Annotated in this window: 50 protein-coding genes, 2 tRNA genes and 1 pseudogene; 23 read left to right on the plus strand and 30 right to left on the minus strand. The window is 64.3% G+C overall.

Features of this window, described 5'->3' with window-relative positions; translation table 11 throughout:
- Positions 1–162: 162 nt before the first annotated feature.
- Both ABH924_RS17950 and ABH924_RS17955 read right to left on the minus strand, forming a co-directional pair.
- Positions 163–864, minus strand: coding sequence for a LuxR C-terminal-related transcriptional regulator (locus ABH924_RS17950; protein ID WP_404500977.1), 702 nt, complete (start codon positions 862–864; stop codon positions 163–165).
- Positions 861–2,237 (minus strand): PspC domain-containing protein, encoded by a 1,377-nt coding sequence (locus ABH924_RS17955; RefSeq protein WP_404500979.1) that lies wholly within the window; start codon positions 2,235–2,237, stop codon positions 861–863. Before ABH924_RS17955 ends, ABH924_RS17950 begins: the two co-directional genes overlap by 4 nt.
- Positions 2,238–2,362: 125 nt before the next feature.
- Between ABH924_RS17955 and ABH924_RS17960 the strand changes: the two genes are divergently transcribed.
- The 5 genes from ABH924_RS17960 (at position 2,363) to ABH924_RS17980 (ending at position 6,500) form a co-directional block, all read left to right on the plus strand.
- Entirely contained in the window at positions 2,363–3,796 is a 1,434-nt protein-coding gene (locus tag ABH924_RS17960; RefSeq protein ID WP_404500980.1) for a PspC domain-containing protein, read from the plus strand.
- Between the two features lies 1 nt (position 3,797).
- The gene (locus ABH924_RS17965) at positions 3,798–4,100 is read left to right on the plus strand and encodes a hypothetical protein (protein WP_234749034.1); all 303 of its coding nucleotides are present in this window, start codon (positions 3,798–3,800) and stop codon (positions 4,098–4,100) included.
- A gap of 45 nt (positions 4,101–4,145) precedes the next feature.
- Positions 4,146–4,403, plus strand: coding sequence for a PspC domain-containing protein (locus ABH924_RS17970; RefSeq protein ID WP_404500981.1), 258 nt, complete (start codon positions 4,146–4,148; stop codon positions 4,401–4,403).
- Between the two features lie 257 nt (positions 4,404–4,660).
- Positions 4,661–5,686 (plus strand): ATP-dependent 6-phosphofructokinase, encoded by a 1,026-nt coding sequence (locus tag ABH924_RS17975; protein WP_265979275.1) that lies wholly within the window; start codon positions 4,661–4,663, stop codon positions 5,684–5,686.
- 82 nt (positions 5,687–5,768) lie between these two features.
- The gene (locus ABH924_RS17980) at positions 5,769–6,500 is read left to right on the plus strand and encodes a GNAT family N-acetyltransferase (RefSeq protein WP_404500984.1); all 732 of its coding nucleotides are present in this window, start codon (positions 5,769–5,771) and stop codon (positions 6,498–6,500) included.
- 80 nt (positions 6,501–6,580) lie between these two features.
- Here the strand turns inward: ABH924_RS17980 and ABH924_RS17985 are convergent, their stop codons facing one another.
- From ABH924_RS17985 to ABH924_RS18015, 7 genes are all read right to left on the minus strand, one after another.
- Positions 6,581–8,119: a DHA2 family efflux MFS transporter permease subunit gene (locus ABH924_RS17985; protein ID WP_404500986.1), complete on the minus strand. Its 1,539-nt coding sequence runs from the start codon at positions 8,117–8,119 to the stop codon at positions 6,581–6,583.
- A gap of 54 nt (positions 8,120–8,173) precedes the next feature.
- Positions 8,174–8,734 (minus strand): PadR family transcriptional regulator, encoded by a 561-nt coding sequence (locus ABH924_RS17990; protein WP_404500988.1) that lies wholly within the window; start codon positions 8,732–8,734, stop codon positions 8,174–8,176.
- Positions 8,735–8,824: 90 nt separating this feature from the next.
- On the minus strand, positions 8,825–9,238 hold the full coding sequence (locus tag ABH924_RS17995) for an ankyrin repeat domain-containing protein (protein WP_404500990.1): 414 nt from the start codon (positions 9,236–9,238) through the stop codon (positions 8,825–8,827).
- Entirely contained in the window at positions 9,235–10,320 is a 1,086-nt protein-coding gene (locus ABH924_RS18000) for a YgfZ/GcvT domain-containing protein (protein WP_404500992.1), read from the minus strand. The genes ABH924_RS17995 and ABH924_RS18000 overlap by 4 nt, the downstream gene beginning before the upstream one ends.
- Before the next feature lie 22 nt (positions 10,321–10,342).
- On the minus strand, positions 10,343–11,065 hold the full coding sequence (locus ABH924_RS18005; protein WP_404500994.1) for a flavodoxin family protein: 723 nt from the start codon (positions 11,063–11,065) through the stop codon (positions 10,343–10,345).
- A 90-nt stretch (positions 11,066–11,155) separates the two neighbouring features.
- Positions 11,156–11,752 (minus strand): FABP family protein, encoded by a 597-nt coding sequence (locus tag ABH924_RS18010; protein ID WP_404500996.1) that lies wholly within the window; start codon positions 11,750–11,752, stop codon positions 11,156–11,158.
- 166 nt (positions 11,753–11,918) lie between these two features.
- Entirely contained in the window at positions 11,919–12,653 is a 735-nt protein-coding gene (locus ABH924_RS18015) for a permease (protein WP_404500998.1), read from the minus strand.
- 316 nt (positions 12,654–12,969) lie between these two features.
- Here ABH924_RS18015 and ABH924_RS18020 point away from each other — a divergent pair, with 316 nt between their 5' ends.
- The 8 genes from ABH924_RS18020 (at position 12,970) to asd (ending at position 21,140) form a co-directional block, all read left to right on the plus strand.
- The gene (locus tag ABH924_RS18020; protein ID WP_234749023.1) at positions 12,970–13,668 is read left to right on the plus strand and encodes a response regulator transcription factor; all 699 of its coding nucleotides are present in this window, start codon (positions 12,970–12,972) and stop codon (positions 13,666–13,668) included.
- A gap of 254 nt (positions 13,669–13,922) precedes the next feature.
- Entirely contained in the window at positions 13,923–14,894 is a 972-nt protein-coding gene (mshD, locus tag ABH924_RS18025) for a mycothiol synthase (protein ID WP_234749022.1), read from the plus strand.
- A gap of 104 nt (positions 14,895–14,998) precedes the next feature.
- Complete coding sequence (locus ABH924_RS18030; protein WP_234749021.1) at positions 14,999–17,248, plus strand: RNA degradosome polyphosphate kinase; 2,250 nt, start codon at positions 14,999–15,001, stop codon at positions 17,246–17,248.
- Between the two features lie 11 nt (positions 17,249–17,259).
- Entirely contained in the window at positions 17,260–18,228 is a 969-nt protein-coding gene (locus ABH924_RS18035) for an NUDIX domain-containing protein (RefSeq protein WP_404501001.1), read from the plus strand.
- Between the two features lie 18 nt (positions 18,229–18,246).
- On the plus strand, positions 18,247–19,050 hold the full coding sequence (locus ABH924_RS18040) for a thymidylate synthase (protein ID WP_404501003.1): 804 nt from the start codon (positions 18,247–18,249) through the stop codon (positions 19,048–19,050).
- A complete protein-coding gene (locus ABH924_RS18045) occupies positions 19,047–19,634 on the plus strand; it encodes a dihydrofolate reductase (RefSeq protein ID WP_404501005.1) in 588 nt (195 codons plus the stop codon). Before ABH924_RS18040 ends, ABH924_RS18045 begins: the two co-directional genes overlap by 4 nt.
- Before the next feature lie 2 nt (positions 19,635–19,636).
- Complete coding sequence (locus ABH924_RS18050; RefSeq protein ID WP_234749018.1) at positions 19,637–19,861, plus strand: NF038396 family protein; 225 nt, start codon at positions 19,637–19,639, stop codon at positions 19,859–19,861.
- A gap of 124 nt (positions 19,862–19,985) precedes the next feature.
- Positions 19,986–21,140 carry an aspartate-semialdehyde dehydrogenase gene (gene asd, locus ABH924_RS18055; RefSeq protein ID WP_234749017.1) on the plus strand — a complete coding sequence of 385 codons (1,155 nt, stop codon included), beginning with the start codon at positions 19,986–19,988 and terminating at the stop codon, positions 21,138–21,140.
- Between the two features lie 134 nt (positions 21,141–21,274).
- Here asd and ABH924_RS18060 read toward each other — a convergent pair whose 3' ends face one another.
- On the minus strand, positions 21,275–22,393 hold the full coding sequence (locus ABH924_RS18060; protein ID WP_404501007.1) for a winged helix DNA-binding domain-containing protein: 1,119 nt from the start codon (positions 22,391–22,393) through the stop codon (positions 21,275–21,277).
- Positions 22,394–22,502: 109 nt separating this feature from the next.
- Here ABH924_RS18060 and ABH924_RS18065 point away from each other — a divergent pair, with 109 nt between their 5' ends.
- Positions 22,503–22,973 (plus strand): hypothetical protein, encoded by a 471-nt coding sequence (locus tag ABH924_RS18065; protein ID WP_234749015.1) that lies wholly within the window; start codon positions 22,503–22,505, stop codon positions 22,971–22,973.
- Positions 22,974–22,993: 20 nt separating this feature from the next.
- On the opposite strand, the gene ABH924_RS18070 is transcribed toward ABH924_RS18065, so the two are convergent.
- From ABH924_RS18070 to ABH924_RS18100, 7 genes are all read right to left on the minus strand, one after another.
- A complete protein-coding gene (locus ABH924_RS18070; protein WP_404501009.1) occupies positions 22,994–24,061 on the minus strand; it encodes a UDP-N-acetylmuramate dehydrogenase in 1,068 nt (355 codons plus the stop codon).
- 69 nt (positions 24,062–24,130) lie between these two features.
- Positions 24,131–25,453 (minus strand): MFS transporter, encoded by a 1,323-nt coding sequence (locus ABH924_RS18075; protein WP_404501011.1) that lies wholly within the window; start codon positions 25,451–25,453, stop codon positions 24,131–24,133.
- Positions 25,450–25,887, minus strand: a complete 438-nt coding sequence (locus ABH924_RS18080) for a MaoC family dehydratase (RefSeq protein ID WP_404501013.1) — start codon at positions 25,885–25,887, stop codon at positions 25,450–25,452. Before ABH924_RS18080 ends, ABH924_RS18075 begins: the two co-directional genes overlap by 4 nt.
- 2 nt (positions 25,888–25,889) lie before the next feature.
- Positions 25,890–26,351 (minus strand): MaoC family dehydratase N-terminal domain-containing protein, encoded by a 462-nt coding sequence (locus ABH924_RS18085; protein WP_234749011.1) that lies wholly within the window; start codon positions 26,349–26,351, stop codon positions 25,890–25,892.
- 55 nt (positions 26,352–26,406) lie between these two features.
- The gene (locus ABH924_RS18090; RefSeq protein WP_404501015.1) at positions 26,407–27,906 is read right to left on the minus strand and encodes an FAD-dependent monooxygenase; all 1,500 of its coding nucleotides are present in this window, start codon (positions 27,904–27,906) and stop codon (positions 26,407–26,409) included.
- Positions 27,907–27,923: 17 nt separating this feature from the next.
- Positions 27,924–28,148: a DUF3188 domain-containing protein gene (locus tag ABH924_RS18095; protein WP_404501017.1), complete on the minus strand. Its 225-nt coding sequence runs from the start codon at positions 28,146–28,148 to the stop codon at positions 27,924–27,926.
- 363 nt (positions 28,149–28,511) lie between these two features.
- A complete protein-coding gene (locus ABH924_RS18100) occupies positions 28,512–29,375 on the minus strand; it encodes an HpcH/HpaI aldolase/citrate lyase family protein (protein WP_404501019.1) in 864 nt (287 codons plus the stop codon).
- 413 nt (positions 29,376–29,788) lie between these two features.
- On the opposite strand from ABH924_RS18100, the gene ABH924_RS18105 reads away from it, so the two are divergent.
- From ABH924_RS18105 to ABH924_RS18120, 4 genes are read left to right on the plus strand one after another with little or no spacing between them, the layout of a single operon-like run.
- The gene (locus ABH924_RS18105; protein WP_404501021.1) at positions 29,789–30,844 is read left to right on the plus strand and encodes an ABC transporter substrate-binding protein; all 1,056 of its coding nucleotides are present in this window, start codon (positions 29,789–29,791) and stop codon (positions 30,842–30,844) included.
- A 2-nt stretch (positions 30,845–30,846) separates the two neighbouring features.
- Positions 30,847–31,788, plus strand: coding sequence for an ABC transporter ATP-binding protein (locus ABH924_RS18110; RefSeq protein WP_404501023.1), 942 nt, complete (start codon positions 30,847–30,849; stop codon positions 31,786–31,788).
- Positions 31,788–32,696, plus strand: a complete 909-nt coding sequence (locus ABH924_RS18115) for an ABC transporter permease (protein ID WP_404501025.1) — start codon at positions 31,788–31,790, stop codon at positions 32,694–32,696. Before ABH924_RS18110 ends, ABH924_RS18115 begins: the two co-directional genes overlap by 1 nt.
- A 46-nt stretch (positions 32,697–32,742) precedes the next feature.
- On the plus strand, positions 32,743–33,663 hold the full coding sequence (locus ABH924_RS18120) for a TauD/TfdA dioxygenase family protein (RefSeq protein ID WP_404501027.1): 921 nt from the start codon (positions 32,743–32,745) through the stop codon (positions 33,661–33,663).
- A gap of 107 nt (positions 33,664–33,770) precedes the next feature.
- Here the strand turns inward: ABH924_RS18120 and ABH924_RS18125 are convergent, their stop codons facing one another.
- Entirely contained in the window at positions 33,771–34,736 is a 966-nt protein-coding gene (locus ABH924_RS18125) for an aldo/keto reductase family oxidoreductase (protein ID WP_404501028.1), read from the minus strand.
- Positions 34,737–34,843: 107 nt separating this feature from the next.
- Positions 34,844–36,538 (minus strand): glycoside hydrolase family 13 protein, encoded by a 1,695-nt coding sequence (locus tag ABH924_RS18130; RefSeq protein WP_404501030.1) that lies wholly within the window; start codon positions 36,536–36,538, stop codon positions 34,844–34,846.
- A gap of 108 nt (positions 36,539–36,646) precedes the next feature.
- Here ABH924_RS18130 and ABH924_RS18135 point away from each other — a divergent pair, with 108 nt between their 5' ends.
- Positions 36,647–37,846, plus strand: a complete 1,200-nt coding sequence (locus ABH924_RS18135; RefSeq protein ID WP_404501032.1) for an ROK family transcriptional regulator — start codon at positions 36,647–36,649, stop codon at positions 37,844–37,846.
- A gap of 44 nt (positions 37,847–37,890) precedes the next feature.
- Here ABH924_RS18135 and ABH924_RS18140 read toward each other — a convergent pair whose 3' ends face one another.
- Together ABH924_RS18140 and ABH924_RS18145 are read right to left on the minus strand one after the other, a co-directional pair.
- Complete coding sequence (locus ABH924_RS18140; RefSeq protein ID WP_404501034.1) at positions 37,891–39,462, minus strand: Na+/H+ antiporter; 1,572 nt, start codon at positions 39,460–39,462, stop codon at positions 37,891–37,893.
- A gap of 117 nt (positions 39,463–39,579) precedes the next feature.
- A complete protein-coding gene (locus tag ABH924_RS18145) occupies positions 39,580–40,236 on the minus strand; it encodes an NAD(P)H-binding protein (protein ID WP_404501036.1) in 657 nt (218 codons plus the stop codon).
- 494 nt (positions 40,237–40,730) lie between these two features.
- Here ABH924_RS18145 and ABH924_RS18150 point away from each other — a divergent pair, with 494 nt between their 5' ends.
- Together ABH924_RS18150 and ABH924_RS18155 are read left to right on the plus strand one after the other, a co-directional pair.
- The gene (locus ABH924_RS18150; protein WP_404501038.1) at positions 40,731–41,732 is read left to right on the plus strand and encodes a LysM peptidoglycan-binding domain-containing protein; all 1,002 of its coding nucleotides are present in this window, start codon (positions 40,731–40,733) and stop codon (positions 41,730–41,732) included.
- A 386-nt stretch (positions 41,733–42,118) separates the two neighbouring features.
- Positions 42,119–42,487, plus strand: a pseudogene (locus ABH924_RS18155) (response regulator transcription factor); the annotation flags it as partial.
- 29 nt (positions 42,488–42,516) lie between these two features.
- Here ABH924_RS18155 and ABH924_RS18160 read toward each other — a convergent pair.
- The 4 genes from ABH924_RS18160 to ABH924_RS18175 all read right to left on the minus strand — a co-directional run bounded on the left by ABH924_RS18160 (position 42,517) and on the right by ABH924_RS18175 (position 45,242).
- Complete coding sequence (locus tag ABH924_RS18160) at positions 42,517–43,443, minus strand: TadE/TadG family type IV pilus assembly protein (protein WP_404501040.1); 927 nt, start codon at positions 43,441–43,443, stop codon at positions 42,517–42,519.
- A 733-nt stretch (positions 43,444–44,176) separates the two neighbouring features.
- Positions 44,177–44,650, minus strand: a complete 474-nt coding sequence (locus tag ABH924_RS18165) for a DUF805 domain-containing protein (protein ID WP_404501042.1) — start codon at positions 44,648–44,650, stop codon at positions 44,177–44,179.
- 381 nt (positions 44,651–45,031) lie between these two features.
- Positions 45,032–45,108: transfer RNA gene (locus tag ABH924_RS18170), tRNA-Met, on the minus strand.
- A 62-nt stretch (positions 45,109–45,170) separates the two neighbouring features.
- Positions 45,171–45,242, minus strand: a tRNA-Thr gene (locus ABH924_RS18175).
- A 164-nt stretch (positions 45,243–45,406) separates the two neighbouring features.
- On the opposite strand from ABH924_RS18175, the gene ABH924_RS18180 reads away from it, so the two are divergent.
- Positions 45,407–45,691, plus strand: coding sequence for a hypothetical protein (locus ABH924_RS18180; RefSeq protein ID WP_234748995.1), 285 nt, complete (start codon positions 45,407–45,409; stop codon positions 45,689–45,691).
- Between the two features lie 32 nt (positions 45,692–45,723).
- On the opposite strand, the gene ABH924_RS18185 is transcribed toward ABH924_RS18180, so the two are convergent.
- The 5 genes from ABH924_RS18185 to ABH924_RS18205 all read right to left on the minus strand — a co-directional run bounded on the left by ABH924_RS18185 (position 45,724) and on the right by ABH924_RS18205 (position 51,978).
- Positions 45,724–46,086 carry a LysM peptidoglycan-binding domain-containing protein gene (locus tag ABH924_RS18185; protein WP_404501044.1) on the minus strand — a complete coding sequence of 121 codons (363 nt, stop codon included), beginning with the start codon at positions 46,084–46,086 and terminating at the stop codon, positions 45,724–45,726.
- Between the two features lie 359 nt (positions 46,087–46,445).
- A complete protein-coding gene (locus tag ABH924_RS18190) occupies positions 46,446–48,710 on the minus strand; it encodes a DEAD/DEAH box helicase (RefSeq protein WP_404501046.1) in 2,265 nt (754 codons plus the stop codon).
- 428 nt (positions 48,711–49,138) lie between these two features.
- On the minus strand, positions 49,139–49,801 hold the full coding sequence (locus ABH924_RS18195) for an MOSC domain-containing protein (RefSeq protein ID WP_234748992.1): 663 nt from the start codon (positions 49,799–49,801) through the stop codon (positions 49,139–49,141).
- A gap of 21 nt (positions 49,802–49,822) precedes the next feature.
- Positions 49,823–50,497 (minus strand): response regulator, encoded by a 675-nt coding sequence (locus ABH924_RS18200; protein ID WP_404501052.1) that lies wholly within the window; start codon positions 50,495–50,497, stop codon positions 49,823–49,825.
- Positions 50,494–51,978: an ATP-binding protein gene (locus ABH924_RS18205; protein ID WP_404501048.1), complete on the minus strand. Its 1,485-nt coding sequence runs from the start codon at positions 51,976–51,978 to the stop codon at positions 50,494–50,496. Before ABH924_RS18205 ends, ABH924_RS18200 begins: the two co-directional genes overlap by 4 nt.
- A 91-nt stretch (positions 51,979–52,069) precedes the next feature.
- Here ABH924_RS18205 and ABH924_RS18210 point away from each other — a divergent pair, with 91 nt between their 5' ends.
- Positions 52,070–53,254 carry an acyl-CoA dehydrogenase family protein gene (locus ABH924_RS18210; protein WP_404501050.1) on the plus strand — a complete coding sequence of 395 codons (1,185 nt, stop codon included), beginning with the start codon at positions 52,070–52,072 and terminating at the stop codon, positions 53,252–53,254.
- The last annotated feature ends 91 nt before the right edge of the window (positions 53,255–53,345 follow it).

Consider the following 53,345-nt stretch of genomic DNA (forward strand, 5'->3'; position numbering starts at 1 on the left):
CTCTTCACGCGTGAAACCCTTGTTATCAACGGCCATCGCCGGCTCCTTCAATCAACAGGTCATGAATGACTCACAACCAGCTTGACGATGAGGGGGCGTTTGGGTTTAAGCCGCCAAAGGTGAGCGGGCGTTTGGGTTTAAGCCGCCATAGGTGAGCGGGCGTCAGAGGAGGCGGCGCTCGGCGGCCCACTTGGTCAGTTCGTGGCGGCTGGAGAGCTGGAGTTTGCGGAGCACCGCGGAGACGTGGGTTTCCACGGTCTTGATGGAAATGAACAGTTCCTTGGCCACCTCCTTGTAGCTGTAGCCCCGGGCGATGAGGCGCATGACTTCCAATTCCCTCGCGGAGAGCCGGTCCAATTCGTCGTCGGCGATCTCGGCCGGGGAGGTTCCGAACGCGTCCAGGACAAATCCCGCAAGCCTCGGCGAGAAGACGGCGTCACCGTCGGCCACGCGGATCACGGCATCGGAGATCTCGGGGCCGGAAATGGTCTTGGTGACATAGCCACGGGCCCCGGCCCGAATGACGGCGACGACGTCCTCGGCGGCGTCCGAGACGCTCAAGGCCAGGAAGCTCGTGTTCCCGCGCATCGGAGAGGATGCGCTGATGACCTCCCGCCCGCCACCGCCAAGGCCGCCGGGCAAATGGACGTCAAGCAACACCACTTCCGGGTGAACCTCGGCAATCACGGCGATGGCTTGTTCCACTGTTCCGGCTTCGCCCGCGACGTCGATCCTGGAATCGAGGTCGGCCTTCAGCCCGGACCGGAAGATGGCATGATCGTCCACGATCACCACGCGAACCTTCCGCGGCACTTGCCCGGCTACGACCTGCTCCGGCTTGATCTCTTCTGGGGTGCCGTTCATGCTTTGGCTTCTCCGTTTCGGTTCTCTGCTTTGTCGGCGCCCTCGACGGGCAGTTTCAGGCGGACTTCCGTGCCCTCGGAGCCACTGCTGATGACCGCAGTGCCGCCGTGGCGTTTCATCCGTCCGATGATTGATTCCTTGACTCCGAGCCGGTCTTCCGGGACGGCATCCGGGTCAAAGCCGGGTCCGCGGTCCCTGACAAAAACTTCGCTGCCCGTGTCCGAGCTCTCGAGATAGACGGACACGGCTCCGCCGCCGTGCCGGGCAGCATTGTGCATGGCCTCCCGGGCCGCCAGGACGAGGGCTTCGTGCCTGTCCGTCATGGCGGCGTCTCCCACGCTGACGACGTCGACAGCGTGTCCGTGGGCGTCCTCCACTTCGGCTGCGGCCGCGGCAATCCGCTCCGCCAGGAGTCCCGCATCCTTGGCGGCGTCCCGGTACAGCCAGGTGCGCAGTTCACGCTCCTGGGCACGGGCGAGGCGGACCACGTCCTGCTCGGAACCTGCCCGGCGCTGGATCAAGGCGAGCGTCTGGAGTACCGAGTCGTGCAAGTGGGCGGCAATCTCCGCCCGCTCCGTCTCGCGAACCCGCGCCGCCCGCTCAGTCTCAAGGTCCTTCCAGAACTTCAGGCCCCACGGCAGCAGCACCAGCGCGACGCCGCCCAGCACTGCGATGGAAGCCAGCAGCGCGAGCCATGTCTGCTCCCATGAACCGGAACCGGACACCATGACCAACACACCGGCAACCACCAGCGCCAGGCCCGCAGCAAGGCGGACCCAGCCGCCGGCTTGGTCCGCCTTGGTCTTGTCCACCAGTCCGGCCCGGCGGGTCTCGTCCAGCTGCATCCACGCGATCGCCGCTCCGCCGAGTATGGCTGCCGCCGGGATCAGCGTGCCGAGAGGGACCTCGACGCCGAACTGCCGGGCGATGAGGATGGCGGCCACCAGGAGCAGGCCGGCTCCCAGGAGGATCTCTTTCCCGTACTGGATGCGCCGAATCCTGAACCAGGAGCCGAAGACGGGAGCCGGGCTGGACAGCGGCCGCGGCCGCGCGCCGCCGTCGGGCGCTGGTACTTCAGGAGGCATACTCACCGAGGGAGGCATGCTCACCGATGGAGGCATGCTCACCGCGGGAGCAATGGGCGACACCGGCCGGCGGCTATTGCGGCGGGCGCTTTCGTCGGCGGTGGGCACCATGACCCACAGCCAGGCGTAGAAGGCCAGGCCCGCGCCGCCGGCGAACGAGGCAAGGACCATACCGAGCCGGATGTACTTCACAGGCCAGCCAAGGTGGTCCGCCAGGCCGCTGCACACGCCGGCAATTACCCGGTCGCTGCTCCGGACCAGCGGCGGGCGTTGGATGGCGGTTGTCATGAATCCATCCAAACACGTATCAGGGCCTTCTGCGATCGAAGCCAGGGCATCTCAGGGGGCCACTCAGGGAACGTTCAGGGTATCCCCCAATAGAGGGCGACGTCGCCAGGCGGCAAGATCGAAGTATGAACGCGAACAGCATGAATCCCGAGGACTCCGGACAAGCAGCGGAGCCCGGACAACCTGCAGAATCCAGCCAGCCGGCCGGAACGGGCTCGCCGGAAGAACCGGTCCAGCCAAACGCCGGCCCCACCGGCGGCGCGGCACCGAACTACGCCGTTCCCGCTCCCCCGCAGAACTTCTTCAACTGGATCCGCAGCCAAGGCATCAGCCGTGGCCGGGACCGGTGGATGGGCGGCGTGGCCAGCGGCATCGCCCACCGCTTCGGCATCGATCCTTTGATCGTCCGCGGCATCTTCATCGTCCTCACCCTCTTCGCCGGCATCGGCATCCTGCTCTACGGCGTCGCCTGGGCCCTCCTGCCCGAACCCGATGGCCGCATCCACGCCCAGGAGGCCGGTGCAGGGCGTTGGTCCGCAGGCATGACCGGCGCCCTTATCACAACCATCATCGGATTGCCCAGCCTCGGCCACGGCTTCTGGGGATGGGGCTGGAACGGCGTTCCTGGAGTCCTGTGGACGCTGTTCTGGGTAGGCGGCATCATCTACCTGGTCTACTTCCTGGTCCAGCGCAGCAAATCCCGCAACGGAAGGCAGACCATGGGCACACACAACTACGCGGCCGCTCCAGGTTCCCCTGGCGGGGCGGGCACCCATGGCTCGGCAGGCTATCCAGCCGGCCCTTACAGCGCAGGTCCATATAGTGCCGGTGGTTACGGGACCGGAGGGGCCGCAACCCCCTCGGGACCCGTCAATCCCGCGGGGCCCTACCCGCCGGCTGGCGTACCCAACCGCCCCGAGCGGCCGAGGCGGCAGGGACCGGGCGCGGCTATCGTTGCGGTCTCAGCGGGGGCAGCCCTGCTGGCCGGCGGAACGCTCAAACTGCTCGACGCCGGCAACGTCATCCACTTGGGCGACGCCGCCAACGCGGTGGTCTGGGCAACGGGCGCCGCAGTCCTCGGCCTCGGCATCCTCGTCGCGGGACTTCGTGGCCGCACATCGGGGCTGCTCGGCTTCCTGGCCGTTGCGACGCTGGTGATCGGGGGCATATTCAATATCGCCCCCAGCGCAGACCACTTCCGTCTCCAGAATGCCCAATGGAATCCCGTGAGCATCGACGATGCCCGCAAAGGCTTCGACATTACCGGGGCCAACGGGACCGTTGACTTGACCAAGCTGAACCTGAGCGCACCGCTGGGTTCCGACGTCGTGGTTCCGATGGACGTGACCGCAAGCAACATCAAGCTCCTCATCCCCGCGACCGTGCCGGTGGAGGTCCAAGCAGACATGACCTTCGCGAACCTCAAGCAGGACGGTAGCGCCGTCACCCAAAGCAACGGTGGTACCCGGGACAGCTTCAACACGGACAAGCCCGGCGCCAAGCTGGTCGTCAAACTTAACGGCACCTTCAGCAACGTCACCGTCCAGGAAGGAAACTGACATGAGCACGCACGAACCCACGCGGCCATTTGAAGCGACGCCCGCACCCGAACCCACGGCGCAAGCCGCACGGGCAAGGGTGAGTACGGTGGTCTGGGGGCTGATTGTCGTGGCACTCGCAGCTTTGATCATCATTTCCAAGCTCGGCCTCGTGGCGCTCAACGGCAACTATGTGCTGATCGGGCTCATGATCGGGGCCGGCGCGGCACTCGTGATCGGAGGCCTGGTGTCGGCCCGCTCCCGAAAGGGCAGCGGATCCGGCCCGGACTCCGGAGCCGGCGCCGCCGATTCCGACCACCGCTAGCAAGCAGCACGTGACAAAGCAGCCACAACAGGGAAGGCTCTAGCCATGAACAAGTTCTTCAGCATCGTACGGGGCATCGGCCTTAAGCGCGGTCCGCAGCGTTTGATCGGAGGGGTTTGCGGTGGCATTGCCGCCAAACTCAGTGTGGACGTGGCCTACGTCCGGATTGGCTACCTGATCTTCTGCCTGCTACCCGGACCCGCCGTCGTGATCTACGTGGTGGCATGGCTGCTGCTTCCCAACCAAAGCGGCACCATTGCGCTGGAATCTTTCCTCACCCAGCGTTCGCAAGGCAGGAACTAGCACAGCCCGGCCCCGGGTTTACGGGCCTGCAAGTTCACCAACGCTCCGCCAACGCGGCGGGGCGCTGGGCTTGTTAAGCCAAGTTCAATAAGCCGGTCATTTAGTCCAGGCTTGCCCGTCCAATTTCCAAGTTGTTTCAAAAGTCTCATCCCCGGCGACGGTCATGTTTGTGTCCCACCCCACATTGCCCCCTACAATCGTTGTGAGCTCAGCGTGGCGCTCTGCACGTATACCTCCTAGCCAGGATTTGAGCCCTCATGAAAATTGGAATCCTTACCAGCGGTGGCGACTGCCCCGGACTTAACGCCGTCATCCGCGGCGCCGTCCTCAAGGGAATTGCCATTCACGGCCAGGAATTCGTCGGTTTCCGGGACGGTTGGCGAGGCGTCGTGGAGGGCGACGTCATCGACATTCCCCGCACCATGGTCCGCGGTATCGCCAAGCAGGGTGGAACCATCCTCGGCACGTCCCGCACCAACCCGTTCGAGAACGGCGGCGGGCCGGACGTCATCAAGGCCCACATGGACCGCCTCGGCATCGATGCCATCATTGCCATCGGCGGCGAAGGCACCCTGGCCGCCGCGAAGCGCCTTACCGACGCCGGCTTGAAGATCGTAGGCGTCCCCAAGACTGTCGACAACGACCTCGACGCCACCGACTACACCTTCGGTTTCGACACCGCCGTCCAGATCGCCACTGAGGCCATCGACCGGCTGCGCACCACCGGAGAATCCCACCACCGCTGCATGATCGCCGAGGTCATGGGCCGCCACGTGGGCTGGATCGCCCTGCACGCGGGCATGGCCGCCGGCGCGCACGCCATCCTGATCCCCGAGCAGAAAGTCAGCATCGAGCAGATCACCGAGTGGGTCCAGGAGGCCCACGATCGTGGCCGTGCACCGTTGATTGTTGTGGCCGAGGGTTTTGTTCCCGACCACATGGATTCCCCGCACTCCGAACGCGGCCTCGATACCTTCGGCCGGCCCCGCCTGGGTGGGATCGCGGACCAGCTCGCTCCGGAAATCGAAGCCCGCACCGGCATCGAGACCCGCGCCACGATCCTCGGCCACATCCAGCGCGGCGGCGTCCCCTCGGCTTTTGACCGCGTCCTGGCTACCCGTTTGGGCATGGCAGCCATCGATTCCGTCGTGGAAGGCCGCTGGGGAACCATGGTGGCCCTCAAGGGCACGGACATCGAGCACGTGGGCTTCGAAGCTGCCCTCGGCAAGCTCAAGACCGTCCCCCAAAACCGCTACGACGAAGCCGCGGTGCTGTTCGGCTGAGCCGGTTCTTCAAAGGAGCAGGCGGGTACCACCAGGTACATGCCTGCTCCTTCCTTACCAGGGACTGCATAGACTCGATGTCATGGAACTTGATGCGGGCTCGGCGGAAATTGTGCTGCTGGCCTGGGCCCGACATTTAGGGTTCGACGACGAGGCCTTCAGTTTCGTCTCCGGCTCACCTGCTGCCCGCAACGGGGAGCGGTTGGTCCGGGAAGACGAAGACGCCGAATCCATTACGTTCGTGAGGCTCTTTGGCCGCTCCGCATTAGTAGCTCCGGCATGGGCGGCGGCCGCCGCCGTCGAGCTCTCGGACGATCAACTGAGCGAGCATTCCGCACTGTTGCGGATCAGCCGCGAACACGGTGGCCACGGGCTCGGGACGTCGGCGCTGCTGTTCGCCGACGACCTTCCCCTTTTCCAGCCGGGCGGCGAAGTCACCGTCTCCCACGGTCATCCCGAGGCGATCGAGTTGGAGGGCAGATGCCCTCCGGACGACGTCAACGAAGTCCACCTCTCAAGGATGGACCACCATTTCACCGTGATGGATGGCAACGAACCGGACCGCAAACCGGTGGCCTGCGGCGCCTATGCGGAGTGGCAGGGGATCCTCGCAGACATGGGCGTCCTGGTGCCGCCGGAATTTCGGCGGCAAGGGCTCGGAACCCTGGCTGCCTCGATCGCCGCCCACGAGGCACTAGCCTCCGGCCTGACGCTGCAATGGCGGACCGCGCTGGACAACCGGGGATCCATGGCCTTGGCCCGAAGGCTGGGATTCGTCGACGGCGGCATCCAGACTTCCGTGCTGCTCCGCTAACGCCCTCTCTCTGCCGCGAGTTGGCAGAGGATGCCCTCAAAATCGCATTTTGAGGGCATCGTCTGCCAGTTCGCGCGGGACTAACGCCTTCCCTGGCTGCTGTCCGCCGGGGAACCTGCCTCGGACGTAGCTGCGGCAGCCGGGGAACCCCAACCCTGGACGGCTTTGGGCTTGCCGAACAACAACGCCGCTACTGCGCCCAGCAGAATCGCAAAGGCCGGCAGCAGGACCGACTGGCTCATCGCCGTCGAGAAGCCGTCATGCAGGAATTCAGGCAACTTGCCGGCGAATCCACTTTCGCCTGCCGGGGCGGCACCTGGCGGGGCCGCGGGCAACTCGGCCGCGAGCCGGGACTGGATCAAGGCAGCAATCGCGGCCGATCCCAGCACCGCACCGATCTGGCGCGTCGTGTTGAAGACACCGGAACCGGCTCCGGCCGAGCGCGGCGGGAGGTTGCGGGTAGTCGCGTTGGAGACCGGTCCCCAAATGAAGCCGTTGGCCACACCCTGGAGGGCGCTGGGCAGCAGGAACATCCAGATGGGGGTGTCCGGCTTCAGGAGGGTCGAGGTCCAGAAGAGTGCGCCGGACAGGCAGACGAGGCCGAAGGCGGCGAACCAGCGAGGGTTGATGCGGTCGATCAGCTTGCCAACGAAAGGCGCGAGCGCACCGGAGATCACGGCCATGGGGATCATGAGCAAAGCGGACTGCGTCGGGGACAAACCGCGGACTACCTGGTAGTAGAAAATAGTGGGCAACGGGAACGCTGTGATGGTGAAGCCCATCGCCATGATGGTGGTGTTGCCCAAGGAGAAGTTGCGGTCCTTGAACAGGCCCAACGGCAGCAGGGGTTCGCCGCCGCGGCGCTCCAGGAGCCACTGCCACAACACGAACACGGCAAGGACAACGAGCCCGGTGATGATCAGTCCCCACACGGTAATGGGTCCGGTGACGGTGCCCCACTTGTAACTTTGGCCTTCCTGGATACCGAACACCAGCAGGAACATGCCTGCTGCGGACAGCAGCACACCCAGGACGTCGAACTTGTGACTGTGCGTGGTCAGCTTCGGTACCAGCCGGGTAACGAGGACGAAGGCAACGACGCCGATGGGAACGTTGACGAAGAAGATCCACTGCCAGCCGAGGCCGTCAACCAACACGCCGCCGAGGATCGGACCGACAAGGATGGCCATGCCAGCCGTGGCTCCCCAGAGGCCCATGGCCGCGCCGCGGTGGTCCGGCGGGAAGATCCGGGTGATGACGGCCATGGTTTGAGGCGTCATCATGGCCGCGCCGATGCCCTGAACCACCCGGGCCGCGATCAGCATGCCGATATCGCCCGAGAGGCCGCACCACAACGAAGCCAGGGTGAAGACCACGAGGCCGATCAGGTAGAGGTTCTTGGGCCCGAAGCGGTCACCGAGCCTTCCGGTGATCAGCAACGGCACGGCGTAGGCGAGGAGGTATGCGCTCGTCACCCAGATGACGGCGTTGATATCGGTATGCAGGCCTTCCATGATCCGTGGGTTCGCCACGGAAACAATGGTGGTGTCGATCAGGATCATGAAGAACCCGACCACGAGGGACCACAGTGCGGGCCACGGTTTAGCTACGTTTTCCATGGGTTTCCTTTGACTGTGCTGAATTTCTTGCAAGGTGGTGCGTGGGATGGGCGGTCACCATGGCAACTGCCCGCTGCGGAGATCATTTTGGAAGCTGCGTATCCAGTCGATTTCCGTCCGCAGCATGGTCTGTTGGTACTTGACGTCGATCCAGAACTTGGGCTCGACGCCTTTTGCAGCGACAGCTTCTTCACCGCGGACCAGGAAGTCGAGTTGGTTTTCCAGGTTGGCCAGGCGGTGGTCGAGGAGTTCGAGTACGACGCCGGACGGCAGGTTGTGTGCCTCGGCGATCGCGTGGGGGAAGACCGGGTATTCGTCCACGGGTTCCGCCAGCATGTTCTGGAGGCGCTCGGTCAGCGCTTCCCTGCCGGTTCCCGTGATTCGGTAAGTGGTGCGCTCGGGTCGGTTGCCGGCACGGTCAATGCCTGTGGACTCGACCAAACCCGCCTCTTCGAGGCGACCGACTGCGTGGTAGAGCGTACCCGGCCGGACTTTGACCAAGCGGTCCTCATGGCGGGCCATCAGGAGCTGGTACATCTCGTAAGGATGCATCGGCGCCTCGACAAGGAGGGCCAATGCAGCGACGCCAAGTGGAGTCAGTGCGGCTCGTGCCATGTCCCCATCCTCCGTACGAACTATTCCACAACAACTATTCCACATGGAATATATGATCGCAAGACACCCGCCTCGGCGAGGCCGTCAATGCTATCCGAGCAGTCCGAGTATCTCCGTGCGCGCAAACATCCGGGCGGCCTCGCGCGCTGTCGGCGCACCGGCGTCGGGATCGGCCCCGGCGTCGATCAACACCCGGGCCACCTCCGTGTAACCCTTGAAAACTGCGCCGGCCAGCGGAGTCTGGCCACGGTCATTCGCTCCGTTTGCGTCGGCACCGTGGTACAGCAGAAGCTGAACGGTTTCAGCGTGGCCATGGTATGCGGCCAGCATCAGGAGCGAGTCGCCCGCGGCTGTCCGCATTCCAGCCGGCGCGCCGGCGTTGAGGTAGCTGCGCAGGACTTCCGAGTTGCCTTCCCTGGCAGCGTCGAACAAAGTGTGCGCCAAAGCAATGGCCTCGTCATCGGCACCCGTCGCTTGGGCTTCGGCGCCCGTCGTTTCGCTCATCGATGGGGTCCCTTCAGGAATCCAGTCTGGCGCCCCACGACCTGTCCGGCGTCGGGCGCAACGATTACTTCCTGGGCGGCCGGATAAGGCTCCTCACCGTCCAGCACGGTCAGCACTTCCTGCGGGTCCACAGACCGTTTGATAAGCGCCAGTCCTACGGCCCCCATTTCGAAATGCTGGGCCACGGATGTCAGCGTACCCACCTTGCGCTCTCCGGCAAATACGACGCTGCCCGGCGCCGGGAGGGTGTGCTGCGAGCCGTCCAATTGCAGGAAAACGAGCCGCCGGGGCGGGTGTCCCAGGTTGTGGACGCGGGCGATGGTCTCCTGGCCCTTGTAGCAGCCTTTGGACAAGTGGACCGAGGTCCGCAGGAGATCGAGTTCGTGCGGAATGGTCTTCTCGTCCGTCTCCGCGCCGAGCCTGGGACGCCAGGCGGCGATGCGGAGCGCCTCCGCGGCCAACGAGCCGGCGAGGGCCATGCCCTCAACGGCCGCTTCAAGCTCGTCCGCGGGAATGAGGTACTCGAACCAGGGACGCTCAAGGCCGGGATGGGAACTTTCCTCCACCACGCTGTAGGAATAGCCGCCGACGCCGATGTGCGGCCACGGGTCCTCCCAGACGAGCCGTCCGGACCAGGCGCCAACGGGCTTGGTGGAGCCGACGACGGCCCAATCGGCCGACACGTCGGCCACCTCGACGCGCAACATGAACCGCATTTTGTCGAGCCACTCCGCCAGCGGGGCAGACTCGGCGCCCTCGACCAGCAGCCAGGTGGTCTCGCCGTCGTCCACCACGCGGGCGTCGAATTCGATGCGGCCCTGGATGGTGAGGAGCAGCAGTTCGCTTGAGACGCGCGGCTGGAGGTTGGTCAGTTGCTGCGAGGAAAGAGTGTTGAGCCAGCTCAGGCGGTCGGGGCCGGTGACGGTGACAACGCCCCGATAGGAAAGATCGACGACGGCGGTGCCGGCGGCGAGTGCGCGCTGCTCCCGCAGGGGTTCGCCGTAGTGGGCCGCGACGCCGGAGTCCTCGCCGCCGCCTTCTACAGCTCCGGGGCGCGACAATAGGGGGCTCTTGTAAGTCATATGTAGTAGAAGTCCTTGGGGCTCAGCGGTATTCCGGATTTTCAAAATCGAAGCGCGTGCCGGCTTTCCATTCATCCGGGAGATTGCCGTAGGCAGGAATGCCGCCCACGTCCTTGAGCATCCGCGCGTAGTGGAGCAGGTTCCAGGTCATGAAGGTGGTGTTCCGGTTGGTGAAGTCGCTTTCAGGGCCACCGGATCCTTCGTCGAGGTAGCTGGGTCCGGGGCCGACCGCACCGATCCAGCCGGCATCGGCCTGGGGCGGAATGGTGAAGCCGACGTGCTGGAGGCTGTACAGGACGTTCATGGCGCAATGTTTGATGCCGTCCTCGTTGCCAGTGATGAGGCAGCCGCCGACTTTTGGATAGTAGGCCCACTGCCCTTTGCTGTTGAGCTGGCCCGAATGGGCGTAGAGCCGCTCGATGAGCTTCTTGGTCTGGGAGGAGTTATCGCCAAGCCAGATAGGACCGGCCACCACCACGATGTCGGCCTCCAGCACAGCCGGATACAACTCAGGCCATTCATCCGTGGCCCAGCCATGTTCGCGCATGTCCGGATACACGCCGGCGGCAATATCGTGGTCAACCGTGCGGATCACCCCCGTGCTGACGCCCTGCTTCTCCATGATGCGCCGGCTGATGGCTATCAGTCCGTCGGTATTGCTCACTTGCGGGGATGGCTTGAGCGTCCCGTTGAAAAACACGGCCTTGAGATCGTCATAGCCGGCGGGTTTTGTTGCTTCGTTCACTTGCTACTCCCCTTTGGTTCGGACTGCTAAACGGGACGTTCAGTGAGGTCTCTTCGGTGAGACCTTGAAGCCAGGGAACAAGCCCTTCTACTAGAGCTTGCTCAGGAAAGCCGAAGCATGGGCCTCGAGCGACTTGCCCGGAGTGGACACATCCCAGCGCCACAACAGATTGCCATCCACGAGGCCGAAGATGCGCGTGGCCGCAGTGTATTCCTTCGAGTGGCCGCCGCGCATCACCATATCTGTGCTCAGCTGGATCTGCGGCCCCTTGATCTGGCCGTAGTACAGCTCGCTGATGCCACCGGGATGGGCGATCGTCACAGCGATGTCGAACCCGCCGTCCTCGTTCCGGTGGGCCTCGACGTCGTCGGCCGTCTTCAAAACGGGCACCATCTCCGCGGGAATCAAGCCCGGGCCGCCGTCGGCGTCGAGCATTTTCCGCTCCAGGGCCCAGAAGCCCGTTTCGACGGTGAGGGGCCGCAATTTGGTGCCGTCCTCGTCGCTGAGCCAGCTTTCGGCCCGGTACTCCAGATAGGGCAGACCGTGGTGGGTAAAGGAGACGTGCTGGATGAAGTGATCCGAGTCTTCTTCACCGCTTCCAAGCCGTCCCCGGCCTTCCCACTCACCAATGAGCCAGGAAAGGGGTACCAATTCAGGTGTCAGGTCGGAAGGGATTTCAATGGGCACAGCAATTACCTCAGTGGACCAGAAGGTACAGAAGCTCTACTTCTGGCCCTTGAAGAGACGGTAAACGACAAAACCAGCGAACCACGCCATCGAGAGGCTGGCCAGGCCGAGGAGGACAAGGAAGAAGATTTCAAATGCAAGTACGGACATGATGCCATCCTAACTGTTAGTAGATGAGTAGTTTGTCGATGAAGTAGCACAAGGCACCAACCGCCCAGACGGGCGCGACGCCCATTCCAAGGACAGCCGGGAAATTCAGGCGGCCGAGCCGAAGCGTCACCATCCGACGGAAACTGACCAAGACGGAGCCGATGACGACGCCCACCACGATGGCGGCCACGATCGCGATATTGGAGAACACCAGGCCTGCCAGCGGAGCGACCAACCCGGCCGCCACGATGCCCAAAGGCGCCACGACCCGGTCCGGCCAGCGCAACAAGCCGGCGAGGAGGGCGACCGCGGCGCTGAGAGCGGCGACCAACACCATTTCCTTGATCCCGTTGAACCTCGCCCCCGCAATCCAGCCCGCGCCAAGGCAGCTCAGCAGGACACCGGCGCAGCTACCAAGGGTGGATTCGAGCCGTTGGGCCTGACCGGTTCCGCGAATCAGCTGCACGACGAACACCGCGATCACGCCTGCGGCGATGAAGGCGGGGGTTGCGTCGAGAAATCCGGGGGCTGGCACGAAACCGGCTGCCAGGGCTGAACCAGCACCGCTCAGCCCGATCACCGCTGCGAGGGTCTTCTTGGCGGGGACCGCTAGAAAATGGGGCCAGCCGATGCCAACCGCGGCCGACGCCAGAATTCCGACGGCGACCAGCCCTTCCGTGGGGCCGTAAGAGCTGGCGACGAAAACCGCGAGCGCCACGAGGCCGACCACCCCGATGCTCCAAGACTTCACTGCGCCCCTGACCTCACTGTGTCCGTAACCTCGCTGCGCCCTCGACCTCACGGGGGCCCAGGGGCCCCGTTTTGTTCCAGGTTGCGAGCAACCTCCTGCCAATCCTGCCTTATACGGCACAAATATGTCGCAAACAGGGGTTGAAGGTGACACGAATCCCTGACGTTGCAGAGGCCTTTGGGTATACTCGGTTGTCAACAGCGCTTCTTGTTGCAACGCTTCCGTTACAACGGAACCACGCCCCATAAGCAGCTACCGGCCGGTGGAAACCCGGTTCAGACGCCCGATGATGCGCGGACCGCCCATTGGAGGAACTATGTCGCACATCCTGCTCCTGACGAACAGCACCGGCTCGTCGGTAGACATCCTGCCCGCCTTGGAGCTATTGAACCACCGGGTCCACATCCTTCCGGCAGAGCCAACGGCGTTGCTCGAAACCGACCCCACCGACGTCGTTTTCCTCGATGCCCGCAAGGACCTCGTGGGAGCCCGCTCCTTGACCCAGCTGCTCAAAGCCACGGGCCTGAGCGCCCCCCTGATCCTGATCCTCACTGAAGGCGGCATGGCTGCCGTCTCTTCCGCTTGGTCCGTGGATGACATCGTCCTCGACTCCGCAGGGCCGGCCGAAGTCGAAGCCCGGATCCGCCTGGCCGTGGCCCGTGCCATCCCCGGCGAAGAGGAGGCCAACACCGAAATCCGGGCGGCCGGCGTCGTGATCGACGAGGCAAGCTATACGGCGCGGGTGAACGGGCAGCCGCTCAACCTGACCTTCAAGGAGTTCGAACTCCTGAAGTACCTGGCCCAGCACCCGGGCAGGGTGTTCACGCGCCAGCAGCTTCTCACCGAGGTGTGGGGCTACGACTACTACGGCGGCACGCGCACCGTGGACGTTCACGTCCGGCGCCTGCGTGCCAAGCTGGGCGTGGACCACGAGAACCTCATCAGCACAGTCCGCAACGTTGGCTACCGGTTGACGTTGGTCCGCTTGCCGGAAGACGAGCTCACGGAGGCCTAGGCTTCCGAACCTTCGAAACCCCAAGCTTCTGAAAGCGCTTCTGAAACACAGGGAAGGCCCGGACTCACTGAGTCCGGGCCTTCCCTGTGTTTGAGTGGAGGACATACGGGTCGAACGTATCGAGGCCACCCCACTGGTGGATCCCCCTCGTATCCTGCTTCGCGAAGCCGGACGAGATATAGACCTTACACGGCCAAGACAGTGCCCGCAAAATCCATCCCGCCAAACCGGCCGGAGACGTATAGCCTTGCAGCATGAGCCCTGCGCACCCGGAGAACTGGCCCGTCCTCGTCGTCAAAGGCGCGTCGGACAACGAGTTGTTGAAAGACATCAAGACGCTCGCCGCTGCTGCCGAGGAGTCGGACGGCAATCCCCCGCTGTCCGAACAGACCCTGGTCATGCTGCGCGGAGCCGATGCCGGCGACCACTCGGTGCTCGCACTGGCCCTGTATGCCCCGGACGAGGAGTCCGATCCCGCAAGCGGCCAGGATCTGGCGGGAATCGCCGTCGTGGTTGAAGCGGACGACGGGACCGGAGTCCTGGAAATGGCAGTGCACCCCAGCTACCGGAACCAGGGTGTCGCAGGCAGGCTGTTGGACTCGCTCCGGGACAGCCGCGGTCTTGAGGGGTTGAACGCCTGGTCCCATGGGAATCATGAGGCCGCCGCGGAACTTGCGGCGCGCTACGGCTACGGCCCGGCGCGCGAATTGTGGAAGATGCGGCTCATGTCCTCCACTGCGGAACTGCCCGACGCCGGCCTGCCTGAGGGAGTCTCACTGCGCGCCTTCGTGCCGGGTCAGGATGAGTCCGCCTGGCTGGCCGCCAACAGGGCGGCATTTGCCCACCATCCCGAGCAAGGGTCGCTGACCAGGGCCGACCTGGAAGCCCGGATGGCCGAGGACTGGTTCGATCCCGCAGGTTTCCTGCTGGCCGTGAACCCGGCGGGGGAACTGCTCGGCTTCCATTGGACCAAAGTGCACCCCCGGCAAGGACCCCATCCGGCCATCGGAGAGGTCTACGTCGTAGGTGTGACGCCTGAGGCCCAGGGTCTGGGGCTTGGCAAAGCGCTCACCGTCGCCGGAATCAGGTATCTCCAGAGCCACGAGTTGCACTCCGTGATGTTGTACGTGGACGCCGACAACACCGCGGCAGTCGCCCTTTACCAGAAGCTAGGCTTCGTACGCTGGGACGTCGATGTCATGTATGCGCCGTTAAGCCGGAAGTAACCCGGAACCAAGGCGTATCTGAAAGGCTAGGAAATCTAGGATTCCGGCACGTGGAATCCTTGTAGGGTTGAATCAAACCCCCGCGCTGAACGAAGGAGAGCCCGATGAACCCGGACCCGGTAGGAACCACCAAAACCGAGGTCAAGGGCGCAACCTTGCCTCCCCGCTTCGGATCTTCCGAAGTCCCGGCTGCGCGGGCAACTCAGGACCGCATCGACATTCCCGAATTTGCACCCTCCCTCGAGCCGGAAGGCGACATCACTCCGGACCGCTTCCTGGACCGCGAGCTGAGCTGGCTCGCCTTCAACTCCCGGGTTCTTGAGCTCGCGGAGGATCCGGACCTCTTCCTGCTGGAGCGGGTCAATTTCCTCTCCATCTTCGCCTCGAACCTGGATGAATTCTTCATGGTGCGGGTTGCCGGCTTGAAGCGCCGCATCGCGACCGGACTCGCGGTACCGTCCCCCGCCGGGCTGAGCCCCATCGAAGTCCTGGAGCAGATCGGCGATGCCGCCCGAAAGCTGCAGGAACGCCACGCGCGCGTGTTTGCCGAGCAGATCCGCCCCGCTCTGGCCTATGAGCACATCCACCTCATGCGCTGGGACGAACTCGACGACGAGGCCCAGCACCGCTTGAGCATTATGTTCGGCGAGAAGGTCTTCCCGATCCTCACCCCCCTCGCCGTCGATCCTGCCCACCCCTTCCCCTATATCTCCGGTCTTTCCCTCAACCTGGCCGTGATTGTCCGCAACCCCGTGAGCGACAAGGAACTCTTCGCCCGCGTCAAAGTTCCGGACCAGCTGCCGCGGCTCGTCTCGATCGACGGACCGCGTGCCGGCGCGGTCCCGGGCCGCGTTGCACGATTCATCGCGCTCGAAGAGGTCATCGCGGTGCATCTGGACAAGCTGTTCCCCGGAATGGAAGTCATGGAGCACCACTCCTTCCGCGTCACCCGCAACGAGGACGTGGAAGTTGAAGAGGACGACGCGGAGAACCTCCTGCAGGCACTTGAAAAAGAACTGCTGCGCCGCCGCTTCGGCCCGCCCGTCCGGCTTGAGGTCACAACCGACATCAACCCGAACATCCGTGCGCTCCTGGTGCGGGAACTCGGCGTCGAGGAATCCGAGGTCTACTCCGTTCCGGCTCCCCTGGACCTCCGGGGCCTGTCGGTCATCGGCGGAATTGACCGCGCCGACCTCCACTACCCGAAGCACGTGCCCCACACCTCGCGGTACCTGAACGAATCCGAGACTTCCAAAGCCGCCAACGTCTTCGCGGCGATGCGTCGCCGCGACATCCTGCTGCACCACCCGTACGACTCGTTCTCGACGTCGGTCCAGGCCTTCCTGGAGCAGGCGGCCGCCGACCCCAAGGTCCAGGCCATCAAGCAGACCCTGTACCGCACCTCCGGCGATTCCCCCATCGTTGACGCGCTGATCGACGCCGCCGAGGCCGGCAAGCAGGTCCTGGCCCTCGTGGAGATCAAGGCCCGCTTTGACGAGCAGGCCAACATCTCCTGGGCCCGCAAACTGGAGCAGGCCGGCGTGCACGTGGTGTACGGCATCGTGGGACTCAAGACGCACTGCAAGTTGTCGCTGGTTGTCCGTCAGGAAGTGGATGGACTCCGCAGGTACTGCCATATCGGCACAGGCAACTACCACCCGCGGACGGCCCGCTACTACGAGGACCTTGGCTTGTTGACCTCCAATGAGCAGGTGGGCGAGGACCTGTCCAAGCTCTTCAACCAGCTCTCCGGGTATGCCCCCAAGTCAACCTTCAAGCGGCTCCTCGTGGCGCCGCGCTCGGTGCGGTCCGGGCTGATCGACAGGATCGAGACCGAGATCCGCAACGCCCGCGCGGGGATCGCCGCCAAGGTCCAGATCAAGGTCAACTCCATGGTTGACGAGGCCACCATCGATGCCCTCTACCGGGCGTCGCAGGCCGGGGTAAAGGTTGACGTCATCGTCCGTGGCATCTGCTCGCTGCGCCCGGGGGTGCCTGGACTGAGCGAGAACATCACGGTCCGCTCCGTTCTGGGCCGCTTCCTGGAGCACTCGCGCGTGTTTGCCTTCGCCAATGCCAACGATCCCGTGGTCTACATCGGCTCCGCGGACATGATGCACCGTAACCTCGACCGCCGGGTTGAGGCCTTGGTGCAGCTCTCCAACCGCGAAGACACAGCCGAGGTCATGGACCTGCTGCGCCGTTACATGGACCCGGGCACTGCCAGCTGGCACCTCGACAACCAAGGCCACTGGACCAGGTTCCACCAGACCGAAGACGGCACGCCGCTGTTGGACATCCAGTCCTGGCTGCTTGCCTCCCGGTCCCGCCAACGTGCAGTTGCCCGGCGGTAGGCAGCGAAAAGTTGAAGAGCGATACACCTGTTGCAGACCAGACGGACCATCCCGGGGAGCCGATCGCCGTCACGGCGGCCGGCGCCATTCCTTGGCGCGTCACCAAGGGCGCTCTTGAGGTCTTGCTGATACACCGGCCTAAGTATGACGACTGGTCCTGGCCCAAGGGCAAGCTCGACGCCGGGGAAACCATCCCGGAGTGCGCCGTCCGCGAGGTCAGGGAAGAGATCGGCCTCAACGCTGCCCTCGGGATCCCGCTTCCTCCGACGCACTACCATGTGGCTGCCGGGCTGAAGGTGGTGCACTACTGGGCGACGCAGGTCAACGGGTCCATCATCAAGCCGGACGGCGAAGAAGTGGACGCCTACATGTGGGCCGCGCCGGACAAAGCGGCACGTTTCCTGAGCAACCCCACCGATGTGGGCCCCCTCCAGGCGCTGGCGAAGGCACACCTGAACGGTGAGTTGGAGACCTGGCCCCTGATTCTGGTCCGTCATGCCAAGGCTAAGCCACGATCCTCCTGGTCCAAGGCCGAAGGCAGCCGGCCGCTGGCCGTGACGGGCCTGCGGCAGGCGCTCGCCGTGGAACGGCTTCTGGGCGTGTGGAAGCCGCTCCGGATCGTGAGCAGTCCCTGGGCAAGGTGCGTATCCACCATCGCACCGTATGCCAAGTCAGCCGGAGCCAAGGTGAAACTTGTGGAGGCCCTGACAGAGCACAATCACGAACGGAGTCCGAAGAAGACGTCCGCCGTCGTCGAGGGCTTGTTCGACAAGCAGCGCGCGGTTGCGCTGTGCACTCACAGGCCGGCACTCCCCACCATCTTGAAGAAGCTCGGCGATCGCATGGGCCCGGAGCTTTACGAGATGCTGCCCGCGCAGGATCCGTACCTGGCGCCTGGCGAGATGATCGTGTGCCACGTGGCCCGGGGAAACGGCCAACGCGTAGTGGCCGTGGAACAGATCAAGCCCTTCGACGACTGACTCCAGTAAGCTGGGTGCGTGAGCATCCCAACCCCATATGAAGACCTCCTGCGTGACGTCATGGCCAACGGCACGCACAAGTCGGACCGCACGGGCACCGGCACGCGGAGCGTTTTCGGCCGCCAGCTGCGCTTCGATTTGAGCCGGGGTTTCCCGCTCATAACCACCAAGCGGGTCCACTTCAAATCGCTCGCGCTGGAGCTTTTGTGGTTCCTCCGCGGCGAATCCAATGTGAAATGGCTCCAGGAGCATGGCGTCACCATCTGGGATGAATGGGCGGACGCCGACGGCGAACTCGGCCCGGTATACGGCGTACAGTGGCGCAGCTGGCCGACCCCCGATGGCGGGCACATTGACCAGATCGCCGAAGTCATGAAGGGCCTGGCAGCCAACCCGGATTCGCGCCGGCACATCGTCTCGGCATGGAACGTGTCCGAGATCAAGGACATGGCGTTGCCGCCTTGCCACGCCTTCTTCCAGTTCTACGTTGCCGACGGCAAGTTGTCCTGCCAGTTGTACCAGCGTTCGGCCGACATGTTCCTGGGCGTTCCTTTCAACATCGCTTCCTACGCGTTGCTGACCTGCATGGTGGCCGAGCAACTGGGTCTTGAGCCCGGCGACTTCGTCTGGACCGGCGGAGACGTCCACGTTTACGACAACCACGTGGAGCAGGTCACCGAGCAGCTCTCCCGGGAGCCTTACGAGTTTCCGCGGCTGCGCTTCGCCCGCAAGCCGGACTCGATCTTCGACTACACCTTCGAGGACTTCGAGGTGGTCGGCTACCGCCATCACCCCTCCATCAAGGCGCCCGTGGCGGTATGAACACCCACGAAACTCCTGCCGCGGAGTCGCCTTCCTCCGGGAAGGCCGCGGAATCGCTCAACGGGATCGGCCTGGTTTGGGCACAGACCGGCAGCGGAGTGATCGGCAAGGGCGGAACCATGCCTTGGCACGTTCCCGAAGATTTGCGGCACTTCAGCCGGCTGACAACAGGACATCCGGTCATCATGGGCCGGAAAACCTGGGAGTCTTTTCCCGCAAAGTACCGGCCCTTGCCCGGCCGCACCAATATCGTGGTGACCCGGCAACACGGCTGGGCGGACTCGCCCGAAGCACGTGGCGCCGTCGTGGTCTCCTCCCTTGACGCCGCCCTGCTCGAGTCCCAGTTCGCACCGGGCGGCCAGAATGTCTGGATTATTGGCGGGGGCGAGATTTACCGGCAGTCCGTGGATATCGCGAATGTCGCCGTCATCACGGTCATCGATTCCGACACCGACGGCGACACGTTCGCGCCGGAGTTTGGCGAGGCCTGGAATCTTGAGGCGACGGAGCCGGCTGAAGGCTGGCTGACGTCCAAGAACGGCACCAACTACCGGATCGCCACGTGGCGCCGGACGGAAGACTGAGAATGCTGAAGAAACCTGAGACCCTGTTCGTGCTCGGCTACATGTTGTTGCCGCTCTTCGCGCTCTTGTCCGCAATCGTTGGGCTCACCATGATCCTGGGCGGCAACAAGATCCTCGGGATCATCGTCCTGATAGTGGTGACCCAGGTCTTCGCCTTTGGGGCCTTCTACGCCCTGCGCGCCCGCAAGGCAGCCCTGCTGGAAGAACCAGACAACTCGCCCAAGTAACTCGCAGTAAGTGTCGTTTTGAGCCCCCAAAACGGCATCTACTGCCAGCCAGTTGGGTAGGTCGCGGATTTCCTCGTGACGTAACCGACAGCGGCCGGGAGCCGCGAAAGTCTAGACTAGTCCAATGACTACAGCAGCTAATCCGTCCGTTGGACTGGTCGGTTGGCGTGGCATGGTCGGCTCGGTCCTGATGCAGCGCATGCAGGAAGAGGGCGACTTCGCCAACATCAACCCGGTATTTTTCTCCACCTCGAACGCGGGAGGTGCCGCGCCGTCATTCGCTGGTACAGCAGAAGGCAGCTCAGGCAAGCTCGAGAACGCGTTCGATATTGAGACTCTTGCCAAGCTGCCGATTATTGTCACTGCCCAGGGCGGCGACTACACGAAGCAAGTCCACGGTGAGCTGCGCGGCCGTGGCTGGGATGGGCTGTGGATCGATGCCGCGTCCACGCTGCGCATGAACGACGACTCCATCATCGTGCTGGACCCCATCAACCGCGACGTCATCGACGCAGGCCTGTCCGGCGGCGTCAAGGACTACATCGGCGGTAACTGCACGGTTTCCTGCATGCTCATGGGGCTCGGCGGCCTGTTCAAGAACAACCTGGTCGAGTGGGGTACCTCCATGACCTACCAGGCGGCCTCGGGCGGCGGCGCCCGCCACATGCGCGAACTGCTCAACCAGTTCGGCACCCTCAACAACGAAGTCAGCAGCGAACTGGACGATCCCGCCTCCGCGATCCTGGAGATCGACCGCAAGGTCCTGGCGACCCAGCGCTCCGGCGTCGATGCCACCCAGTTCGGCGTACCGCTGGCAGGCTCCTTGATCCCGTGGATCGACGCCGACCTCGGCAACGGCCAGTCCAAGGAAGAGTGGAAGGCAGGGGTGGAAACCAACAAGATCCTCGGCACGGGCAACGGAAAGCCGGGCAAGGACCATGTGGTCATGGACGGCCTCTGCGTCCGTATCGGCGCCATGCGCTCCCACTCCCAGGCACTGACGCTCAAGCTGCGCGAGGACTTGTCCGTCGCAGAAATCGAGAAGCTGCTGGACGCTGACAACGAGTGGGCCAAGGTTGTGCCCAACACCAAGGAAGCCTCGATGGCGGACCTCACCCCGGTAGCTGCCTCCGGCACCTTGGAGATCCCCGTGGGCCGTATCCGCAAGCTCGAGATGGGCCCTGAATACATCAGCGCCTTCACCGTGGGCGACCAGCTCCTCTGGGGTGCTGCCGAGCCGCTGCGCCGCATGCTGAAGATCGCTACCGGCACCCTCTAGGAGTCCTGCTTTTCATCCCCACCGCCACCCTCGCCTCGCAAGCTCGGCCAGGGAACCCTGGCGGCGTGGGCCCACGCAGTTGATGTCGTTTTGAGGGCTCATAACGACATCAACTGCGGGTTAGTTGGGTGCCCTCAACTCTCCATGAACCGCAGGTACTTCGCGGCCTGGATTTCGAAGGAGCGCTTGGCCGCCGGAGTCAGGCCTTCCGGGGCGAACGGTTCGGGCACGACGACGGCGCTCCGGCCGCTACCGCTGCGGGACCAGGTGCCCACCACTTCGCCGCCGGACACGATCATCCGTTTGAAGACCCCGTTGCCGCCCGGAACGACCTTCTGGAAATGCTCCGGGGGCAGGACAAGGCTGCGGTCCGTATACCCCAGCAGGAATTCGTCGAATCCAGGCAAGGCGAGGACCGTCCGCGAGCCGGGGACGCCGTCGTCGAGCAGTGCTGCCGTCTCGGGCGACAGCCAATAGGACCTTTCCCGGAAGACGATTTCAACGAGTTGGCTGCGAATAGCCTCGTGGGCTGCCCGGACCTCGGCTTTGGGGATCTGGCTCCACCACGCGAAGTCCAAGAGCGTGGCCGGTCCGTGGCTGCGTATATACCTGAGCAGGAATTCGGCAATCCCTTCTTCACGGCCCAAGCCCTTGGATTCCGGAATCCACTCCTCGAAGGCCACGAATAGTTGCTGTCCAAGCGCTTTGCCTGCCGTGCCGGCCGGAGGTCCTTGGACCAGCCAAGCGTTCTGGCACAGAATCCACAGCAAATGGATCCCGCGTTGGGCCGTGGTCACTTGGCCTGCGGATTCGAAGATCTTGAAAAGTTCCTCGCGCGTGGCGCCTGGGCTTCCGGCGACGCGTTCAAGTGCAAGGTCCCGGCAGGTCGCGACATCTGCGTCGTCGATGCCGAGCTCCCGGTGCCGTGCGGCAACCGAACGCATGGATCGCTCGGTGGTGATGGCCAGGATCCAGCGCAAGTCCTGCGGTGGAACCAGGTGCAGCGTGCCTCGCATGGGCCAGGACCGGACCACTGTGCCGTTCTCCAGCGATTCCAACACCTTCGAGAGGCCCGAACCGGGAACCCGCTGCCCCACCGCCCAGAACGCCGAGGCGAGGTCTTGGGCCTGCATGGCGCCCATCCTGGAGACGCATTCCTCCGGGCTGCTGAATCCCCCAAGCAATCCTTGGCTCGCAAGGCGCAGCCTGCCCATGACTTTGGGAGTGACGCTGATCTTCGCCGAAGCTGCCATGGCCCCATCATAGGACGCACGGCGGACAGCTTCGGTCCTCATTAGCATGCTGGAGGAACTCCCATCCCGCTCACAGGGGCCTTCCAGCGGGCCCTCCTACGCTAGGGGAATGCTGTTCGGTGAGTTAGGTCCGCTGCTGCGGCCGCTCAGCCGGCGGTTAGCGGCCGCTGGTTGGTGCGCCGCCGCCGTCGGGCTTGTCTGCGGCTTGGCAATAGCTGTTGGCGCTGGGGTGCGATTGTCCCCGTCGATGCAGACTGTCCAAGAGGTGGGACTCGCCGCCACCGGCGCCGCAGCCCTCCTCCTGGGCCTTGCCGCAGCATGCCAGCCATCGTCCGACCGGCACGTTGACGATCCCGAACCAGGGTTCCAGACAGGCGCGAGCGATCAAGTGCGCAGCTTCCTGCTTGCCGCCGTCGTCATGCTCCTGGGCGTCGCAGGCTTCGCGGCAGCCGGCTGGATTTCGCCCGGCGGTCCGTCGCCGCAGAGCATAGCTTTCAGCCAGATCTTCCTCTTGGGGGCCGCCAGCTGCGGGCTGACATTCCTGCTCCTCAACAAGGTCCTCCCGAGCGGAAAGCGCTGAAGCGCGTTCCTCGCGGGTTCCTACAGGGCCAAACCGATCAGTAGCGGCTCCGGGTGCAGCTCAATGCCAAAACGCTCGACGACGCCGCGGCGCACCTCGCGCGCGATCGACACCATGTCCTCCGCGCTGGCTCCTCCCCGGTTGGTGATGGCCAGGGTGTGCTTGGTGGACAGCGAGGCCCGGCCGCCGGAGACGCTAGCTGGTTCCAGTCCGAAGCCCTTTCCGAAGCCGGCTTGGTCGATCAGCCAGGCTGCCGACAGCTTGACGAGGCCATCGTTTCCGGCCGGGTACTGCGGCGCTCCCTCAGGCAGTGACGCGGCCGCTGCCGCCGGGACTATCGGGTTGGTGAAGAAGGAACCCGTGGAATACGTGTCCCGGTCCGAAGCGTCCAGGACCATGCCCTTGGAGGCACGCAGCCGCAGGACTTCGCGCCGGACGTCGTTGGAATACGCACGCTTTCCGGCCTCGACCCCGAGGGACCGGGCCAGCTCCGCGTACCGGATGGGCGCGCTCATGCGTCCGAGCGGCAGCTGGAATTCAACTGTCAGCACCACATAACGCGGTGAGCCCTCGATGGTGGTCTGTTTGAGGATGGAGTCCCGGTAGCCGAACGTGAGCTCGGAGTTGGTGAAGGTTTGCACGGCGTTGCGTTCGCGGTCCCAGGTGCGGACGGCGGCGATGGTCTGGGAGACGTCGGCACCGTAGGCGCCCACATTCTGTACAGGAGTGGCGCCCGTTGCTCCGGGGATGCCGGAGAGCGCCTCCAGTCCGGACCACGCGTGCAGTACCGAGTGCTCCACGAAGGCATCCCAGTTGTGCCCGGACTGGACCACCACAGAGACTCCGCCGCAGCTATCCTCCGAGCTGACGGTGAAGCCCTGCGAAGCGATCTTGAGCACGGTGCCCGGGTATCCGGCGTCGGAGACCAGCAGGTTGGATCCCCCGCCGATGATGAGCAATTTCTCGCCAACGGCATCCGCCGAGCGGACGGCGTCGATGATTTCCGCTTCGGTGCGGGCCTCTACAAAGGTGCCGGCAGGGCCACCAACGGCGGCCGTGGTCAGTTCGGAAAGCATCGTCTGGGTCACCAAACAAGCCTAGCGGGGATTGACTGCCCTAGCCGACTCAGGAACGCGCCGGTTCAGGGATGCGCCGGGTCAGGAATGCGCTGGTTCAGGCGCGCGCTTCCGCGAGACGGGCGCCAGAAAGAAGCTGCCGACGAGCAGGACCAGGACGGCGAGCAAAGAATGCAGGATGCCGAAGCGCTCCGCCAGCAACCCCAACAGCGGCGGACCGCAAAGGAAAGCCCCATAGCCGATCGTGGAGACGACCGAAACCCGGGCCGCTGCGTGCGCCGGATCGTCCGCGGCAGCGGACATACCCACCGGGAACCCCAAAGAGGCACCCAGACCCCAGATGGCCAGGGCCGCGAAGGCGAGCCACGGCACCGGGGCGAAGACAAAGAGTGCCAGCCCGACCACAGCCGTGGCCGAGCACCAACGCATCACGGGCACCCGTCCGAAGCGGTCCAGGACCACGGTCCCGGCAAAGCGGCCCACAGTCATGAACGTCACGAAAATTCCATAGCCGATGGCTCCGGCGGCATCGGATTGACCGTGGCCATCGGCCAACGCCAAGGCCACCCAGTCCCCCGCCGCGCCCTCAGCCAAGGCGAGCCCCAGGACGAGCAATCCAAGCAGGAGGGTCCGCCGTTCGCGCCACGCTCGCGCCACCACGCGCTTGCTGTCCAATGGTTCGGCCGGTCCCTGCTGGCCCGGCTGGATGATGGGCAAGGGGCCGGTTGAAGGATCTTCAAAGGTGTCCGGTTTTCCGGACTTGAACGCCTTTGCGGGACCTCGTGCAGTGGAATGGCGGGTGATATCCGCACGGAACCAGGCAGCGGCTGTCACCACCGAGACCGCGACCACCAGGCCGGCCGCGGCCAGATGCCAAAAGACGGGCAGTCCCGCGGCTGCAGCCCAAGCGCCGAGCCCTGCGCCCGCAACGGTGCCGAGGCTGAAGGATCCGTGGAGCCGGGGCATGATATGCCGTTCAAGGGCGCGTTCCAGCGACGCTCCCTCTACATTGGATGCCGTATTCCAGCTGGCCGTGCCGAGGCCGGTCACCATGAGTCCAAGCGCCACGACCACCGGGTTGGCCAGCACAGACGTGCCAAAACCGGCAACCGCAAGTCCCAGGCCAACCATGGCGCCGCCGATCCGCGTGGTCAGTCGTGATCCGAGCCGGATCACGATCACCCCGGATGCGGACACGGAGAGGAACGATGCCACAGTCATGCACATCAGCAGGAGCCCTACCGTGCCGGGCGTCAGGTTCAGCCCATCGCGGATCGCGGGCAAGCGGGAGACCCAGGATGAGAAGGCCAGGCCGCTGGCGCCGTATGCGGCCACCACAGCATTGCGCCACCGCGACAATTCCGCCGCGGTGGCGCGAGGTGCTGATTGTTGCAGCCGGCTCAAGCGAGCTTCACAACTGCCTGGGACTTCATGAGGACCTTCTGGCCGGCAAAGGTGACGGTCAGGTCGATGCGCGCGCTGCGGGCTTCGGCGTCGAGCGCTCCCACCACTCCGGCAACCTCGATCACGGCACCGGGCTCGCTGGTACCGGTGGTGTCGGCGACCAGCACGGGTTTGGTGAAGCGCGTCTGGTAGTCGACGACGGCGGCGGGGTCGCCGGCCCAGTCGCTCACCAATTGCACGGCGGAGCCCATGGTGAACATACCGTGGGCGATGACTCCGGGAAGTTCGACGGCGGTGGCGAAGGATTCGTTCCAGTGGATCGGGTTGAAGTCGCCGGACGCGCCGGCGTACTTGACCAGGTCCTGGCGCGTGACCTCGATGCTGCGGGTACCGATTTCCTGCCCGACGGTGAGTTCTTCAAGTTTCAAGCTCATGGTTACTGTCCCTCTCCGCGGACCAGGATGGACGAGGTGGTGGTGGCGACCCTTTCGCGCTGGTTGTCCTCGCGGACAGCGAAGATTTCCGAACGCGTCGTGATCATGGCCCCGCCGCCCATGGCACGGACGCCGTCGACGTGCAGTTCGGCCCGCAACCGGTCCCCCGCAACGATCGCGCGGTGGTGCGTGAAGCGCTGGTCGGCGTGCACCACGCGGCTGAAGTCGATCCCGGAATCGGGGTCCTCGATCAGCTGGGCATCGGCCCGCTGGGCGACGATGATCGCGAAGGTCGGCGGGGCGACGAGGTCGCTGTGGCCAAGGGCCTTGGCGGCTTCGACGTCGAAGTGGGCGGGATGGGTGGCCTTCACGGCCCGGGCGAACTCCCGGATCTTTTCGCGGCCGACGTCGTACACCTCTGCGGCAGGGTAACTGCGGCCCTGCAAATCCGGGTTAATAGTCATAGTCCAACCCTATCGGCCCGGAACGTGTCTCCGGATTAGCATCGAAGGCAGGCCGCTACTCCGCGGCAGGCGGTCCGAACCATGTGGTGAGCGCGTCAGCGAGGCCCAGCCGGGTCCGGTCTCCCACCCAGGCCACATATCCGTCAGGCCGGATCAACACAGCGGCGGGAGGAGCGACCGCCCCGAGTGCCGGAAGCTCCCAGGTACCAAGGTATGTGGCGTCGACCAACTGAACGCGGTCTGCCCACGGCGCTATGTCGATGCCGCCGGGCTCGCCAAGGTTGAGGAGCACCGGCCGGGCATCGTGCAGCAGGCTGAAGACGCGCAACGGGCCGCTCGGGGTGACGAGGTCGAGATCGGGCATGCGGCGTCCCAGCAGCGGGTGCCCCTCGCCGACGTCGTAATGTACATCGAGGCCGGACTGCATCGCGGCGAAGCGCTTGCGCGGTTCCTCCATGCCGAGGAGCTCGGTAACGACCTCGCCCACGGCCTTCGTGCGTTCGTCCGGTCGGCGAAGCGCGACACTCGCCATTGTGTTGCGCAGCACGCGGGCTGCCACCGGGTGGCGCTCCGCGTGGTAGCTCTCGAGGAGGCTTTCCGGCGATGTCCCCTTGACCACCTGGGCCAGCTTCCATCCCAGGTTCACGGCATCCTGCACACCCGTGTTGAGGCCCTGTCCACCGTCCGGGGCATGCACGTGTGCGGCGTCGCCGGCGAGCAGGACCCGTCGGTCGCGGTAGCTCGCGGCCTGCCGGGTCATATCGGTGAATCTGGAAATCCAGATGGGACTGTGGACCCCGTAATCCGTCCCGCATACGGCGATGAGCGCCTCGCTCAAGTCACGAAGAGTGGGTTCGGTGGTGGGTCCGACATGCTGTTCGGTCACCATGACCCCCACGGGCCCGCCATCCGCGTAGACCACCTTGCCGTCGAGAATCTTGTAGTCCAGCTTGCCGAAGGAGTGGATGCCAAAGGCGTTGGGGTGGACGCCCAATGGCGGCTGCTCGGCCATCTCGACCTGGGCGATCAGGGCGCTAGTGGTCGGATCCCACCCGGGGAACTCGATTCCGGCTGTTTTACGGACCAGGCTGCGGCCGCCGTCGCACCCGACGAGGTACTCCGCGCGCAGCGGCTCGCCGGCGGACAGCTCGACGTCGACGCCGGTCTCGTCCTGCGCGAAACCGGTCACTTCGCGTCCGTAATAGAGCGGGACCGCCAGCTCGGCCACCCAGCCGGCCAGGATGCGCTCGATGTGGTTCTGCCACAGCCCTAACCCGTAATTGTGCCGCGTGGGAAAGTCGCTGATGTCAAAACGGACGCCGCCGAACCCCGCGACCTGGGCCACCTGCCCCTCGGACAGGAACCGATCAGCGATTCCGCGCTGATCGAGGACCTCGATGGTGCGTGAGTGCAAACCGCCCGCACGTGAGCCGGCGAGATCCTGGTTTGCACGCCGCTCGACAATCGCGACGTCGACGCCGGCCAACGCCAGTTCGCCTGCGAGCATCAGCCCTGTAGGGCCTCCTCCGGCGATCACCACCGCATGCTTGGTCATCGCCATGCTCCGGCAGGCTACTTCTTCAAGCTCTTGCGGACCTGCTGTCCGCGGACCACCATGCCCACGACATGCAGGACCAGGCCGAGCCCGATCACGAACAATGACGTCAGCGCAAGGCCTTGGTTATGGGAGGTGTTGCCGATGATCGTAAGGATGATCCCGATTGCGATAAGCCCCATCGCGCCGAAAACCAGCGTCTTGTAGGCGATAGAGGCAGTAGCCCAGAATTCGTTCAGCACCACCCAAGTTTAGGGCACTTGTCAGAACGGCGGGTCCTGCAGGGCCGGAAACCCGACATAAGTGAGCGAGCGTCCAGTCAGGACCCGAGATAAGTGAGCGAGCGTCGGTGGACGGGAACGCCGTCGGCAACCGAACACCGCCGATCCCCGCGACTCCAATAAACCCTCGCTCAGATATCAACGGTTGTGGGCGGACCCTCGCTCACTTATCAACGGTTGTGGGCGGACGCTCGCTCACTTATCAACGGTTGTGGGCGGACCCTCGCTCAGATCGTCTGCAGGAGGGTTTCGGGAATTGCCGTCATATGTGAGCGAGCGTCCTGAAAAAGCCGGACATAAGTGAGCGAGCGTCGGTGGGTGCCCTTACAGGGAGGGTTGGACCCCGAAGGCCACGGCGAGTTTCATGATCTTTTCGGCGCGGCCGAGGCGCGGGAGGTCGGAACCGTCGCGGATGACCCTGCCGTTGGCTTCGAAGTCGTTCATGAAGTCGGTGGCCCAGGCGACGTCCGACGGCGTGGGGCTGATGACCTCGTTGATGACCGTGGTCTGGTCGATGGCCAGGCAGAGCTTGCCGGTCATGCCCATGGTCACAGTAATGCCGGTCTGCTCGCGCAGGATCGGGTGGTTGGTGCCGACGGTCGGGCCGTCGATGGGGCCCGGCAGGTTGCCGACGCGGCTGGCGACGACGAGCTTGGCACGCGGGTAGGCCATCGCTTCAGGCGTGGCGGCCATGCCGGTGTCCCGGCGGAAGTCACCCGAACCGAAGGCCAGGCGGAAGGCACCCTGGGCGCGGGCGATGTGGTTGGCTTCCTCGATGCCGAGGGCCGATTCCACGAGGGCGACCACCGGGGTCTTGCCGTCCATGCGGTGGAAGGACTCGGTGACCTGATCCGCGGACTCGGTCTTGGCAAGCATGACGCCCAACAGACCGGGGGTGCCACGCAGACCGGCGAGGTCATCGGCCCAGAACGCGCTTGTGGCGTCATTGATGCGGACCCAAGCCTGGCCGCCCTCGGTCAGCCAGTTGATGACGTTGTCGCGGGCAATGTCCTTCTGGGAGGGGTCCACAGCGTCTTCGATGTCAAGGATGATGGCGTCCGCGCGCGACAACGCCGACTGGTCGAAAAGCTCCGTCTTCATGGCGTTCACGAGGAGCCAGGAACGGGCAATGTCTGCGGGAATTTTGCGGGTTGACCGAATGGACTCGGCGGCGGTGCTTGACGTCATGTATCTACCGTATCCGGCCAGCCGCCAGGAACGCTAAGAATCTGGCACCGGTGTGAGCATCAATACGAACAAAACGATTGTGACAGGCAACCCCGCCCCAACTAGCTCGCAGTTGTTGTCGTTATGCGCCGTCAAAACGACAACAACTGCGAGTCAGTTGGGTTTGGCGCGCTTTGGGGAGCCCGCAGCTCAACGCGGCTCAACCCCGCGACGCGAAGCGAAATGTGTCCTTGCATTGCCCGGAGTTGCGCGGGCATTTCGCCGGATTTCCCCCGGTTTCCCGGCGTTTCCGGGCGTTACTGCCGGGCTTCCCCTGAGCAGTGGACATGCGCTTACATCGTTCCCACCGGCAGTTCGGTCTACTCGAGACCACGTCCGGACCAACGAAATCCACTCCCCAGAAAGTAGCTCCTATGAAACTGCACCAGCCCCTGCTAAGCGTCGCGGCAGCCGTCGTACTTTCGCTGACGGTGACCGGCTGCGGCGGCAATGCCCAAGCGGGAGACCAGGCGGGAGGTCAGACAGCCGGTCAACCGGAAGTCAGAGAGCTCCGCTACCAAGGCTCGGCCAACAACGTCGGCCTCCCCGAACTGGCGGCGGACCTCGGTTACCTGGGTGACATCAGACTCAACTGGGTAGGCAACACCATCAGCGGTCCCCAGGACATCCAGTCGGCAGCCACCAACCAGACCGACTTCGGCGGAGCGTTCGCCGGGGCAGTGGTGAAGCTGGTTGAGGCCGGGGCTCCGGTGACCGCCGTCGTGAACTACTACGGCGAAGATGCCAAGACCTTCAACGGCTTCTACGTCAAGGCGGACAGCCCCATCAAAACCGCCAGGGACCTCATCGGCAAGAAGATCGCAGTCAACACCCTGGGCGCCCATTCCGAAGCCGTTATCAACACCTACCTCAGCAAGAACGGCCTCAGCCAGGACGAAATCAAGCAAGTACAACTGGTCGTGCTCGCGCCCAACGACACCGAAGAAGCCGTACGACGCGGCCAGGTGGACGTAGGAAGCCTGGGCGGGGTCCTGCAGGACCATGCCGTTGCCGCCGGTGGACTGCGCTCCCTCTTCAACGACTATGAACTCTTCGGCACCTTCGCCGGCGGACAGTACGTGCTCCGCAACGACTTCATCGAAAAGAACCCCAACACGGCGCGGACCTTTGCAACGGGCGTGGCCAAGGCGATCAAGTGGGAGACCGAGACGCCGCGCGACCAAGTGATCGCGCGCTTCAAGAAGATCATCGACGCCCGAGGACGCAATGAGAGCACCGCGAACCTGCAGTACTGGAAGAGCCCCGGAGTACCCGACAACGGCGTGATCAAGGACGAGGACTTCACCCGCTGGTCTGCCTGGCTGAAGAGCTCGGGAATCGTCAAGAACGATCTCACACCGTCGAAGTACTACACCAACAAGTTCAACAACCTCGAATCAAGCACCCCAACAAGAACAGCGAAGGGATAGCGATGACCGCCAAAATCAGCCTCCGCAATGTCACCAAGCAATTCACCATCCGCCCCGGCAAGGGCTCCAAGGGCGCCAAGACCTCCCAGCCCGGCGCGACTGGCAAGACCGGCGCGAAAGAGCCCACTACGCTCACCGCCCTCGACTCCTTGAGCCTCGACGTGCGCGACGGCGAGTTCCTCACCTTGGTGGGGCCCAGCGGTTCCGGCAAAACCACCTTGCTGGACCTCCTGGCTGGCCTGTCCGCGCCCACCTCCGGCGAGGTATTGGTGGACGGCCAGCTTGTGACGGGACCCGGGAAGGACCGTGCCGTGGTTTTCCAGCAGTACGCGCTGTTTCCTTGGCGCACGGCGTCGGCCAATGTGTCGATCGGGCTCGAAGGCAGGGGCTCGGACGGGCGCAAGCTCAATCGCCGCGAACGTGCCGCCAAGGCAAGCGAATACCTCAAACTGGTTGGCTTGGCCGGCTTCGAGGACCGTTTCCCGCATGAGCTCTCGGGCGGCATGAAGCAGCGAGTGGCAATTGCCCGGAGCCTCGCGTATGAGCCCGATGTGCTCCTCATGGACGAACCCTTCGCGGCGTTGGACGCCCAGACGCGTGAACAGCTCCAGGACGAGCTCCTGCGGATCTGGCGGGCCACGGGCAAGACGATCGTGTTCATCACGCACGGCATCGACGAGGCCGTGTACCTCGGGCAGCGTGTCGCCGTCCTCAGCGCCCGGCCCGGACGGCTCAAGGAAATCGTGGACGTGGACATCCCGGACCGAGCCGGCGAGGACGACATCCGCTCGCACCCCGCCTTCGTCGAACAACGGCACAAGGTCTGGACCTTGTTGCACGACGAAGTCCGCCTGGCCCAGAACGCCGGGCATCGCAAGATCCTGCCGGACGGCACGGCCCCGGATGAAGTTCCGGGAACAACTCTCGAAAGGAGCGCAGCCTGATGACCACAACACTCGCGCAACAGCCTGCGGCGAGCGCCCCGCCCAAGCAAGCGCCCGCCGTCGGGCACTCCGGTCCTGTTGAGGCGGGGCGTTGGAGCACGACGGCGATACTCGCCTTCGTGCGGACAGCCGCCGCCCGCACCGGTTCCGGCCTGTGGAAGGCTGCGGGGATCATCGCGTTCCTGGCTCTATGGGAACTCGGGCCGACATATCTGGCCAGCCCGTCAACCCGGGTATTCCTGCCGCCCTTGCACGAGGTCCTGGCCGCGTGGGGCAAGCTGTTCGAATCCGGCAGCATCCAGGGGCATTTGGCCGCGAGCCTCACCCGTTCGGTATCGGGATTCGGAGCGGCCCTCGTGGCTGGCGTATCCCTCGGTCTGCTGATCGCCTGGTACGGACGGCTCAATTCGGTGTTGAACCCGCTCTTGGAACTGTTCCGCAACACTGCCGCCCTTGCCCTGCTGCCTGTTTTCACACTGCTGCTGGGGATCGGCGAGGAGTCAAAGATCAGCATCGTGGCGTACGCGGCGTTCTTTCCGGTCCTGCTGAACACGATCGCGGGCGTCAAGACCGTGGATCCGCTGCTCATCCGGGCCGCGAAATCGCTCGGCCTCTCGAGCCTCGCATTGTTCCGCAAGGTGATCCTGCCTTCCGCGGTGCCCACCATTTTCACGGGAATCCGCATGGCCGGCACGGCCTCCATTTTGGTGTTGATCGCCGCGGAAATGGTGGGGGCGAAGGCGGGGCTCGGCTACCTCATCGTGAATGCCCAGAGCAGTTTCCTTATACCGGACATGTACGCCGGCATTCTCACGGTGTCCCTTTTGGGCTTGACCGTGAATTTCCTCCTCGTGGCCCTGGAACGCCATTTCTCCCGCTGGCGGACCGCCGTCGGGTCCGGGTCCTGACCGTCAATCCATCTATCCCGTAAGTCACAACAGAAAAGGAACAAAAATGTCCGTCATCACCGAAACAAAGTTGGAATTCGCAAAGCTCGGATCCCGCATCGGCGCCGAAATCCGTGGCTTCGACCTCAGCGGCGATCTCTCCCCGGAAACCGCGGGGCAGATCCGGGCCGCGCTCAACGAACACAAGGCCCTCGTTTTCCGCGAGGCCAACATTCTCAGCGACGAGGCCCAGGTGAAATTCGCAAGCCATTTCGGCCCGCTCACCACGGCGCATCCGACCGTGGCCTCCGTGGAGGGCGAAGAGAACGTACTGCCCGTGGACAGCGAAAACGGTTCGGCCAACAACTGGCACACCGACGTCACATTCGTGGTCAACCCGCCACAGGCTTCCACCCTGCGCAGCATCGACCTTCCGTCGTATGGAGGCGAAACCCTGATTGCATCTTCGGCGGGAGCGTACGCGGACCTGCCGGACGAGCTCCGGAACTTCGCGGACACGCTATGGGCGATCCACACCAACGACTACGACTACTCGGTGCCGAAGAACCTGAAACATGAGAATGCCGATGAGCGCCGCAAGGAATTCACGCGGATCAAGTTCGAAACCGCCCACCCCGTGGTGCGTGTCCATCCCCTGACCGGCGAGCGCGGATTGTTCATTGGGGGCTTCGCGCAGCGCCTGCGGATCGTGGGGCTTTCCAACACGGAGTCGAAGGACATCATCCGCTTGCTGCAGGCCTACGTCACCCGACCGGAGAACGTGGTGCGCGTGAACTGGGAACCGAACCAGTTGGTGCTCTTCGACAACCGCATCACCCAGCACTACGCCCCCGACAACTACGACGGCCAGCCGCGCAAGCTCAACCGCGTGACTGTCGCCGGCGACATCCCGGTCGGTGTGGACGGCAAGCAGAGCCAATCGATCCAGGGTGACTCAAGCACCTATTCCGTTGTCGCACCGCTGTAGTAGCACGCATGTGTTGTTGTAGCTGCCTTAGCCCAACTGACTCGCAGTTGTTGTCGTTATGAACCCTCAAAACGACAACAACTGCGGGTCAGTTGGGCTTAACGCGCTTAGGGGAGCTTGCTGCCCCGCGCAGCCACCCACAGGCCGTACCACTCGGTCCGCGTCATGGCTGCGGCAACTGCGGCAGCATCCGCGCAGGCATCGATCCGCGCCGGGTTGGAACTGCCCAGCACCGGGGAAATACGTGCCGGATGCTTCATGAGCCACCCCAACAACACGGCCTCAGGAGTGACACCCTTTGCGTCCGAGAGTTGGGCGACAAGAGCGGAAGTCGCAGTGTCCGCAGCAGTCGGGAAAACCGGCGTCGAGCCCGTGTACCTGCCCTGGGCGAGGGAACCGTAGGCCTGCAGCTCAATGCCCTGGCCGACGCAGTGCTCCAAAGTGCCGTGCGGGAAACTGTAGCCGAGGGCGTCGTCGTGGTTGACCAGGACGGTGCTCTCGAGCCAGGCCCGTCGGTGCAGGCTCATTTCCAGCTGGTTGGCCACGATCGGCACCTCAAGCTGGTCCTGCAGGAAGGCGATCTGCGCGCCGGACATGTTGGACACGCCCAATTGCCGCACCTTGCCTTCCGCGATGAGCTGCCCGACGGCGGACGCCACCTCCGCGGGTTCCATCAGCGGGTCGGGGCGGTGGAGCAGCAGCACGTCGACGTAGTCGGTCCGCAACCGTTCCAGGCTTCCATTGACCCGTTCCAGGATGGAGTCCTTGCTCAGGTCGTAATGCCCTTCGACTCCGGGCTGGCCGAGCCGGATTCCGCACTTGGTCTGGAGCTGGATTTTCTCCCGCAGCCCTGGCGTCCTGGCCAGGACTTCACCGAAGACTGCCTCGGACTTACCGCTGCGGTAGATGTCGGCGTGGTCGAACAGGGTGATCCCGATGCCCATGGCGGCTTCGATCGCAGCCGCGGCCTGATCGACTTCGGCAGCGCCGTATTCGCTGCCCTCCCAAGGACCTCCGAGGCCCATGCAGCCATAGATGAGCCGGCCGGACGCGATTTTGCTTTTTGCAGTCATTTTCAAACTCTTTCACATGCAACTAACCCGCAGTTGTTGTCGTTTGCAGCCTTCAAAACGACATTAACTGCGGGCCAGTTGGGTCAGCGGTCAGGGGTGGTAGGGGACTAGACGATCCAGGCCGTCGTGTTTGCCGGGAGCTTGCCGCCGTCGAGCGGTGCGCTGCTCACGACGACGGTGCCTTCCGGAAGTGCCACCGGCTCGGTGCCGAAGTTGGTGATCGACTGCCAGCCGTTGGGCCGCGCGAAGTGCAGCACGGACTCGTTGCTGGAGGGGATCCATTCAAGATCCTCGGCCGCCCGCAGTTCCGAACGCAGTTCGAGGGCCTTGCGGTACAGCTCCAGCGTGGAGCCGGGAACGTTCTCCTGCGCCTCCACGGCGTAGCCCGCGAACCATTCAGGCTGCGGCAAGTGGGCATGTCCATCGCCGAAGCCGAACGACGAGCCTTCACTGGTCCACGGCAGCGGGACACGGCAACCATCGCGGCCGACGTCGACTCCCGGGTTGCGGAAGAACGCGGGGTCCTGGCGCTGGCCGGCCACGATGTCACCGACTTCCTGCAGTCCCAGTTCTTCGCCCTGGTACAGGTATGCGGAGCCCGGCAGGGCGAACATCAGCAGCGACGCGGCGCGGGCACGGCGCAAGCCGAGTTCGGCGTCGACGTCGGCGGCCGAACCGCCGTCGAGCAGCCATGCCTTGCCGTCCTGGCCCAAGCCGTCACGGCCACCACCCGCGGGCAAGCCGTAGCGGGTCGCGTGCCGGACGACGTCGTGGTTGGAGAAGACCCAGGTCGAGGAAGCACCGGATGCGGCGGCCTCGCTCAGGTTCTTCGTGATGATCGTGCGGAACTGGCCTGCATCGAAATCGGCCTGGAGGAGGTCGAAGTTGAAGGCCTGGCCCAGTCCCTCGGGGCTGGCGTAGCGGGCGCGGCGGTCCGCGTGGACCCACGCTTCGGCGACGGCCGTCCGTGGCGGGTTGTACTCGTTGAAGACCCTGCGCCACTCAGCGTAGATCTCGTGCACCTCGTCGCGGTCCCAGAACGGGTGGGCGCCCAAAGCGTTGTCGCCTTCCTTGGGCAGCTCGGTCTTGGAGGGCAGCACCTCCGGCAGGTCCTTTGTGAGGGCATGGGCGACGTCGATGCGGAAGCCGTCCACGCCACGGTCGGACCAGAAGCGCAGGGTCTTCAGGAAGTCCTCTCGGACCTCGGGGTTGTCCCAGTTGAAGTCCGGCTGCTCCTTGGTGAAGATGTGCATGTACCACTGCCCGGGAGTGCCGTCCGGTTCGGTGATGCGTTCCCAGGCCGGGCCGCCGAAAATCGAGTCCCAGTCCGCCGGGGGCAGTTCGCCGTTCTCACCCAGGCCGTCGCGGAAGATGTAGCGTTCACGGGCTGCCGAGCCCTTCGGGGACGCCAGAGCCTCCTTGAACCATTCGTGCTGGTCCGAGGAGTGGTTCGGGACGATGTCCGCGATCAACTTGATGCCCGCAGCGTGCAGGGCGGCCGCCATCTCATCGAAGTCGACCAGGGTGCCCAACTTGGGGTCCACGTTGCGGTAGTCGTCGACGTCGTAGCCACCGTCAGCAAGGGCCGAGGGGTAGAACGGGCTCAACCAGACGGCGTCAATGCCGAGGGACTTCAGGTACGGAACCTTGGCGGTAATGCCCTTGATGTCGCCCAGGCCATCGCCGTTCGCATCCGAAAAACTGCGAGGGTAGATCTGGTAGACAGCCGCTTGGCGCCACCAGTTGGGATCGGCCATGCGCTCAGAGTCGGTGTGGGTTGCCATGGTGGCGGTGGAGGACAAAGGGAATCCTGTTCTGTGTCGACGTTTCGATGGATGGGACTTTTATTTAGAATCTAAATTTAGTGCCTCAAGTATTATGTGACGCATACCTACAGGAGGTCAACAGCCATGGCTGAAATCGCGACTGCCACTCCGCAGATGCTCCGGCGGTTCAACGCGGCCACCGTGCTCGGAGCCATCCGTTCCTCCAACGCCGTGACTGTTTCGGAGCTGATGGACGCCACCGGCCTGACCCGAGCAACCACCATTTCCGTGTGCGAAGACCTCATGGCCCGGGGCTGGATCCGCGAGCTGGAAAAAGATTCCGATACCTACCAGAAAGGCCGCCCCGCGCGGCGCTTCGAGCTCGACGAAAGCGCCGGCTGCGTCTTGGGAATCGACGTCGGCGTCCTCAAGACCACCGTGGTGGTGGCCGATCTGCGCGGCAGGACCGTCGGACGGGCCAGCGAGCCATTTCGCGCCAGGGAGATCGAAGCGGAGGAACGGATCCGCGTCATCAGCCAAACCGCGCTGCTGGCCCTCGAGGCCGCCGGAGTGGCACCGGACAAGGTCCTTGCGGTGACGGTCGGGCTCGCCGCCCCGGTGGGCCGCGACGGAAACATCCTCGTCAGCCAGCCGTTCTGGAGCCTGTTCGACGTCGGCCTGAAGAAGGCCCTGCACGATCTACACGGATGGGCGGTGATGCTGGAGAACGATGCCAACTTGGCGGCATTGGGCGAATGTTGGCGCGGCGCCGGCAGCGGCGTCCAGGACCTGGCCGTGCTCCTGGCCGGTGAGCGTTTCGGTGCGGGCCTCGTGGAATCCGGCCGTTTACTTCATGGCAGCCGCGGCGGCGCGGGTGAGATGGCCTACTTGGACATGGTGGACGGCGTGGGCTCCGCCGACGGCCTCGCCGCACTGGCCAGGCTATGGGCAGCGGAAGCCTTGGAGGGAAAGTCGAAAACCACGCTACGGACCGCGGCCGAGCCGGGCCGCGAGGTCACCGCACAACACGTCTTCGCCGCCGCTGCCCAAGGTGACAAGGTGGCGCTGGGCATCCTGGACCGGCTTTCGGACCGGCTGGCCCGGGTGGTCTCCACGGTGGCCATCTTGCTCAACCCGGAGCTCGTGGTGATCGGCGGCGCGGTGTCAGATTCGGCGTGGGTCCTTCTTGAGCCGGCCGCGCGGAAGCTGGCTGCGTACACCGCCACTCCCCCGCGGTTGGCGGCATCTCCATTGGGCGATGCGATTGTGGGCATCGGCGCGGTGCGCCACGCACTGGACCACGTAGAGAAGAACTCCTTGGATCTGGTGTTGCGGCGCGCCTAGGCCCCTCAGCGGCTTGTCAGGCCGTTTCCCATCGGCGCCGGCGGCTAGTCCGGCATGGCCATCGTGCGGAGGTCCAGCTGGCGCAGCACGCGGTCCGCCACCTCGGGATCCATCCCGGGCTCGCTCCGCGCCGCGACCACTTCCTGGCGCGCGGCGTCGAGGGCTATGGTCTGGACTGCGATCGCCAGTTCCCTGCCGCGTTGGCGCTTCTCAGCGTCCGACTCATTCTTCAATGTCCCGTCAAGCAGCTCGGCATGCAGGCGGGTCATCTTTTCCTTGACGAGGGCCACCTTGTCCGCCGGCAACTCCTTCATTAGATCGTGTTCCTTGAGCGCAGAGATGGCAGCGGTCTGGGCGCGTTTGGCCAAGAGCCTTGCGGCGTCCTTTTCGTGCGAACCGTCTTCAGATGCCTTGAGCACGCGCATGAGCCACGGAAGGGTCAGCCCCGGCAGCACCAGGGTGGCGAGGAGTACGGCGCAGGCGATGACAAGGATCTCGTGCCGGGCAGGGAAGTCGCTGCCGTCGGCAATAGTCAGCGGAAGGGCCAAGGCGAGTGCGAGCGTCGCGAGGCCCCGCATGCCGCACCAGGTCAGGATCAGGACCTCCTTGGGGGAGGTGGGCTGCAGGAGGTTCTTCCGTTTGCGGGCCGAGATTGCCAAAAGCCCGAGCCACGCGAACCGGACAACGAACACGAGCACGCACACCGCCACGGCCGGGCCAATCATGCCGTAAATGGCTGCGCCTTCGTCCCGGATCACATGCCGGATCTCCAGCCCCACAAGGCCGAACGCCAGGCCCGTAGCAAGGAGTTCCACTACATCCCAGAATGCGGTGCGCGTGACGCGCTCCGCCGCGTCCTGCGACCGCGCATGCCGCTGTGTCTCGAGGGCGGTGACGACGACGGCGATCACCCCCGAGGCGTGCAGCTCTTCAGCCAGGATGTATGCGGCGAAAGGAATCACCAGGGTCACGGCGCTTCGGGCCACCATGGAGGTGACCAGCTTGGTGATCAGCCTCGTCAACCAGCCCATCGCGATGCCGACAATGACGGCCAGGGCAGCACCGATGACGAATTGGAGCACGACGCCGGCCCCCAGCTTGGTGCCGGAGACCGTCGCCGCCACCGCCGCCTGGAAGATCACGATCGCGGCGGCGTCGTTGAACAGCCCTTCGCTCTGCAGCACGGTGATGAGCCTGCGCGGCATGTGGACGCGGCCGGCAACGGATTCAACCGCAACGGGGTCCGGCGGAGCCACCATGGCACCGAGTGCGATCGCCGCAGGAATGCCGATCCCTGGAATCATCAGCCACGCGGCTCCGGCAACGGCCGCCGTCGAAACCACAACCAGCGCCACCGCCATGAGCAGAAGCGTCCGCCAACGGACCCGGAAGACCGCCCAGGAACTCTTCTGGGCGGTCGCGAAGAGCAACGGAGGGAGGAAGATCGGGAGGATCAGTTCAGGCGCAAGCTCAAAGTCCGGGAAGCCCGGGATGAAGGCCATCGCCGCAGCCAGCAACAGCATCAGCACCGGGTACGGGAGCCGCAAGCGGTCCCCCAAGCCCACGGCCACGACCGTTGCAAGCAGCAATCCAACAATGAGTGCCAACTGGTCCATGTTCCCGATTTCCCCAGACGTCGTAGCGGCAGCGTCCCGGGCACCTGCCGAGGGACTTGCCCTACCAACATATCCCGGTAGGTGCCGTCCCGGCTCGGCAGGTGCAGCAGGGTGCGGCTAGGACGCCGTGAGGGCCTCGACCACAGGTACCGAGCCGTCCCTGAACTCGATGGTGCGGCGGATGGTCTCGGGCAGTTCCAGGACGGCGGCAGCCACCAAGGCAACATTGGCCCGCGAAGTTTCGGTCCCGGTGCCCGGGTCTGCGGGGCTTACCTCAATGAGCGCAGACCCAGGATTGCTGGTCAGCGCACCCGGGCCAAGGATCGTCCAGTCGAGATCAGTCGCGCGCAGGTACTCGTCCGCGGCGGCCTTGGCATCCGCGTAGGCGTAGAAGCTGTTGTCCTCGGGAACGCCATGGCTGGGTCCTGCGCCGAAGTAGGACACCATCACATAGCGGGCCACGCCCGTTTGCGCCGCGGCATCCATCGAGCGGATGGCGGCGTCCCTGTCCACTGCATAGGTACGTTGCGGATTCCCTCCGCCTGCCCCGGCGGACCACACCACGGCGTCGTGGCCGTCAAGTGCAGAGGCGATCTCCGCCGTCGTCGAATTCTCGACGTCGAGGACTACCGGGGCGGCACCCGTCACTTCGACGTCGGGGGCGTGTTCCGGATTGCGGATGAAGGAAGTGACCGCGTGACCTTCGTCGCTCAGGATGCGGGACAGTTGCAAGGCCACCTTGCCGTGGCCGCCGATGATTGCGATTCGACTCATGGACCCATTCTGTCGCAGTGGTCAAGCCCTCCCCAAGACGGGATAATTCTCGAAAAATCGGCTCGCTTCTGCGCTTAGCTCTGCCTATTTCCCAGAAATCCCCGGAAATAAATATGACCAGCGTTCCTCGAAGGCCGTCCGTGCAAAGGGGTGCGGCGGGCCGAGGATCGAGTGCCGGCGCCGCCACTACGCCACTACGCCACTAGTGAGGGAGCCAAAACGAGTGTTCGACGTAGGCGTGGAAAGAAATTCAAGTGGCATTCACTCGTGTGCAGGAAATTTCGAATTCGTAGACTCTAGGCACCTGCGCAGGAAAAGGAAATCTCTTTTATTCATCCCATTGATGGATTTATCCAGAAGTGAGGGATTGAGAGACTCATCCGTGCCGCGCACTTGAGCAAAAGAGTCTCACGGAGCACCCTCTGTGCACCTGCGTATCACCTTCCCGGTCAGCCGACCCACCCCCCAAACGATGAAACACACCGGGACTTGAGATGTACCAGCAGGAGTATGGGCACAACAGGATCGGCGGAGGCGGCGCCTTCACCCTGATATCCACAGGGTTGAGAACCCTCACCAGGTACAAGGCATCGATAATCACGTGGATGCTTGTGGCAGCGCTCGTCTTTGTTGCCGTAGTTACGCAAGACCACACACCAAGCGTGTCGCAGGCCGGTATCAGCGTCACGGTCGCCCCCAGTGCGGGTTCCGGGGCCGCGGCGGCGAGCGCCACTGCGAGCGCGACGTCGACCCAGGGTCCCGTTCCGCTGCCGACGCCTGCACCCGTCGCAGCTGCAGCGCCTCAAACCGGAGCGCCCGCATCCGCGCCCGCGCTTGTCCCGGCACCGACCGCGGTGGCAGCGCCATCCGTGCAAGCACCAGCACCGGCGCCTGCACCCGCGCCAGCACCTGCACCTGCACCGGTCGAGGCGGCCGTGAACACGCCTGCCCCCGATTCAAACACCTACACAGTTGTAAGCGGCGACACCGTAGGCTCGATAGCCGCCAGGTTCGGGGTGGACGTCAACGGGATGCTGGCAGCCAACGGGCTTGGCGCATACTCGGTCATCGTGCCGGGACAGGTGCTGAAGTTGACGGGACCGCCGGTCGCTGCCGCGACCCCACCGGCTTCAACCTCTGTGGCAGCGGCAGCCGCTCCGGCTCCGGCGGTTCGGACCATCTATGTTGCGGGTTCAGGTGGCCAGGCGGCTGTGGACAGTTGCATTGGGCCGATCCACTTCACCCCCACGGACGCCTATTCGCTCTTCATTACCGAACATGATTTCTGCGGTGGGTGGGCACGGTTCTCGGGCATCGGCGTCGGCGAGACGGTGAGCATCCCCGGATACGGTACGTACACAGTGACAGCACGCGGCCAGGTGCCGCTGGGTGGGACCACCAACAATGTTGCAGCAGTGTTCGGCGGCTTTCCTCGGGCGGTACTGCAGACGTGCATCCCCGGCACCAGTCAGATGCTGGTGATCGCACTCAACTAGGTCCGGTTCCGGTGACGGCGGGCAGCATTGGCAACACGCGTCCGATTTTGCTCGATGATTCCCTCGGCCGCAGGCGCCGGGGCCATGATTCCAAGGCGTCGGATTTTGCCAACTCGAATGACTTAGCAGAATCCGACGCCACGCACTGAAGATCCAACCCGAAGCTTGCGCAACGCTGCGGAGGACCAGAATCTGTATCCGCGCCCACAACTACACACGTTCAACCCCTCACCGTCCACTGTGGGGGGCCGTTTTCGTGTCTTGAGCTGTTCGGCGAGCTGCCAGTTAGGGGGTGCGATCCATGAGGTAGCTTAGGAGCTAAAGCTCTGAATACCGTCTCGGCGATGGTCGTAGGCGGGATTATTCAGGCACACATGGATGGGGCCATGAGCGAATTAGATATTGCTGTAGTGATCGAAAACGACGCGGACATGCGCAACATGCTCGAGGGAGTGATGCTCCAGTCGGGATTTGAAGTCCATACAGCAGCCGACGGCCGCGAAGGCGTTGAAGTTGTCCGAGACAAGAAACCCGCTGTTGTGACCTTGGACGTTGGGTTGCCGGACGTTGACGGATTCGAGATCCTGCGCCGCATCCGCCGGTTCAGCAACGCCTACATCGTCATAGTCACTGACCGAAGCGACGAAACCGACTTGCTCACTGCTCTCCGCTCCGGAGCCGACGGCTTCATCACCAAGCCCTTCCGGCCGCGGGAGATGCGGGCCAGAATCGCGGCGATGATGCGCCGGCCACGGCCGGGACCACCCCCGGCCAGGTGAGCTCCTCAGCCGCTGAGACGGACCACTTTGGCGCCGAGGTCGGGACCACCCAGGGTGAAGTTGCTCAGGCTGGTGAACTGTACGAATTTGCCGATCAGGCCTTTGCAGCTGCCCTTGCAGCTGGGGGAACCGTTGTTGTTCCAGCTGTGGCCTGGGAAATTGAAGCCAAGGAGCTGGAACGCGGCGAAGCCCTTGATGTGGTAGTTGCCGTTGCTGTCGACGTCGTCGAAGACGGGCAGAATGATGACCTGGTTTTCCAGGGAATCAAACACGGCCGAGCACTGCCCGGGTTCGCTGACACCCTGCTTGGACGGAACCAGAGGGTTGGCCAATGAAACTGTCACCCCGCACTTTCCGGTGTCGGACTGCAGCCAGCCGAACCCTCCGGGGATGATGTGACCCGACGGGCTGGAACTGACACAGGTCGTGGTTCCGTGGATCGGCAGGACCTGGATCGCTCCGGACAGGTCGAACTGGCACTCGGAGAAGGTGACCGGCAGGGTGACCGTCCCGCCGTAGGGGGACCCCCACTTCGCCGTGGACTCGGCCTTGACGTCGGTGCGGTTCACGCCGAAGATCCTTGCCAGACCCAGGGAGACTCCGCTCCCGTTGGCGTCCTGGGCCGAGACATCGACGACGACGGTGCCGGGGCTGGGGAAGGCCGGGGCGGCCGCGTTGGCAAGGCCGCCGTCGGCGTTCGCCTTGGCCAGCTGCAGGGCCTTCCCCGCGGCGGCCGGGGTGCACAGGATCGTGCCCCGTGTCGCGCAGTCTTGGGCGATCGCCAAGGCCCCCGCATCGGCTCCGTTCTGGAGTTTCGCCTTCGTGGCGTAAAGGTTGCCGACGTCAATGGCGATGGCTCCGAAACCCAGCAGCACCACCATGAGCAGGGCGATCAGGACAGCTGCGGCACCGCGTTCATCAGTATCTTTCAAACCCGCCCCCAGCCAGTGTCCTTTGGGGCCGCCGGGTTCGGCGGAGACCCTTCCGCAATCATAGGGCAATAGACGCTTCAGAACAGGTGCCCGAGTTCCTATTGCAGCCTCGAGGACCCCGGGGGGCGAAAGGCCCTCACCACCCCTTTAGGGGATGATTTGGTGTTAACGCTCACACAGGTCGATTGTCCGGCGTCACACCCTGGACGCTTCCACCCGGACCTCTTTACGGCCCTCGCAGTAGACTCATCGGCCGGGGCACTGAGAACAACACGTTGCGCCCGTGTCCACGCGCGAACGCGGGCACTTCATGGCTTTCGCCCTTGTCTTAGTCCAGCATCACGAACACTGGTGCGACTCCCGGGCTTGAGTCGCACCTTCCACGGCCGCCGGATCCACCGGAGCCACGACGGGTCCGGGAGCAGGCGAGCGCGTAGGCTTCCAGAACTTGCCTTCTTCCACAGCCAGAGTGTGACATCCCCGGCAGATAATCGGGGGCTGTCCCCTGGCCAAGATGTGCCGTCTCAGAACTCGCTCTATAACCGCCATTTTGGGAGACTGAAGCAAGACCTGAGATTGGGGCGAACGTGGACGGACAACAATGGATCTGGGTTGCGGCGGTGCTAATCGTCGCGGCGGTGGTAGCCATTGTTATGGCCTTTGGACGCCGGTGACACACTGAAGGGCCACCCACATGACGTTGGTGGCCCTTCAGTGTGTCCTCTGGTTTGGACTAGGCGGGGACGTCGAACCGCTGGCCTTCCGGCTTGCCCGGAAGGAACATGAAGATCAGCAACGCCAGGCTCCCGAGGAACGGAACGAGCCCGATGAGGATCATCCAGCCGCTGAAGTTTGCATCGTGCAGTCGGCGGACGACGAGGGCCACGGACGGGACGACGACGGCCAGGCCCCAGATGACCAGGAGGACGACACCGACGATCATGCCGGGACCCGGGACCATGGACCCGGAGTCGCTGACGGTTGCGCCCGCTGAGCCAGCCACGGACATGATGATGTTCAGCACGATGATGACGACGCCGGAGATAAGGGCCCACCACCAGTATTCGCTGCGGCTGGCCCGGCCGGTGAAGGTGGCGTACTTCTTGAAGAACCGGCGTGCTGCCTCACCGATGGGCGCACCGTAGTACGGGGCCCAAAGCGGGACGGCACTTCCAAACTGGGTGGTCTGTTGCTGCTGGTGCGACAATGGATCTCCTAAATAGACGAGTGATGACGCTTCATCGTAGGGGTCAAAGCCATCCGCCAAGTTGTCTCGCAGATGAAATTCCGGTGCGGCGTGTCGGAAATGTCGATGAGTCTCGAGCGTTGCGTTTCTTTGCGTGCGTGCCAAGTAGGACAGTCTGACACCATAGACAGACAATTAGCAGAGGTAGCGGGCTCAGGCGGCCTGTTGGATGAGTTCGGGGCCGTTGTTCCGCACGTAGCTGACCTTATCTCTGACCACGCGAGGCACAAGGTGAGGTTCCGGCTGGCCGGAAATATAAAGATGGCTGCAGTCATGGCTATAGTTGGCCGATTTGCAACGATAACGGGAATGAAAAAATCCCCGCCGTAGCGGGGATTTTCTTGGTAGCGGTGGGGAGGCTCGATCTCCCGACCTCACGATTATGAGTCGTGCGCTCTAACCAACTGAGCTACACCGCCACGAATGAGAAAAACCCATGCCAAGCCGGTCAAAAACCGCCTTGACACAGGCCCTCATTCAGAGCCCCCCACCGGAATCGATCCGGTGACCTCGTTCTTACCAAGAACGCGCTCTACCACTGAGCTAGGGGGGCAACGAGTAAATACTCTACCGGACGATTTCTCAGGCCACAAATCGGCTGCGGGACAGGGAAAAACGGCGCCGACACAATTTGCAAAGGCCCTCTCCCTGATGCTCTTCCCAGCCAACACCGTCGCGCGTACATTGGAACGGGGGTGGCCTCAGGAAGGTTTTACCATGTATGCAAGGGTAAGCAACTACTCCTTCGACGGCGATGGGGAAGCACTTCGCAAGGGGTTCGATGACGCCATCGAAGGCGTAAAGCAACTCGCAGGACTGACAGGGGCGTATTTCTTGTTGGACGCGGACTCCGGGACAGGCATGAGCATCACGCTTTGGGACACTAAGGAAGCGATAGAAAGCAGCGTCGAGGCAGCCAACCGGCTCCGTGCCGACGCCACACAGCCTTCGAACACCACAATCGTATCCGTCAAGCACTACGAGGTAACTAGCACCATCTAGCGGCGGACCCAATCGTCCTGCGAAGCAGGTCCCTAGGGCAGGCGGAGCACTTGGCCCGGGTAGATGTGGTCCGGGTTGGGCACGGTATCCGCGTTCGCTGCGATCAGGGCATCCAAGTCAACGCCGAACTGCAAGGCGATGCCGCTCAGGGTATCGTCTGCCTCCACTACGACTTCGGCGACCTGCGCTCCACTGGCGGCGGGAGCATCGCCGTCGGACACCCCGGCGCCCGGAGCCGCGAGAGCTTCCGCTGACGGGTCCGGCCCGGCAGTTTGGACCGTCTCCCCCGTTGAGGCTTCAACAGCCTCCTGCGGGGCCTCCGAGGCCCGTCCAGCCGCCTTCCGCTCGGACCTGTCGAAACCGAGGTTCTTCTTCAACCCATCGAGGAATCCCATGAACCTACCTTCCACACCCGTGGTCAACCAACGCCCGAAGCCCCGGCGTCCGTAGCAAGACCGATCCTACGCATCCAGCCCCACCTCTCAAAGGCCGAACTGTTCCTGGAGCAGAAATTCACGTTCCCGCCGGCTTGGGTTCAGGGTGGGCCCGCACCGTCTTCCCCTTCTTTGGTTTGGGAAAGCGTTTCCGACACGGCGAGTCCGTCATTCATGGGCCTTTGGGCCGGCAAACATGGGGAAAACGGTACAGCCTAGGCGCGGTGCCCGTGGCCACCGATAAACCTAGGCCGCCGTTAAACAGCCAGAGGCCGGCTCGAAAGCCGGCCTCTGACCAAAAACCCAGGAACTAGTCCTGTTTACCACTTACCCTTGCGGTTGAAATCGCGGTTTCCTGCGTCGCCGCCAGTGCGCGGCTTGCGTGCGCCGTTGCCGCCGAAGCTGCCCGTCCCCGTACCGGCGCTGCTGCGCTCGCTGTAGGAACGGCCGCCGCGGTCGGCGGAGGTACGCTCGCCACCGGAGTAGCCGCCACGGTCAGCGGAAGAACGCTCGCCACCGGAGTAACCACCACGGTCGCCTTCAGTCTTACGGAACTCCTTCTTGAAGCCACCGTTGCCCTTGAAGTTTCCGCCACGGTCTCCACCGGAGTATCCGCCACGGTCACCGCCGCGGCTGCCGCCGGAGTAACCGCCGCGCTCGCCGCCACGGTCAGAGGCCGGCTTGCGACCGTTGTCCAGCTCGAGGTGGATCAGCTCGCCGCCGATCCGGGTGCGGGACAGTGCACGCAGTTGCTCGGGGCTCAGGTCCGCCGGAAGCTCCACCAGGGAGTGGTCCGAGCGGATGTCGATGCCGCCGATCTGTGCCGAGGAGATGCCGCCTTCGTTGGCAATGGCGCCAACGATCGAACCCGGCATGACGCGCTGGCGGCGTCCGACGGCGATCCGGTAGGTGGCGTTGCCCTCGGTCAGGGTGCGGGTCGGGCCACGTGAACCGAAGCCGTCCTTGGAGCGCTCGCGCTTCTGGAATTCCGGTGCAGCCGGCAGTTCCTTGACCAGGAGCGGCTGGCCGCCCTGTGCCATGACGGCCAGTGCAGCGGCGATCTCCGAAGCCGGAACGTTGTGCTCTTCTTCGTAGGAGGAGATCAAGTCACGGAACGCGGCCACGTCCTCAGACTCGAGGGTCTCCGTGATCTTGTCCGCGAACTTACCCAGACGCAACGTGTTGACCGTCTCGGCGGTGGGCAGGTGCATCTGCTCAACCGGCTGGCGGGTGGCCTTCTCGATCGAACGCAGCAGGTACTTCTCCCGCGGCGTCATGAACAGGATGGCGTCGCCGCTACGGCCTGCGCGGCCGGTACGGCCGATGCGGTGGACGTAGGACTCGGTGTCGTGCGGGATGTCGTAGTTGACCACGTGGCTGATGCGCTCAACGTCAAGGCCACGGGCCGCGACGTCGGTGGCCACCAGGATGTCGATGCGGCCTTCCTTCAGTGCGTCGACAGTCCGTTCACGCTGCTGCTGCGGAATGTCACCGTTGATCGCGGCGGCCTGGAATCCGCGGGACTTCAGCTTGTCGGCCAGGTCCTCGGTAGCCATCTTGGTGCGCACGAAGGCTATAACGCCGTCGAACTCTTCCACCTCGAGGATGCGGGTCAGCGCATCGAGCTTGTGCGGGCCCATGACCTGCAGGTACCGCTGGCGGGTGTTGGCGCCGGTGGTGGTCTTGGACTTGACCGAGATCTCGGCCGGGTTGTTCAGGTACTGCTTGGACATGCGGCGGATCTGACTCGGCATGGTGGCAGAGAACAGCGCGACCTGGCGGTCTTCCGGGGTCTGCTGGAAGATCTGCTCAACGTCCTCGGCGAAGCCCATGCGGAGCATCTCGTCGGCTTCGTCCAGAACGAGGTACTGCAGCTCGGACAGGTCCAGGGAACCCTTGGAGATGTGGTCGATGACGCGGCCCGGGGTACCGACAACAACCTGTGCACCGCGGCGCAGGCCAGCGAGCTGCGGGCCATAGGCGGAGCCACCGTAGACAGGGAGAACCGTGAAGTCATCGATGTGCTTGGCGTACGAGGTGAAGGCCTCGGCAACCTGGAGCGCAAGCTCGCGGGTCGGAGCGAGAACCAGGGCCTGGGTCTTGCGGGACGGGCCGTTGAGGTCGTGGAGTTCGGCCAGGCGGGACAGAGCCGGTACTGCGAATGCTGCAGTCTTACCGGTGCCGGTCTGGGCGAGGCCAACGACGTCGCGGCCTTCGAGCAGCAGCGGAATGGTTGCTGCCTGGATCGGAGACGGCTTCTCGTAGCCCACGTCCTGCAGTGCGGCCAGGACACGGGGGTCGATTCCGAGGTCGACGAAGCGGATGCCCTCTTCCTCTTCCTCGGCGGGTGATTCGGCCTGAGCCGCAGCCGGGGCCGAAGCCTCAGCGGGTGCCTCAGCAAAGGCAGGTGCCTCAGCAAAGGCAGGTGCCTCAGCAAAGACAGGAGCCTCAACCGGGGCCGGAGCCTCAGCGGGCGCTGCAGCCTCGATGAACTCAGCGGCGGGGGCAGTTTCGGCGATCTCGACGGCGGTCTCTGCTGCTTCGGCAGACTCGGCGACGAACGGGTCGTTCAGGTTTTCGGGCATAGGGGAAAGTTTCCTCATCCATAGGGGGCCAGTCGGCGCGGCCCGGTTGGGCTTGGCCGCAGTACACGTTGCGGGCAGAAGAACCAGGAGGTTCTGGTGCTCGCAAGAAGTCCGGCGCTGTCGCAATCCCATGGCAGGACTTCCCGCTGCATCTCTTGGCTGCTATCTCAGCAGTCTGTACAGCGTTTTCTTCGCCCGGCTCTCCCTATGAAACTGCCCACACACATTTTGCGGGCCCCAACACTGACCAGTCCTGCCTCAAGAATTGGGCAGGAAAAAGGGATTTCCGGAGTGGGGGATATTCCAAGTGTAGGGCACAGATTGCTCCCGTGGCGACTTAACTGCCGACGGCGACGGTGAGCTTGCGCACAAACCCGCTCCGAGCGACCTCAGGACCGCCCTTCAGGACGGCCGTCCGAGGGTAGTTTTCAGGCGTCCACCCCGTTGCGGCGCATGAGCTTTTCGAAGGTGTCGTGGTAGTCGGACTGCAGCAGGACCTCTCCGTCCGCCTCGGCGTCGAGAAGCAACTGCATGTCATCGAGGTTGGGGTTGCTGAACCATTGCCCCACCGTGATGCCATGTTTCGGCACAAACAGTTTGTGGATGTAGTCGCCGGCCGAAATGGTGCCGGTCTTCACGACGCGCAGGTAGGTACCGACCCGCCCTGCTTCCGTGAAGCGCTTGACCCACTGTGGTTCATTCATGCGGCGCTGGAACGTTGCGCACGGCACTCGCGGGGATGTGACCTCAACTTCGACGTCCAGGCCGATCTTCCACCGTTCGCCGATCACGGCACCGCTGGTCTCGATTCCAGCAACGCGGAGGTTCTCCCCGAAGATCCCGGGAGGCATGTCCCGCTGGAGTTCATTCGCCCAGTAATCGGCATCCGCCTGGGAGTACGCATAGAGCGCTTGGTCCTCGCCGCCGTGGTGGATCCGGCTCGCCTGGATGTCTCCGTGGATTCCCAGCTTGTGGACCTTCACCGGTCCGTCGACGGGGCGCTTGTCAATGGCCGTCACTCCTACCGACCCTTCAGGATCGGGCAGGAGCTCGTATACCCGGCAAACAGCAAGCAACGATGCGGTATCCATGACTACAGTCTACGTACGCAGCTACGGATCGAAGCGATATCCCATGCCGGCCTCGGTGTGGAGGTGGCGGGGCTGTGCAGGGTCGCGTTCGAGCTTGCGCCGGAGCTGGGCAACGTAGACACGCAGGTACTGGGTCTCCTTGGCGTAGGCCTGTCCCCAGACCTGGGTGAGGATCTGCTGCTGGCTGACCAGCCGGCCGGCGTTGCGCACCAGCAATTCCAGGATGTTCCACTCCGTGGGCGTCAGCCGCACTTCTACGCCGTCTTTGGTGATCTTCTTTCCGGCCAGGTCAACCAGGAAGTCGGCGGTCTGGAGCGTCGGCACCTCGTGCCGGGGCGCCGCGCGTCGGGAGGCGGCACGGAGCCTGGCCAGGAGTTCGTCCAGGCCGAAAGGCTTGGTCACGTAGTCGTCGGCTCCGGCGTCGAGGGCCTCTACTTTGTCTTCCGAACCGTGCCGGGCGGACAACACGATAATGGGCATACTGCTCCAGCCGCGGATTCCTTTGATCACATCCACGCCGTCCATGTCCGGCAGCCCAAGGTCGAGCACCACGATGTCCACGGGCTGCTGGGCCGCCGCCTTGAGTGCATCTGCGCCGTTGCCGACCGTGATGGCACGGTAGCCGTGGGCATGGAGATTGATTTGCATCGCCCGGGCGATCTGCGCCTCATCTTCCACGATCAGCACGAGGTTCAAGGCCGCCCTCCCGTCCACAGAGGGAGTGTGACCACCATGGTCAGCCCGCCTCCCGGCGTCGCCTCAGCCATGAGCGTACCGCCCATGGCCTCGGTGAATCCCTTGGCGACAGCGAGTCCCAAGCCGATTCCGCTGCGACCGTCCCGGCTGGATGGAGAATCATCGAGTCGTTGGAATGGCTGGAAGAGCTCCAGGACTGCCGCGGGTGCGATCCCCCAACCGTGGTCCATCACCCGCAGTTCGCTGGCAGGCCGGCCGTCCACCGTGATACCCGCACCGGTCCGAGCCACCAGCACAACATCGGAGTCAGGCGCGTATTTCACCGCGTTTTCCACGAGGTTCGCCACGACGCGTTCCAATATCCCGGCGTCGGCCTCTATATACGGAAGGTTGGCCGGAAGCTCGTTGCGGATGCGCTCCCCCGGCACGCCCCGCAAAGCCTCCGGCATGATCTGGTGCCAGCCGAGTCCGCGCAGCAGCGGGTTCACGGCATCTGCGGTGATTCGGGACATGTCCAGCAAGTTGTCCACCAGGTGATCCAAGCGGTCCGCGTAGTCCTCGATCGTGGCCAGTAGTTCGCGCTCGTCTTCCGGCGCAAAGGTCACGTCTTCCTGTCGCAGGCTGCTGACAGCAAGCTTGATTCCCGCCAGAGGAGTGCGGAGGTCATGGGAGACAGCGCGCAGGATGGAGGTCCGCATTTTGTTGCCTTCCGCCAGGCGCACGTTGTCCTGCCTGCTCTTGACGAGCTGCTGGCGCTCCCGCAACGCCACCACGAAGGCGCCGAACGCGGCGAGCATGCGGCGATGCTGTTCGGATAGCGGCCCGCCCCGGAGCAGGAGCGTGTAATTTGGATCGACGACGGCGGCATGGTCGGCGGCCGCATGGGTCACCGGCGGTTGAAGCCCGGAGCTTGCAAGGACCTGCCAGTTGGGCCCGGGGGCGTCCGGCGAATCGAAGGTGGAGAGCAGCGTCACCGCCTCCATGCCGAGGTTGACGCGGATCTTGTCCAGGAAAGACTCGAGGCTGCCGTCCGAGCTCAGGATACGAAGAGCCAATTCGCTGAGGGCTCTTGCCTCGGCGCCGGAATGCGCGGCTTCCTGGGCCCGTCGGGTGGCCAAACCGACGGCGAGCGCCACGCCGCACGCCACAGCAAGGAAGATGACCAGAGTGAAAAGCGTGGCGGGATCCGCGATGGATAGGGAGCCCACCGGTTCGGCCGAAAAATAGTTCAAGAGCATACTGCCGAGGACGGCGGACACCACGGCCGGCCACAACCCCCCGATTGCGGCAACCGCGGCGGAGACGGCCAGCTGGAAGAGCATGATCATGGCGAAGTTCCGGTATTGCAGCGCGGATACCACGATCTCGATGGCCGAGGGTAGCAGCAGGGCCAGGACGAGGCCCGCCAGAATGCGGCGTCGCCCAATCCCCTTGGCTGCCCGAAGCTGCAGCCCTATTGCGTTCACGTCCGCGGCGGCCATGGCTCAATTCTGGCACGGCGCAGGTGGCGCGCCGGCGTCGGCGGTTCCTGCAGGACGCTGCGGGGAACATGTCCGGCCTTAGGATGCTGGCATGAGCCATTCAACGACGAATACCTCCGATGTCCTTGCCCTCGATTCCCTCTTGAGTTCCGAGGAACTGGAGCTTCGCGAGAAGGTACGCGATTTTACGGACCAGCGGATCCGGCCGAACATCGCCCGCTGGTACGAGGACGCGGTGTTCCCCCGGGAACTGCCGTCGGAACTCGGCGAACTCGGCGTCCTTGGCATGCATCTGGAGGGCTACGGCTGCCCGGGCCGCACCGCCGTCGAATACGGCCTCGCCGCCATGGAACTCGAGGCCGGCGATTCCGGCATCCGCACCTTCGTATCCGTCCAGGGCTCCCTGGCCATGACGGCGATCCACAAGTGGGGCAGCGAAAAGCAGAAGGAGCAATGGCTACCGCGCATGGCTGCCGGAGAACTGATCGGCTGTTTTGCCTTGACGGAGCCGACGGCGGGCTCGGACCCCTCGTCCATGGCCAGCTTTGCGCGCCGCGACGGGACGGGCGACGACGCCGGCTGGGTGCTGAATGGTTCGAAGCGCTGGATCGGGATGGCCTCGATCGCCGACGTCATGGTGGTGTGGGCAAACACGGACGACGGTATCCGGGGCTTCCTGGTTCCGGCCGGCACTCCGGGAGTCACCGTGACTGCCATCGGGGCGAAGCTCTCCATGCGTGCCTCGATCCAATGCGATGTGGTGTTCGACGCCGTCCGGCTGGGTCCGGAGACCCTCCTCCCGGGTGCCCAAGGCCTCCGCGGCCCGTTCTCCTGCCTCAACGAGGCGCGATACGGCATTGCTTGGGGTGCCATGGGCGCGGCCCGCGACTCCTACGAGGCCGCGCTCGAATATGCCGGAACCCGCATGCAATTCGGCAAACCCTTGGCCGGCTACCAATTGACCCAGGAGAAGCTCGTGAACATGGTCCTGGAGATCCAGAAAGGCACCATGCTCGCGCTGCATCTTGGACGACTCAAGGATGCAGGCAAACTGCAGCCGGAACAGATCTCGGTGGGCAAGCTCAACAATGTGCGTGAGGCAATCAAGATCGCCCGCGAAGCCCGCACCATTCTGGGTGGCAACGGAATCACACTGGACCACCCGCCATTGCGCCATGCCAACAACCTGGAATCCGTGCGCACCTACGAAGGGACGGACGAGGTACACATGCTGATCCTGGGCCAGCACATCACGGGCGTCCCGGCTTTCCGCTAGACGATATGAAGTGAATGCAGATCCTGCCCGTCCGGGCCGGCCATTATCGCCGGGGGCGGTCCGGCAGCGCCGGCTTGGTGTGATCCGTTCC

It is taken from the genome of Arthrobacter sp. GAS37, assembly GCF_044908325.1.
In the GTDB taxonomy this organism is placed as follows: domain Bacteria; phylum Actinomycetota; class Actinomycetes; order Actinomycetales; family Micrococcaceae; genus Arthrobacter; species Arthrobacter ramosus.

Coding starts and splice junctions, on each gene's coding strand:
- ABH924_RS17950 (WP_404500977.1), bottom strand. CDS start 864: ATGAACGGCACCCCAGAAGAGATCAAGCCGGAGCAGGTCGTAGCCGGG.
- ABH924_RS17955 (WP_404500979.1), bottom strand. CDS start 2,237: ATGACAACCGCCATCCAACGCCCGCCGCTGGTCCGGAGCAGCGACCGG.
- ABH924_RS17960 (WP_404500980.1), top strand. CDS start 2,363: ATGAACGCGAACAGCATGAATCCCGAGGACTCCGGACAAGCAGCGGAG.
- ABH924_RS17965 (WP_234749034.1), top strand. CDS start 3,798: ATGAGCACGCACGAACCCACGCGGCCATTTGAAGCGACGCCCGCACCC.
- ABH924_RS17970 (WP_404500981.1), top strand. CDS start 4,146: ATGAACAAGTTCTTCAGCATCGTACGGGGCATCGGCCTTAAGCGCGGT.
- ABH924_RS17975 (WP_265979275.1), top strand. CDS start 4,661: ATGAAAATTGGAATCCTTACCAGCGGTGGCGACTGCCCCGGACTTAAC.
- ABH924_RS17980 (WP_404500984.1), top strand. CDS start 5,769: ATGGAACTTGATGCGGGCTCGGCGGAAATTGTGCTGCTGGCCTGGGCC.
- ABH924_RS17985 (WP_404500986.1), bottom strand. CDS start 8,119: ATGGAAAACGTAGCTAAACCGTGGCCCGCACTGTGGTCCCTCGTGGTC.
- ABH924_RS17990 (WP_404500988.1), bottom strand. CDS start 8,734: ATGGCACGAGCCGCACTGACTCCACTTGGCGTCGCTGCATTGGCCCTC.
- ABH924_RS17995 (WP_404500990.1), bottom strand. CDS start 9,238: ATGAGCGAAACGACGGGCGCCGAAGCCCAAGCGACGGGTGCCGATGAC.
- ABH924_RS18000 (WP_404500992.1), bottom strand. CDS start 10,320: ATGACTTACAAGAGCCCCCTATTGTCGCGCCCCGGAGCTGTAGAAGGC.
- ABH924_RS18020 (WP_234749023.1), top strand. CDS start 12,970: ATGTCGCACATCCTGCTCCTGACGAACAGCACCGGCTCGTCGGTAGAC.
- mshD (WP_234749022.1), top strand. CDS start 13,923: ATGAGCCCTGCGCACCCGGAGAACTGGCCCGTCCTCGTCGTCAAAGGC.
- ABH924_RS18030 (WP_234749021.1), top strand. CDS start 14,999: ATGAACCCGGACCCGGTAGGAACCACCAAAACCGAGGTCAAGGGCGCA.
- ABH924_RS18045 (WP_404501005.1), top strand. CDS start 19,047: ATGAACACCCACGAAACTCCTGCCGCGGAGTCGCCTTCCTCCGGGAAG.
- ABH924_RS18050 (WP_234749018.1), top strand. CDS start 19,637: ATGCTGAAGAAACCTGAGACCCTGTTCGTGCTCGGCTACATGTTGTTG.
- asd (WP_234749017.1), top strand. CDS start 19,986: ATGACTACAGCAGCTAATCCGTCCGTTGGACTGGTCGGTTGGCGTGGC.
- ABH924_RS18060 (WP_404501007.1), bottom strand. CDS start 22,393: ATGGCAGCTTCGGCGAAGATCAGCGTCACTCCCAAAGTCATGGGCAGG.
- ABH924_RS18065 (WP_234749015.1), top strand. CDS start 22,503: ATGCTGTTCGGTGAGTTAGGTCCGCTGCTGCGGCCGCTCAGCCGGCGG.
- ABH924_RS18080 (WP_404501013.1), bottom strand. CDS start 25,887: ATGAGCTTGAAACTTGAAGAACTCACCGTCGGGCAGGAAATCGGTACC.
- ABH924_RS18085 (WP_234749011.1), bottom strand. CDS start 26,351: ATGACTATTAACCCGGATTTGCAGGGCCGCAGTTACCCTGCCGCAGAG.
- ABH924_RS18090 (WP_404501015.1), bottom strand. CDS start 27,906: ATGACCAAGCATGCGGTGGTGATCGCCGGAGGAGGCCCTACAGGGCTG.
- ABH924_RS18100 (WP_404501019.1), bottom strand. CDS start 29,375: ATGACGTCAAGCACCGCCGCCGAGTCCATTCGGTCAACCCGCAAAATT.
- ABH924_RS18105 (WP_404501021.1), top strand. CDS start 29,789: ATGAAACTGCACCAGCCCCTGCTAAGCGTCGCGGCAGCCGTCGTACTT.
- ABH924_RS18110 (WP_404501023.1), top strand. CDS start 30,847: ATGACCGCCAAAATCAGCCTCCGCAATGTCACCAAGCAATTCACCATC.
- ABH924_RS18115 (WP_404501025.1), top strand. CDS start 31,788: ATGACCACAACACTCGCGCAACAGCCTGCGGCGAGCGCCCCGCCCAAG.
- ABH924_RS18120 (WP_404501027.1), top strand. CDS start 32,743: ATGTCCGTCATCACCGAAACAAAGTTGGAATTCGCAAAGCTCGGATCC.
- ABH924_RS18125 (WP_404501028.1), bottom strand. CDS start 34,736: ATGACTGCAAAAAGCAAAATCGCGTCCGGCCGGCTCATCTATGGCTGC.
- ABH924_RS18135 (WP_404501032.1), top strand. CDS start 36,647: ATGGCTGAAATCGCGACTGCCACTCCGCAGATGCTCCGGCGGTTCAAC.
- ABH924_RS18140 (WP_404501034.1), bottom strand. CDS start 39,462: ATGGACCAGTTGGCACTCATTGTTGGATTGCTGCTTGCAACGGTCGTG.
- ABH924_RS18145 (WP_404501036.1), bottom strand. CDS start 40,236: ATGAGTCGAATCGCAATCATCGGCGGCCACGGCAAGGTGGCCTTGCAA.
- ABH924_RS18150 (WP_404501038.1), top strand. CDS start 40,731: ATGTACCAGCAGGAGTATGGGCACAACAGGATCGGCGGAGGCGGCGCC.
- ABH924_RS18180 (WP_234748995.1), top strand. CDS start 45,407: ATGTATGCAAGGGTAAGCAACTACTCCTTCGACGGCGATGGGGAAGCA.
- ABH924_RS18185 (WP_404501044.1), bottom strand. CDS start 46,086: ATGGGATTCCTCGATGGGTTGAAGAAGAACCTCGGTTTCGACAGGTCC.
- ABH924_RS18190 (WP_404501046.1), bottom strand. CDS start 48,710: ATGCCCGAAAACCTGAACGACCCGTTCGTCGCCGAGTCTGCCGAAGCA.
- ABH924_RS18195 (WP_234748992.1), bottom strand. CDS start 49,801: ATGGATACCGCATCGTTGCTTGCTGTTTGCCGGGTATACGAGCTCCTG.
- ABH924_RS18205 (WP_404501048.1), bottom strand. CDS start 51,978: ATGGCCGCCGCGGACGTGAACGCAATAGGGCTGCAGCTTCGGGCAGCC.
- ABH924_RS18210 (WP_404501050.1), top strand. CDS start 52,070: ATGAGCCATTCAACGACGAATACCTCCGATGTCCTTGCCCTCGATTCC.